The 57,671-nt window shown below is 35.6% G+C and carries 50 protein-coding genes and 1 pseudogene (1 of these 51 running past the window's edge); 32 read left to right on the top strand and 19 right to left on the bottom strand.

The features are described 5' to 3' along the window. The 4 genes from AC3WTA_RS22320 to inhA2 all read left to right on the top strand — a co-directional run. Positions 1-548 carry the 3' portion of an ABC transporter permease subunit gene (locus AC3WTA_RS22320; RefSeq protein ID WP_001074645.1) on the top strand. 388 nt of this gene lie to the left of the window's left edge, so only the last 548 of its 936 coding nucleotides appear in the window; its start codon lies beyond the left edge, outside the window; the stop codon is at positions 546-548. A 14-nt stretch (positions 549-562) separates the two neighbouring features. Next, positions 563-1,489, top strand: coding sequence for a ribose ABC transporter substrate-binding protein RbsB (rbsB, locus tag AC3WTA_RS22315; RefSeq protein WP_000758981.1), 927 nt, complete (start codon positions 563-565; stop codon positions 1,487-1,489). A gap of 34 nt (positions 1,490-1,523) precedes the next feature. Next, a complete protein-coding gene (gene fsa, locus AC3WTA_RS22310; protein ID WP_000667669.1) occupies positions 1,524-2,171 on the top strand; it encodes a fructose-6-phosphate aldolase in 648 nt (215 codons plus the stop codon). A gap of 316 nt (positions 2,172-2,487) precedes the next feature. Further along, positions 2,488-4,887 carry a M6 family metalloprotease immune inhibitor InhA2 gene (gene inhA2, locus AC3WTA_RS22305; protein WP_001252996.1) on the top strand — a complete coding sequence of 800 codons (2,400 nt, stop codon included), beginning with the start codon at positions 2,488-2,490 and terminating at the stop codon, positions 4,885-4,887. Between the two features lie 283 nt (positions 4,888-5,170). Here the strand turns inward: inhA2 and AC3WTA_RS22300 are convergent, their stop codons facing one another. Continuing rightward, complete coding sequence (locus AC3WTA_RS22300; RefSeq protein ID WP_000873252.1) at positions 5,171-6,349, bottom strand: MFS transporter; 1,179 nt, start codon at positions 6,347-6,349, stop codon at positions 5,171-5,173. 226 nt (positions 6,350-6,575) lie between these two features. Between AC3WTA_RS22300 and bdhA the strand changes: the two genes are divergently transcribed. The 6 genes from bdhA to AC3WTA_RS22270 all read left to right on the top strand — a co-directional run bounded on the left by bdhA (position 6,576) and on the right by AC3WTA_RS22270 (position 12,864). Further along, a complete protein-coding gene (gene bdhA / locus AC3WTA_RS22295; RefSeq protein WP_000645835.1) occupies positions 6,576-7,628 on the top strand; it encodes a (R,R)-butanediol dehydrogenase in 1,053 nt (350 codons plus the stop codon). A gap of 118 nt (positions 7,629-7,746) precedes the next feature. Continuing rightward, on the top strand, positions 7,747-8,091 hold the full coding sequence (locus AC3WTA_RS22290) for a potassium channel family protein (RefSeq protein ID WP_000948235.1): 345 nt from the start codon (positions 7,747-7,749) through the stop codon (positions 8,089-8,091). 264 nt (positions 8,092-8,355) lie between these two features. After that, entirely contained in the window at positions 8,356-9,207 is an 852-nt protein-coding gene (gene cerA, locus AC3WTA_RS22285; RefSeq protein ID WP_000731006.1) for a phospholipase CerA, read from the top strand. 72 nt (positions 9,208-9,279) lie between these two features. Next, positions 9,280-10,281, top strand: a complete 1,002-nt coding sequence (gene sph, locus AC3WTA_RS22280; RefSeq protein WP_492333029.1) for a sphingomyelinase C — start codon at positions 9,280-9,282, stop codon at positions 10,279-10,281. A gap of 109 nt (positions 10,282-10,390) precedes the next feature. Beyond that, positions 10,391-11,563 (top strand): amino acid deaminase/aldolase, encoded by a 1,173-nt coding sequence (locus tag AC3WTA_RS22275; RefSeq protein ID WP_000373764.1) that lies wholly within the window; start codon positions 10,391-10,393, stop codon positions 11,561-11,563. Next, positions 11,551-12,864 carry a D-arabinono-1,4-lactone oxidase gene (locus AC3WTA_RS22270; RefSeq protein WP_000948938.1) on the top strand — a complete coding sequence of 438 codons (1,314 nt, stop codon included), beginning with the start codon at positions 11,551-11,553 and terminating at the stop codon, positions 12,862-12,864. Before AC3WTA_RS22275 ends, AC3WTA_RS22270 begins: the two co-directional genes overlap by 13 nt. Positions 12,865-12,871: 7 nt before the next feature. On the opposite strand, the gene AC3WTA_RS22265 is transcribed toward AC3WTA_RS22270, so the two are convergent. After that, positions 12,872-14,023 carry a VanZ family protein gene (locus AC3WTA_RS22265; protein WP_000128049.1) on the bottom strand — a complete coding sequence of 384 codons (1,152 nt, stop codon included), beginning with the start codon at positions 14,021-14,023 and terminating at the stop codon, positions 12,872-12,874. A gap of 172 nt (positions 14,024-14,195) precedes the next feature. Between AC3WTA_RS22265 and AC3WTA_RS22260 the strand changes: the two genes are divergently transcribed. Further along, positions 14,196-14,399 (top strand): hypothetical protein, encoded by a 204-nt coding sequence (locus AC3WTA_RS22260; RefSeq protein WP_001268325.1) that lies wholly within the window; start codon positions 14,196-14,198, stop codon positions 14,397-14,399. Between the two features lie 118 nt (positions 14,400-14,517). Here AC3WTA_RS22260 and AC3WTA_RS22255 read toward each other — a convergent pair whose 3' ends face one another. Next, complete coding sequence (locus AC3WTA_RS22255) at positions 14,518-15,330, bottom strand: undecaprenyl-diphosphate phosphatase (protein WP_000434545.1); 813 nt, start codon at positions 15,328-15,330, stop codon at positions 14,518-14,520. Positions 15,331-15,464: 134 nt separating this feature from the next. Further along, a pseudogene (locus AC3WTA_RS22250) lies at positions 15,465-15,983 on the bottom strand (methyl-accepting chemotaxis protein); the annotation flags it as partial. A gap of 646 nt (positions 15,984-16,629) precedes the next feature. On the opposite strand from AC3WTA_RS22250, the gene AC3WTA_RS22245 reads away from it, so the two are divergent. From AC3WTA_RS22245 to AC3WTA_RS22225, 5 genes are all read left to right on the top strand, one after another. Continuing rightward, a complete protein-coding gene (locus tag AC3WTA_RS22245; RefSeq protein WP_001105794.1) occupies positions 16,630-17,901 on the top strand; it encodes a 3D domain-containing protein in 1,272 nt (423 codons plus the stop codon). Between the two features lie 112 nt (positions 17,902-18,013). Then, a complete protein-coding gene (locus AC3WTA_RS22240) occupies positions 18,014-18,232 on the top strand; it encodes a helix-turn-helix transcriptional regulator (protein ID WP_000154013.1) in 219 nt (72 codons plus the stop codon). Beyond that, positions 18,225-18,698 (top strand): hypothetical protein, encoded by a 474-nt coding sequence (locus AC3WTA_RS22235; protein WP_033657839.1) that lies wholly within the window; start codon positions 18,225-18,227, stop codon positions 18,696-18,698. The genes AC3WTA_RS22240 and AC3WTA_RS22235 overlap by 8 nt, the downstream gene beginning before the upstream one ends. A gap of 116 nt (positions 18,699-18,814) precedes the next feature. Then, complete coding sequence (locus tag AC3WTA_RS22230; RefSeq protein ID WP_001041721.1) at positions 18,815-19,447, top strand: class A sortase; 633 nt, start codon at positions 18,815-18,817, stop codon at positions 19,445-19,447. Between the two features lie 139 nt (positions 19,448-19,586). Continuing rightward, a complete protein-coding gene (locus tag AC3WTA_RS22225) occupies positions 19,587-20,708 on the top strand; it encodes a YHYH domain-containing protein (protein WP_000813418.1) in 1,122 nt (373 codons plus the stop codon). A 30-nt stretch (positions 20,709-20,738) separates the two neighbouring features. Here AC3WTA_RS22225 and AC3WTA_RS22220 read toward each other — a convergent pair whose 3' ends face one another. Next, positions 20,739-22,124, bottom strand: a complete 1,386-nt coding sequence (locus AC3WTA_RS22220) for a peptide MFS transporter (protein ID WP_000446267.1) — start codon at positions 22,122-22,124, stop codon at positions 20,739-20,741. Positions 22,125-22,376: 252 nt separating this feature from the next. Here AC3WTA_RS22220 and brnQ1 point away from each other — a divergent pair, with 252 nt between their 5' ends. Together brnQ1 and AC3WTA_RS22210 are read left to right on the top strand one after the other, a co-directional pair. After that, positions 22,377-23,678 carry a branched-chain amino acid transport system II carrier protein BrnQ1 gene (brnQ1, locus tag AC3WTA_RS22215; RefSeq protein WP_000771654.1) on the top strand — a complete coding sequence of 434 codons (1,302 nt, stop codon included), beginning with the start codon at positions 22,377-22,379 and terminating at the stop codon, positions 23,676-23,678. 133 nt (positions 23,679-23,811) lie between these two features. Beyond that, positions 23,812-25,533 (top strand): DUF2339 domain-containing protein, encoded by a 1,722-nt coding sequence (locus AC3WTA_RS22210; RefSeq protein ID WP_000656722.1) that lies wholly within the window; start codon positions 23,812-23,814, stop codon positions 25,531-25,533. Positions 25,534-25,568: 35 nt separating this feature from the next. Here the strand turns inward: AC3WTA_RS22210 and AC3WTA_RS22205 are convergent, their stop codons facing one another. Further along, positions 25,569-27,116, bottom strand: a complete 1,548-nt coding sequence (locus tag AC3WTA_RS22205) for a DNA-binding protein (RefSeq protein ID WP_000791502.1) — start codon at positions 27,114-27,116, stop codon at positions 25,569-25,571. 170 nt (positions 27,117-27,286) lie between these two features. Next, positions 27,287-28,678, bottom strand: coding sequence for an amino acid permease (locus AC3WTA_RS22200; RefSeq protein ID WP_001164884.1), 1,392 nt, complete (start codon positions 28,676-28,678; stop codon positions 27,287-27,289). 280 nt (positions 28,679-28,958) lie between these two features. Here AC3WTA_RS22200 and AC3WTA_RS22195 point away from each other — a divergent pair, with 280 nt between their 5' ends. The 3 genes from AC3WTA_RS22195 to AC3WTA_RS22185 all read left to right on the top strand — a co-directional run bounded on the left by AC3WTA_RS22195 (position 28,959) and on the right by AC3WTA_RS22185 (position 31,021). Further along, the gene (locus AC3WTA_RS22195) at positions 28,959-30,251 is read left to right on the top strand and encodes an NCS2 family permease (RefSeq protein WP_000487201.1); all 1,293 of its coding nucleotides are present in this window, start codon (positions 28,959-28,961) and stop codon (positions 30,249-30,251) included. A gap of 136 nt (positions 30,252-30,387) precedes the next feature. Beyond that, a complete protein-coding gene (locus tag AC3WTA_RS22190; protein ID WP_000301181.1) occupies positions 30,388-30,588 on the top strand; it encodes a helix-turn-helix transcriptional regulator in 201 nt (66 codons plus the stop codon). A gap of 4 nt (positions 30,589-30,592) precedes the next feature. After that, positions 30,593-31,021, top strand: a complete 429-nt coding sequence (locus AC3WTA_RS22185) for a hypothetical protein (protein WP_002096846.1) — start codon at positions 30,593-30,595, stop codon at positions 31,019-31,021. Positions 31,022-31,060: 39 nt separating this feature from the next. On the opposite strand, the gene AC3WTA_RS22180 is transcribed toward AC3WTA_RS22185, so the two are convergent. From AC3WTA_RS22180 to AC3WTA_RS22145, 8 genes are all read right to left on the bottom strand, one after another. Beyond that, on the bottom strand, positions 31,061-31,498 hold the full coding sequence (locus tag AC3WTA_RS22180; RefSeq protein ID WP_000633770.1) for a GNAT family N-acetyltransferase: 438 nt from the start codon (positions 31,496-31,498) through the stop codon (positions 31,061-31,063). Positions 31,499-31,512: 14 nt separating this feature from the next. After that, positions 31,513-31,770 carry a DUF4022 family protein gene (locus tag AC3WTA_RS22175; protein WP_000926994.1) on the bottom strand — a complete coding sequence of 86 codons (258 nt, stop codon included), beginning with the start codon at positions 31,768-31,770 and terminating at the stop codon, positions 31,513-31,515. 53 nt (positions 31,771-31,823) lie between these two features. Continuing rightward, positions 31,824-33,653: a monovalent cation:proton antiporter family protein gene (locus AC3WTA_RS22170; RefSeq protein WP_000399985.1), complete on the bottom strand. Its 1,830-nt coding sequence runs from the start codon at positions 33,651-33,653 to the stop codon at positions 31,824-31,826. A 282-nt stretch (positions 33,654-33,935) separates the two neighbouring features. Beyond that, positions 33,936-34,247: a cytochrome aa3 quinol oxidase subunit IV gene (gene qoxD / locus AC3WTA_RS22165; RefSeq protein WP_000531382.1), complete on the bottom strand. Its 312-nt coding sequence runs from the start codon at positions 34,245-34,247 to the stop codon at positions 33,936-33,938. Next, positions 34,248-34,850, bottom strand: a complete 603-nt coding sequence (gene qoxC, locus AC3WTA_RS22160; RefSeq protein WP_000729313.1) for a cytochrome aa3 quinol oxidase subunit III — start codon at positions 34,848-34,850, stop codon at positions 34,248-34,250. Between the two features lie 13 nt (positions 34,851-34,863). After that, positions 34,864-36,798: a cytochrome aa3 quinol oxidase subunit I gene (qoxB, locus tag AC3WTA_RS22155; protein WP_000762383.1), complete on the bottom strand. Its 1,935-nt coding sequence runs from the start codon at positions 36,796-36,798 to the stop codon at positions 34,864-34,866. A 33-nt stretch (positions 36,799-36,831) separates the two neighbouring features. Beyond that, entirely contained in the window at positions 36,832-37,707 is an 876-nt protein-coding gene (locus AC3WTA_RS22150) for a cytochrome aa3 quinol oxidase subunit II (RefSeq protein ID WP_001176181.1), read from the bottom strand. A 282-nt stretch (positions 37,708-37,989) separates the two neighbouring features. Then, entirely contained in the window at positions 37,990-39,405 is a 1,416-nt protein-coding gene (locus AC3WTA_RS22145) for an amino acid permease (RefSeq protein WP_001076072.1), read from the bottom strand. Between the two features lie 376 nt (positions 39,406-39,781). Between AC3WTA_RS22145 and AC3WTA_RS22140 the strand changes: the two genes are divergently transcribed. From AC3WTA_RS22140 to AC3WTA_RS22110, 7 genes are all read left to right on the top strand, one after another. Continuing rightward, positions 39,782-40,492: a C39 family peptidase gene (locus AC3WTA_RS22140; RefSeq protein WP_000734466.1), complete on the top strand. Its 711-nt coding sequence runs from the start codon at positions 39,782-39,784 to the stop codon at positions 40,490-40,492. Positions 40,493-40,624: 132 nt separating this feature from the next. Beyond that, positions 40,625-41,800: a M20 family metallopeptidase gene (locus AC3WTA_RS22135; RefSeq protein WP_000382108.1), complete on the top strand. Its 1,176-nt coding sequence runs from the start codon at positions 40,625-40,627 to the stop codon at positions 41,798-41,800. A 1-nt stretch (position 41,801) separates the two neighbouring features. Continuing rightward, positions 41,802-41,999 carry a DUF3311 domain-containing protein gene (locus tag AC3WTA_RS22130; protein WP_000719861.1) on the top strand — a complete coding sequence of 66 codons (198 nt, stop codon included), beginning with the start codon at positions 41,802-41,804 and terminating at the stop codon, positions 41,997-41,999. Continuing rightward, on the top strand, positions 41,996-43,468 hold the full coding sequence (locus AC3WTA_RS22125; RefSeq protein WP_000561012.1) for a sodium:solute symporter family protein: 1,473 nt from the start codon (positions 41,996-41,998) through the stop codon (positions 43,466-43,468). Before AC3WTA_RS22130 ends, AC3WTA_RS22125 begins: the two co-directional genes overlap by 4 nt. Positions 43,469-43,569: 101 nt before the next feature. Continuing rightward, the gene (gene gerLA / locus AC3WTA_RS22120; protein WP_095205680.1) at positions 43,570-45,048 is read left to right on the top strand and encodes a spore germination protein GerLA; all 1,479 of its coding nucleotides are present in this window, start codon (positions 43,570-43,572) and stop codon (positions 45,046-45,048) included. After that, positions 45,049-46,173, top strand: coding sequence for a spore germination protein GerLB (gerLB, locus tag AC3WTA_RS22115; RefSeq protein WP_000802029.1), 1,125 nt, complete (start codon positions 45,049-45,051; stop codon positions 46,171-46,173). Further along, positions 46,157-47,323 (top strand): Ger(x)C family spore germination protein, encoded by a 1,167-nt coding sequence (locus AC3WTA_RS22110; RefSeq protein WP_000681622.1) that lies wholly within the window; start codon positions 46,157-46,159, stop codon positions 47,321-47,323. The genes gerLB and AC3WTA_RS22110 overlap by 17 nt, the downstream gene beginning before the upstream one ends. Before the next feature lie 211 nt (positions 47,324-47,534). Here AC3WTA_RS22110 and AC3WTA_RS22105 read toward each other — a convergent pair whose 3' ends face one another. From AC3WTA_RS22105 to AC3WTA_RS22095, 3 genes are read right to left on the bottom strand one after another with little or no spacing between them, the layout of a single operon-like run. Beyond that, on the bottom strand, positions 47,535-48,935 hold the full coding sequence (locus tag AC3WTA_RS22105) for a nucleoside recognition domain-containing protein (RefSeq protein WP_000443603.1): 1,401 nt from the start codon (positions 48,933-48,935) through the stop codon (positions 47,535-47,537). Continuing rightward, positions 48,913-49,635, bottom strand: coding sequence for a FeoB small GTPase domain-containing protein (locus AC3WTA_RS22100; RefSeq protein WP_000033857.1), 723 nt, complete (start codon positions 49,633-49,635; stop codon positions 48,913-48,915). Before AC3WTA_RS22100 ends, AC3WTA_RS22105 begins: the two co-directional genes overlap by 23 nt. Beyond that, positions 49,632-49,889: a FeoA family protein gene (locus tag AC3WTA_RS22095; protein ID WP_000252989.1), complete on the bottom strand. Its 258-nt coding sequence runs from the start codon at positions 49,887-49,889 to the stop codon at positions 49,632-49,634. Before AC3WTA_RS22095 ends, AC3WTA_RS22100 begins: the two co-directional genes overlap by 4 nt. Positions 49,890-50,398: 509 nt before the next feature. Here AC3WTA_RS22095 and AC3WTA_RS22090 point away from each other — a divergent pair. From AC3WTA_RS22090 to AC3WTA_RS22075, 4 genes are all read left to right on the top strand, one after another. Beyond that, positions 50,399-51,301, top strand: a complete 903-nt coding sequence (locus tag AC3WTA_RS22090; protein ID WP_000245097.1) for a phosphate ABC transporter substrate-binding protein PstS family protein — start codon at positions 50,399-50,401, stop codon at positions 51,299-51,301. Between the two features lie 71 nt (positions 51,302-51,372). Further along, the gene (pstC, locus tag AC3WTA_RS22085) at positions 51,373-52,263 is read left to right on the top strand and encodes a phosphate ABC transporter permease subunit PstC (RefSeq protein WP_000676675.1); all 891 of its coding nucleotides are present in this window, start codon (positions 51,373-51,375) and stop codon (positions 52,261-52,263) included. 2 nt (positions 52,264-52,265) lie between these two features. Continuing rightward, positions 52,266-53,186, top strand: coding sequence for a phosphate ABC transporter permease PstA (gene pstA, locus AC3WTA_RS22080; RefSeq protein WP_000994129.1), 921 nt, complete (start codon positions 52,266-52,268; stop codon positions 53,184-53,186). 135 nt (positions 53,187-53,321) lie between these two features. Further along, positions 53,322-53,846, top strand: a complete 525-nt coding sequence (locus AC3WTA_RS22075) for a P-loop nucleotide/nucleoside kinase family protein (protein WP_000465765.1) — start codon at positions 53,322-53,324, stop codon at positions 53,844-53,846. A 43-nt stretch (positions 53,847-53,889) separates the two neighbouring features. Here the strand turns inward: AC3WTA_RS22075 and AC3WTA_RS22070 are convergent, their stop codons facing one another. Beyond that, positions 53,890-56,934 carry an efflux RND transporter permease subunit gene (locus AC3WTA_RS22070; protein ID WP_070169402.1) on the bottom strand — a complete coding sequence of 1,015 codons (3,045 nt, stop codon included), beginning with the start codon at positions 56,932-56,934 and terminating at the stop codon, positions 53,890-53,892. Positions 56,935-57,671: the final 737 nt, after the last annotated feature.

The following is a 57,671-nucleotide window of genomic DNA, read 5'->3' as shown; positions in this document are numbered from 1 at the left end:
GGTTGACGCTTGTTTATATGGACGGACGTCCGATCACTGGTCTTGGTGATCATTTAATGTTCCAAATGTTTGGCCGCGGTTATTTTCTCGGTATTCCGGTACCAGCTGTTACAATGATGGTCGCTTTCGCAGTACTGTACTTCATTTTGAAGAAAACGACATTTGGTCGCCGTACATTTGCAATTGGTGGAAATGAAGAAGCAGCAGCACTATCAGGTATTAATGTTACGAGAATTAAAGTAATGATTTACGGTCTTTCCGGAATTTTGGCAGCGCTTGCAGGTATTGTCTTAACATCACGACTAGATTCTGCACAGCCAACTGCAGGTACTTCTTACGAATTAGATGCAATTGCAGCAGTTGTATTAGGTGGAACAAGTCTTTCTGGGGGAAGAGGATGGATTGTTGGTACATTCATCGGTGTACTAATTATCGGTGTACTAAATAACGGTTTAAATTTATTAGGTGTATCTTCTTTCTTCCAACAAGTTGTAAAAGGACTTGTAATCTTACTAGCTGTATTAATTGATCGTCGAAAAGAAGCATAATGGAGGGACAGTTCATGAAGAAATGGTTACTTATACTCGTTGCATGTATTATGGTCATTACTGCTGGTTGTTCAATGGAACCACCAGAATGGGCAAAGGATTCTAGCGATAAAGGTCGAAATAAAACTATTAAAGTTGGATTCTCTGTTTCAACTTTAAACAATCCTTTTTTTGTAACTTTGAAAAAGGGTGCAGAAAAGAAAGCGAAAGATAGCGGCATCGAGTTGATTGCTGTTGATGCACAAAATGATGCAGCAAAGCAAACGAACGATGTTGAAGATTTAATTCAAAAAGGTGTCGATGTAGTTGTTATTAATCCGACCGATTCAGATGCTGTTGCTTCAGCAGTAAGTGCGGCAAATGCAGCGAATGTCCCTGTTATTACAGTAGACCGCGTCGCAAATTCAGGTAAAGTTGTTTCTCACATTGCCTCTAATAATATTGAAGGTGGTCAAATGGCTAGTGATTACATTCGTGAATTAGTTGGCGGGGGAGCAAACGTTGCTGAATTAGAAGGAATCCCTGGCTCTTCTGCTGCTCGCGAGCGTGGGAAAGGATTCCATAACGTAGCGGATAAGTCTTTAAAAGTAGTTGCAAAACAAGCGGCTGATTTTGATAGAGCTAAAGGATTATCTGTTATGGAAAACATTTTGCAAGCAAATGGTGATATTAAAGCTGTGTTTGCGCATAACGACGAAATGGCATTAGGGGCACTTGAAGCATTGAAGTCTGCTGGAAAAACGGATGTAGTCGTTGTTGGGTTTGATGCAACAGAAGATGCTGTAAAAGCGGTTAAAGATGGGCGTATGGCTGCAACAGTTGCTCAAAAACCGGAATTAATCGGAGAGAAGGCGATGCAAACAGCAAAAGAGATCACGCAAGGTAAAAAAGTGGACAAATCTATTCCGATTGAATTAGAGCTTATTAAGAAAAATAAATAAATATAAAATGAAAATTAGGAAGGAAGAATAATAAATGAAATTCTTTATTGATACAGCAAACATTAATGAAATTAAAGAGGCAAATGCATTAGGCGTAGTAGCTGGAGTAACGACAAACCCATCACTTGTAGCAAAAGAAGGCGTAGATTTCCACGAGCGTATTCGTGAAATTTGCAGCTTTATAGAAGGACCTGTAAGCGCAGAAGTAATTAGCTTAGAAGCTGATAAAATGATTGAAGAAGGAAAAGAATTAGCGAAAATTGCTCCAAACGTTGTTGTAAAAGTTCCAATGACAACAGAAGGTTTAAAAGCAGTAAAAGCATTCTCTGACTTAGGAATTCGTACAAACGTTACATTAGTATTCTCAGCAGTTCAAGCATTACTTGCAGCTCGTGCTGGTGCAACATACGTTTCACCATTCTTAGGTCGCTTAGACGATATCGGTCATAACGGTATGGACCTAATCCGCCAAATCGCAGAAATCTTTGCAATTCACGGCATTGAAACAGAAATCATTGCAGCATCTGTACGTCACAGTGTTCACGTAACAGAAGCAGCATTAAACGGTTCACATATTGCAACAATCCCAGCAAACGTAATTGCTTCATTAGTGAAACATCCATTAACAGATCAAGGAATTGAGAAATTCTTAGCTGATTGGGAAAAAACACAAGAGAAATAATAGAAAATCGAGAATCCTAGTTTAATTGACTAGGGTTCTTTTTTGTTTGAAAGAATTTTCATGCAATTTTGCATATTGTCTTTTAAATTTGTTATATAAGCTATTTAATATATATCAAATCACTTTTTATTTTTCATATTTCGACATAAAAAGGTAGAGGTTCTGACCAGAAAACTGGAGGGGCATGATTCTATAACAGAAAGCTTAACGTTTATAGAATTATGCCTTTTTATATAGGGAGGGCAGAAAGTAGGGATTTTGATTTAAACGCACTAATTTATCTGAATTTTAAGTTTTATAAAAGGAGAGAAATAGAATGAGAAGAAAAGCGCCATTTAAAGTGTTATCATCTTTAGCAATTGCGGCAATTATCGGATGCACATCTGTAATGAGTACTCCGCTAGCATACGCAGAAACGCCAGCAAAAGAGAAAGACAATGTATCTACAACACCAATTGATTACAATTTAATTCAAGAAGATCGTTTAGCGGAAGCGTTGAAAGAAAGAGGAACAATTAATCCAGCATCTTCTAAAGAAGAGACGAAAAAAGCTGTAGAAAAGTATATTGAAAAGAAACAAGGAGATCAGGCAAATAAAGAAATCCTACCAGCGGATACTGCTAAAGAGGCATCTGATTTTGTGAAAAAAGTAAAAGAGAAAAAAATGGAAGAAAAGGAAAAGGTAAAAAAACCTGAAAAAAACGTTAGTCCTGAGCAAAAACCAGAACCAAATAAAAAACAATTGAATGGACAAGTCCCAACTTCTAAAGCAAAGCAAGCGCCATATAAAGGGTCTGTTCGAACTGATAAAGTATTAGTATTACTCGTTGAATTTAGTGATTATAAACATAATAATATTGATCAAACACCAGGGTATATGTATTCGAATGACTTTAGTAGAGAGCATTATCAAAAAATGTTATTTGGTAATGAACCGTACACGTTATTTGATGGTTCGAAAGTAAAAACGTTTAAACAATATTATGAAGAGCAGTCTGGTGGAAGTTATACGACAGATGGATATGTAACGGAATGGCTAACTGTTCCAGGAAAAGCGTCTGACTACGGTGCTGATGGTAGTAGTGGTCACGATAATAAAGGACCAAAAGGCGCACGTGATTTAGTGAAAGAAGCTTTACATGCAGCCGCTGAGAAAGGGTTAGATTTATCTCAATTTGATCAATTCGATAGATATGATACAAATGGTGATGGAAATCAAAATGAACCTGATGGTGTAATTGATCATTTAATGGTAATCCATGCTGGCGTTGGTCAAGAAGCTGGTGGCGGTAAATTAGGTGATGATGCAATTTGGTCACATCGTTCAAAATTAGCAATAGATCCAGTAGCGGTTGAAGGTACAAAATCAAAGGTAGATTACTTTGGTGGAAAAGTAGCGGCGCATGATTATACAATTGAACCAGAAGATGGAGCAGTAGGTGTATTTGCGCATGAATTTGGACATGATCTTGGCTTACCAGATGAATATGACACGAAATATACTGGAACTGGTTCACCTGTCGAAGCGTGGTCATTAATGAGTGGAGGTAGTTGGACAGGGAAAATTGCAGGAACAGAGCCAACTAGTTTCTCACCACAAAATAAAGACTTCTTACAAAAGAATATGGGCGGCAACTGGGCAAAAATTTTAGAAGTAGATTACGATAAAATTAAGCGTGGAGTAGGAATTCCTACATATATCGATCAAAGTGTTACGAAATCCAATCGTCCAGGCGTTGTACGTGTTAACTTACCGGGTAAGAGTGTTGAAACGATTAAACCGGAGTTTGGAAAGCATGCATATTATAGTACAAGAGGAGATGATATGCATACAACACTAGAGACACCATTCTTTGATTTAACAAAAGGAACAAATGCAAAATTCGATTATAAAGCAAATTATGAGTTAGAAGCAGAGTGCGATTTTGTCGAAGTGCATGCAGTAACAGAAGATGGAACGAAAACGTTAATTGATAGACTTGGAGAAAAAGTAGTCCAAGAAGATAAAGATACAACAGATGGAAAATGGATGGATAAATCATATGATTTAAGTCAATTTAAAGGGGAAAAAGTGAAACTGCAATTCGATTATATTACAGATCCGGCTGTAACATATAAAGGTTTCGCGATGGATAATGTAAATGTAACTGTTGATGGACAAGTTGTATTTTCTGATGATACAGAAGGACAGGCTAAAATGAATTTAAATGGTTTTGTTGTTTCTGATGGGACAGAAAAGAAAGCTCATTATTACTACTTAGAGTGGAGAAACTATGCGGGATCAGATAATGGATTAAAAGCAGGAAAAGGTCCAGTGTATAATACAGGTCTTGTCGTTTGGTATGCAGATGATAGCTTCAAAGATAACTGGGTTGGGGTGCATCCAGGTGAAGGATTCCTTGGCGTTGTGGATTCGCATCCAGAGGCATTTGTTGGGAATTTAAACGGAAGACCAACTTACGGTAATACAGGTATGCAAATTGCAGATGCTGCATTTTCATTTGATCAAACACCAGCATGGAGTGCAAATTCATTAACACGTGGACAGTTTAACTATTCTGGATTACAAGGTGTTACAACATTTGATGATTCAAAAGTATATAGTAACAAACAAATTGCAGATGCAGGAAGAAAAGTTCCAAACCTTGGACTTAAATTCCAAGTTGTTGGACAGGCAGAGGATAAATCGGCAGGCGCTGTTTGGATTAAACGTTAATAACATAAAAGCACATTCTTCATATGAAGAGTGTGCTTTTCAATTTGTACAGTAAGTTATTATTTTAGCTTATGTAATACAAGGGTCTGTTCATATGTAGTGTATCAAATTATGTGGGGAAAGGAAATATTTCCGAGGAAATTGTCGAAGTATCGTTGGTATTTATACACTTTTTTTGTAAAAGAAGAAATGTAGTGTTGCCTTTACAGTTTAACTTATTTACATTGTTACTTGGCTATACACAAAAGTAATATATACGGCAATAAAAGAGACAATGATGGAATTAACCCATCATTGTCTTTTTTACTTTGCTGTTTGCTTTACTTTTTATTTTGCTTCTTACATAAATCATTCCAGCGAATGTTAATAAGAATGCAGTTCCGATAACGAAGCTGACGCTAGGGGATGCCCCGATTGCACCAACTATAAAGGATCCAGAAACAACTCCTAATGAGAAGAAAGCATAAAACAATCCGAATGCTTTTCCGCGCTTATCATCTGTCGTATTTTCAACAAGTAATGCATTTATCGATGGGAAAAGGATAGCGAATCCAATGCCATAAATCATCATAACGATAAAGAGCATACCTTTTGTTGCGAATAATCCAAGTAAAGATAACGCGAATGCCATTACTGCAATCCCAATTAGCATGAGTTTTGAACGATTAAATCGATCGTAAATACGGTTTGTTGGTAGCAAGAAGAAGAGGATAGCGGTAATTCCGAATACACTTAACATCATGCCTGTTGTAGATGCTTTAAGCGCTAATGCCTCAACTTTCACTGGTAGCATATAAGTGACAATTCCTTGTGAGAACATTAGTGTGAAAGCACCAATATATGCTTGCAATAACGGTTCTGATTTCAATAGTTCAATCATATCTTCTTTGTTCATCATTTGTGTTCTTGAGGTATCTTTTCTTGATACGTTATTTGGTAAGAAGAATAGAGATACGATTGTACCAAGGACCATTAAAATAGAAATGGTGATGAACACCCACTCTATACCAGCAGTTGCTTTCATAATTCCACTGAAAGCCGGTCCTACAATTGCCGCTGTTCCAACAGCAGCACCAGATAGAGCCATTGCCTTACCTTGTCTTGCTGAATTTGTTTGTTTTGATAAAAACGTAAAAGCAGCAGGAATTAAAAATCCGTCACTAAAGCCGTGCATAAAGCGCACAACTAATAGTTGTTCACCACTTTGAACAACGGTGTATAACAAGACTATGAAACTCGTAAGTCCCATGCTTATATAAAGTATTTTTTTTGCACCAAATTTATCGACAGCAGCGCCAGCAATAATATTACCGATCATATTAGCGAATGAGTACATACCGACAACTAGCCCAATAATAAGAGGAGATCCTCCAAGACTTTGAGCGAACGTACTCATAATAGGTAATTGTGAAAATGTATCTAGAAACGCTACGATAACAATAAAGTAAATAAAATATTTCAAGCGATATTCACCTCTCCTCTGCTATTATGGCATAATGCTAATTTCAACCGCAATGAAATTAGCATTAACAGATGTGGAAAAAAGTCCAAAGTGACAAAATATTGAACGTTATTTGTTAAAATTTAGTGGAAATGAGATTGTTTTTTTGAAATATATGGATAGAAGTATTATAATAGATTGGTAAACTTCACCAGGTTAAGTATATACGTAGAGAGGGATGTATAAAATGAAAGCATTACTTTGGCATAATCAACGCGATGTACGAGTAGAAGAAGTACCAGAACCAACTGTAAGACCAGGAGCAGTTAAGATTAAAGTGAAATGGTGTGGTATCTGCGGAACAGACTTGCATGAATATTTAGCAGGACCTATTTTTATTCCAACAGAAGAGCACCCATTAACACACGTAAAAGCACCGGTTATTTTAGGTCATGAGTTTAGTGGTGAGGTAGTTGAAATCGGTGAAGGCGTTACTTCTCATAAAGTGGGAGATCGCGTCGTTGTAGAACCAATTTATTCTTGTGGTAAATGTGAAGCTTGTAAACATGGACATTACAATGTTTGTGAACAACTTGTTTTCCACGGTCTTGGCGGAGAAGGCGGCGGTTTCTCTGAATATACAGTAGTACCAGAAGATATGGTCCACCATATTCCTGATGAAATGACGTATGAACAAGGTGCACTTGTAGAACCAGCGGCGGTAGCAGTTCATGCAGTACGTCAAAGTAAATTAAAAGAAGGGGAAGCTGTAGCAGTATTTGGTTGTGGTCCAATTGGACTTCTTGTCATTCAAGCAGCTAAAGCAGCAGGAGCAACTCCTGTTATTGCAGTAGAACTTTCTAAAGAACGTCAAGAGTTAGCAAAATTAGCAGGTGCGGATTATGTATTAAATCCAGCTACTCAAGATGTACTAGCAGAAATTCGTAACTTAACAAGTGGTTTAGGTGTAAATGTGAGCTTTGAAGTAACAGGTGTCGAAGTAGTACTTCGTCAAGCGATTGAAAGTACAAGTTTTGAAGGACAAACTGTAATTGTTAGTGTGTGGGAAAAAGATGCGACAATTACGCCAAACAACCTTGTACTAAAAGAAAAAGAAGTTATCGGTATTCTTGGATACCGTCATATCTTCCCAGCTGTTATTAAATTAATTAGCTCTGGCCAAATTCAAGCAGAGAAATTAATTACGAAAAAAATCACAGTAGATCAAGTTGTTGAAGAAGGATTTGAAGCACTTGTAAAAGATAAAACACAAGTGAAAATTCTTGTTTCACCTAAATAATAGAGAATAGTAAAAAGTAGCCCTTTTCTAGAAATAGAAGAGGGCTACTTTTTTTCTATACAGAAAGGTGATAGACTTTCCTTTAACTACAGGTATTTTGTTTGGAAGGGGTAGTCTAATGCTTTCATTTATGTTGACATTGAAACGGATGCTAAAAGCTTGTTTACGAGCGTGGAAAGATAAAGAATTTCAAGTATTATTCGTATTAACATTTTTAACATTAACATCTGGTACAATTTTTTATAGTACAGTTGAAGGATTACGTCCTCTTGACGCTTTATATTTTAGTGTGGTCACGTTGACGACTGTCGGTGATGGGGATTTTAGTCCGCAAACTGATTTCGGAAAGATATTTACAATCTTATACATATTTATTGGGATTGGATTAGTGTTTGGATTTATTCATAAGTTGGCAGTTAATGTACAACTGCCAAGTATATTATCGAATAGAAAAAAAGAGTAAAGCATGTGGATGCTTTACTCTTTTTTTACATTAGTTTAGACAATCATTTGCAGTAGATTAACAATACTTTATTACAATATAAGTGCATTCATTCATTATATTCACTATGTATAAAGTTATAATGATATGAACATTTGCATATTTTAATTTATTGATAGAAATTTCATGAAAGGTGGGATATTCTAGTCATAGGTTAACCGGACGATATCATAGGATCCTAATAAAAAGTTTACAATAATTCAATTATAAAATGGAGGATTTCAGATGAAAAAGAAAGTACTTGCTTTAGCAGCAGCTATTACATTAGTAGCGCCGTTACAAAGTGTTGCATTTGCTCATGAAAACGATGGAGGAAGTAAAATAAAAATAGTTCATCGCTGGTCTGCTGAAGATAAACATAAAGAAGGCGTAAACTCTCATTTATGGATTGTAAACCGTGCCATTGATATTATGTCTCGCAATACAACACTTGTAAAACAAGATCGAGTTGCACAATTAAATGAATGGCGTACGGAATTAGAAAATGGTATTTATGCTGCTGACTATGAAAATCCTTATTATGATAATAGCACATTTGCTTCACATTTCTATGATCCAGACAATGGAAAAACATATATTCCATTTGCAAAGCAGGCAAAAGAAACTGGCGCTAAATATTTTAAATTAGCTGGTGAATCATATAAAAATAAAGATATGAAACAAGCATTCTTTTATTTAGGATTATCTCTTCATTATTTAGGAGATGTAAACCAACCGATGCATGCGGCAAACTTTACAAATCTTTCGTACCCACAAGGATTCCATTCTAAATATGAAAACTTTGTAGATACGATAAAAGATAATTATAAAGTAACGGATGGAAATGGATATTGGAACTGGAAAGGTACAAATCCAGAAGATTGGATTCACGGAGCGGCAGTAGCAGCGAAACAAGATTACGCTGGCATTGTAAATGATAATACGAAAGATTGGTTCGTAAAAGCAGCTGTATCACAAGAATATGCAGATAAATGGCGCGCTGAAGTTACACCAATGACAGGTAAGCGATTAATGGATGCACAACGTGTTACTGCCGGATACATTCAGCTTTGGTTTGATACGTACGGAGATCGTTAATTATTAAAAAAAGGTCAAATCTCACAATAGAGTATTTGGCCTTTTTATAACTAATACATGGAGGTATGAAGCGTGAAAGGAAAACTGCTAAAAGGTGTACTTAGCTTTGGGATTGGTTTAGGAGTTTTATACGTAGGATCTTCAGCTCAAGCAGAAACATCTACAAATCAAAATAATACTTTGAAAGTGATGACGCATAACGTGTATATGCTATCAACAAATTTATATCCGAACTGGGGACAAAGTGATCGTGCTGATTTAATTGGGGCGGCAGATTATATAAAGAATCAAGACGTTGTTATATTAAATGAAGTGTTTGATAATAGCGCATCAGATCGTTTGTTAGGGAATTTGAAGAAAGAATATCCAAATCAAACAGCGGTATTAGGTCGTAGTAACGGAAATGAATGGGATAAAACGTTAGGTAGCTATTCATCTTCAACTCCTGAAGATGGGGGCGTTGCAATCGTGAGTAAATGGCCGGTCGTTGAAAAGATTCAATATGTATTTGCAAAAGGATGCGGGCCAGATAATTTATCGAATAAAGGATTTGTATACACGAAAATTAAGAAAAATGATCGTTTCGTTCATGTAATTGGGACGCATTTGCAGGCTGAAGATAGTATGTGCGGAAAAACTTCACCTGCATCTGTACGTACAAACCAGCTAAAAGAAATTCAAGATTTTATAAAAAATAAGAATATACCAAATGACGAGTACGTCCTATTTGGTGGCGATATGAACGTGAATAAAATAAATGCAGAGAACAATAGTGACTCAGAGTACGCATCTATGTTTAAAACATTGCACGCTTCTATTCCATCTTATACAGGACATACAGCAACTTGGGATGCGACGACAAACAGTATTGCGAAATACAATTATCCAGATGCATCTGCTGAACATTTAGATTATATTATTGCAAGTAAAGATCATGCGAATCCATCATTTATAGAGAATAAAGTATTACAACCGAAATCTCCAAAGTGGTCTGTTACATCATGGCTCAAAAAATATACGTATGATGATTATTCTGATCATTATCCAATAGAGGCAACTATTTCTATGAAATAGTCCTAAAAAAGTTTCTTCTTAAATAGGAAGAAACTTTTTTATTTTGTAGAGGAAATTTAAACTTTCTTTCCAATATGTATAAGACATATAGAGAAGAGGAGAGAAAAATGTGGATCGAGGAATTTTTAAAGAGGTTCCATTACCGTGTGCATTTTTGGATGAAGTGGCTTTAGATAGAAATATTCAATCGATTATAGAATTAAGTGGGAATAAGAAGATTCGTATAGCGAGTAAATCGTTACGTTCTGTTCCAGTTATGCAAAAGATTTTAGCTACAAATGATCGATTTCAAGGTATTATGTGTTTTTCACCTAGAGAGGCTTTGTTTTTAATTGAACAAGGATTCAATGATTTATTGCTCGGATATCCTGCTTATGATAAAAGGGCTTTACATGAAATAAGTTTGCTAACAAAGCAAGGCCTCATTATAACTTGTATGGTGGATTGTGAAGACCATATTGTTTATCTAGAAAAAATTGCTGAGGAGTCTAAAGGGTGTTTTCGTGTTTGTTTGGATATTGATATGAGTAGTCGTTTTTTTCAATTTCATTTTGGGGTAAACAGATCACCGGTAAAAGATGTGCAAGGTGCTTTGAAAATAGTAAAAAGGGTGAAAGAATCATCATTTTTAATACTAGATGGTGTAATGGGATATGAAGCTCAAATTGCTGGGGTAGGAGATCACATACCGAATCAAAGAGTGAAAAGTAAAGTGATTTCGTATTTAAAGAAGAAGTCAGTGTTAGAAGTTAAAGAAAGAAGAGGACATATCGTAAAAGAAATACAAAACCTAGGTATTGAACTAAGGTTTGTAAATGGGGGAGGCACAGGAAGTATAAAAACAACTGAGCAAGATAATTCAGTTTCAGAGATTACAATAGGTTCTGCTTTTTACGCTCCGAAACTGTTTGATTATTATAAAGAGGTCAAATTTCATCCAGCTGTCGGATTTGCCTTACCAGTTGTGCGGAAATCAGCCCCGTTTATTTACACTTGTCTAGGCGGTGGATATATTGCCTCAGGCGCAATTGGGAAAGATAAAGAACCTGAGGTTTGGAGGCCAAATGGTGCAAAATTGTTAGCTTTAGAAGGTGCTGGCGAGGTACAAACACCGATTTTTTATAACGGCGAGGAACAAGTAGAGATAGGAGATTCTATCTTGTTTCGCCATAGTAAAGCTGGAGAATTAAGTGAGCGGTTTCCTTTTTTATATCGTGTGAAAGAAGGAGAGATTGTTGGGGAGTATTCAACATATCGGGGGGATGGTCAATGCTTTCTATAAAGGGGCAAAAATGGAGAAATTGGACAGGGAATGTAGAAGGAACGCCGCATTATACGATGTATCCAGAAAGTATACAAGATGTAGTAGAAGTTGTAGGGCTTGCGCGAAAAAAGGAGAAGAAAATTCGTGTTGTCGGTTCAGGGCACTCGTTTACACCTCTTGTGCAAACGGAAGAAATTTTAGTTTCTTTAGATGAATTGAAGGGCATTGTGAATATTGATGCGGAGAAGATGACCGTTGAAGTATGGGCAGGAACAAAGCTATATGACCTAGGAAAGTTACTTGAAGAAAAAGGTTATGCACAAGAAAATTTAGGGGATATTGATTCGCAATCTATTGCAGGAGCGATTAGTACGGGAACTCATGGGACGGGTGTTACCTTTGGGAGTTTATCAACACAAGTTATAGAGATTACCGCAGTTTTATCTACAGGTGAGAGTATAGTTTGTTCGGAAACTGTGAATGTGGAATATTGGAGAGCCTTTCAGTTGTCGCTTGGGATGCTAGGTATCATTGTAAAAATAAAATTGAAAGTTATCAGGGCGTATTCACTTGTGTATGAAAGTGAAAAACAGTCACTATCTACTGTAATGAACAAATTAGAAGAATATAAGAAGAATCGCCATTTTGAGTTTTTTGTTTTTCCTTATTCAGATGAAGTACAAGTGAAATTTACAAACGAAACAACGGGTAAAAAAAGTGATTTGAAATGGCATAAACTAAAGGTAGAGTTGCTTGAAAATAAGATGTTTTCTTTGTTATCTAAAGGATGTAAATGGTTTCCTTCTATAAGTAAAGGAGTAAGTCGATTATCGGCTAAAGCTGTACCGAATACAAAAATAATCGGCCCGAGTTATGAAGTGTTTGCTACATCGCGTGCGGTTCCATTTTATGAAATGGAGTATAGCGTTCCTTCAAAGTATATGCGGACCGTTGTAGAAGAAATTTCAAGCCTTATTGAAAAGAAAAAGTATAAAGTGCACTTCCCAATTGAATGCCGTTATGTGAAAAGGGATGACATATGGCTCAGTCCAGCGTATGGAAGAGATTCAGCGTATATAGCTGTTCATATGTATAAAGGTATGAAGTATGCTGCTTATTTTGGTGAGGTGGAGAAAATTTTTCTAAAGTATGAGGGACGCCCGCATTGGGGAAAAATGCATACGTTAACGTACGAAAAATTACAAAATATATATCCAGAATTGCATTCGTTTCTAAAGGTGAGGAAGTTATTAGATGAAGCAGAAATGTTTTCAAACCCTTACACAGAAAAATTATTTACGATTATGAAAAAAAGCTGACAAAGTATTACTTGTCAGCTTTTTTTAGTATGATTGCATTTCTTGTTTGACTAATTCGCTCGTAAAATAGTAACTTATCACGACTAAATACATGTAATAAAACATGAATAATAAATAGACCGTTAATTACGAGTTGGAATAATAATATAACTACTAATACTAAAGGCTCTTTAAGATTTAAGATAGAGCTACTAGAAAGAATATAATTGATTCCACCTAAAACGAAATAGAATATACCGTAACGGATGAATAGTTCCTTCAACGTAATACGATCTGATTTCCCTTTCACGTAAATACGAAGCAATGCTTTACCAATTGTCTTTCCATTCGTAAAGTATGGAATGATAATAAAGTAAATAAAGATCGAACACGTTATGAAAATGAGTTCGTATATGTTCGTGTAAGATTGAATATTAGAAACAAAGAAGGAATTTCCTTTGTTTTTAATGACAGGTACAACGATAGATAAGAAAATCCAATCAATTTGCATCGCGATAAAACGACGAACGAATCCGACTGGTTTTGTTTCCAAATCAATATGACTATCTAATTCGTTTGCTTTCGGAAGGAAGTACGTAAATATTGGTGCAATGATAAAGCCAATTACGCCGCCTAATGTATTTAAAAACAGATCGTCTATATCAAATAAGCGGTAGGCACAATTATATATACCGTATAGTCCAGTCACTTGTGTTAGCTCGAAAAAGAGTGAAAGACAAAAAGAAATACAAATTGTTTGTAAGAAACTACGTCGGAAATAATAACGTAAGTAAATACCAAATGGAACGGTTAATAGAACGTTAAATGCTACTTGTAAAAACGCAGATTCTTTTAATAGGTAGAAATAAGTAGCTGGTTTCGTTAAAATTGCCGAGGTATGATTACTAATTTCTTGTATGAAATAAAATGGTGATAGTTGCATATGTTGCGTATTAGCCGGTTGTAGGCTACAAGTATCATATGTTTGTGGTAACGGCAAAATCACAAGAAAATAGGCATTTAATAAGTAAAGTAATAATGAGTATAAAATAAATGAACGCCATTTATTTAAATAACCATACTTTCGGTAGTTAAATATTAAAAAAGGTATTAAGAGAAACATTGCTAAAATAGGAAATAAAATAAATGCTGTTTTTACTGGAAATAAATATGCAGTCAAAATGAAGCTCCTTTCATTGAAAATTCGTTTATCATTATAACGTTAAAAGAGCCTAAAAACAAAATTAAAATATTTCGAAATAGAAAAAATTTCAAATTTAAACGGGATTAAGTTACACTAAATTTAATATAAGGATATTGTGATTATTATAAGTTGAGAGAGGGTACAAGATATGCGATATGAGCTTTTTTCTGTAAGTGGGGATCATATTAGAACTTTTGAAAGTGCATGGCGTTTTCAGGAGGGAGAACAGATTTTTGTTCATGATGATCAAACAAAACGAAATTTTATTATTATCCGCCTAACGCATGATGTATTTCAACAAAATAAACATGTTATTCGTTTGTATTGTCAAGAAAAGAAAGTATACGCATAAAAGGGGGCCCCTCTTACTGTACAGAAAGGTAAGAGGGGTTTTATCATTATAAAGATATAAAAAAGCGAGTCATCCTAGTTTAATAGAATGACTCGTTTTTCGATTTGTAAGTTGAACTTTATAAGAAAATAAGAGTAAGTACACCTACGATAATGCAATAGAAAGAGAAATATTTTAAATTTCCTTTTGCCATAATGTTCATAAACCATTTTAAAGAAATATACGTCATGATAAATGTTGCGATAAATGCAACGACATATGGTACGAATAATGTGTCTAGATTTGGATCTTTTGCAATGTCTGTAATACTTAGTAATAAACCACCTAAGCTAACAGGGATATATAGTAAGAATGAGAAACGAAGAGCTGTTTCTTGCTTCATACCAAGTAACATCGCTGCTACGATTGTTGCACCTGATCGGCTTATTCCAGGAATTAGTGCGCAAGCTTGTGCTAATCCGACGATGATTGCATCTTTCATAGAAAGGTCGCCATCATTTTTACGCCCACGCAAGTTTCTAATAATCCAAAGGCCGACAGCAGTAATAAGGAGGGAAATCCCAACCATCTGCACACCTTTTAAGTACTGATCGATGTAATCTTTAAATAAAACACCAATAACACCTGCTGGAATGGTCGCAATAACAAGATAAATAATAAAGAAGAAATCTGATTTTGCGTCTTCTGCTCTTGTGAATATATAAGATAGACCATTCTTCGTTAGACGAATTAAATCATTTCTATAAATAAGTAATACAGCTAATAATGAAGCTGAATTAACAAGTAGTTCGAAGCTAAACCCTTCTATTTTTAGTCCTAGCAAATGCTGTGCTAAAACGAGGTGACCGCTTGAAGAAATCGGAATTGGTTCTGTTAGTCCTTGGAACAGACCAAGAATTAAATATTTTAAAATGTAATGAAATTGTTCCATAAAAACCTCCTTGTTTATTAGTCGAAAGAAACAACTTGTTCATTATAACAAAGATACGGATGAATATTGAGAAGAAATAAATATTCGAAATATAATAAAAACCCCTTATAGCGCGCTATAAGGGGTTTTTATTATTAATGAGAAGCCGTTGTTTCTTGAAGACCTTTAGTCAATTGAACATCGACTTTTTCGGCATCATGAATGTGGTTCATAATAGTAGTATTTAATTTTTGGAACATTTGTTGTGTATTAGCGAATTCTCGTAATATATCATCATTACAAGATTTTTGGTTTTCGATAGCTTTAATAACATTTGTAGCACCATTTTGTAACGTTTGAATCATAATTAAAATATTTTCAATTCTAGCGTTTGTATCGGCACTCATTTCTACACCTTCATCGACTAAATGTAAATTATCTTTTGTGTTATCGTATGCTTTTTCAATTTCTTCTTGAATTTTTTTCGTTAAGTTGCCGATGTTTTTTGTACTTTCCGCTGTACTTTCCGCTAGCTTTCTTACTTCATTAGCAACGACAGCGAATCCTTTACCGTGCTCTCCAGCGCGCGCAGCTTCAATACTCGCATTTAAAGCAAGTAAATTCGTTTGTGCTGCAATGTTTTGAATGACTTCTACAATTTGCTCGATTTCTTTTGAACGTTCACTTAAATGATTCATACTGTTAGACGTACGCTGAGATTGTTCACCTAATTTGTTAATTACAATAAGTAAACGGTGAACAGATTCTTTTCCTTCATTAGAACAGTCAATAATTTCTTCAATAGATTGAATTAAGCTTTGTTCTTTTTGTAACATTTCGTTATTCAATTCATTGGAATGTGTAGTACGCGTTGAAACATTTTCGAAACATGAGTTTAATTGTTGAACTAAATTTTGAAGTGTATGGTGTTGATTATTTACAAGTTGATGCTCTTGAACGACGTTTTGCACACGGTCGTGAATAGAAGAAATGATCACTTGTTTTTCAGTATCTTTTTGTTTTAATTCTGCTTCTAGTTCTTGTATACGATTTTCTAATTGATCAATTTTATGTAGAAGTGATTTTTTTTGAGTAAACATATATTTATTTCAACCGCCTTTAGAAGTTATATTTTCTCTATATTTGGATTTTAGCATCTTTTATAATTTTTAAATATAGGAATTGTTAAATATTTAAGAATCTATTACATTTTATGCATAATTCCCTTTTTTTCGTCATGAAAAATAAACTGTATTTAATGGTATTGTAAACAAACTGTAAAATAAATCATGTATAACTGTATAAGAAGGGAGTCGGATTATGAACTATTTTAAGCGAATCAGTAGTCTAGTATTAGCAGGAATTATCGGTCTTTCTAGTACAGTCGCTGTAAAAGCAGAGTCAAACGACGAGAAACTTAACAACATGCAACAGCAATTGCAGCAAAACGATGCAGATATGCAAAAGAAAGAGCAAGAGAAGCAAGCTGTTAGTAAAGAAATTAAAGGTATCGAAAACGAACTACATAATTTAAATAATACAATTGCAAAAAATAAAGAGGATCAAGCTGCTATTCAACGTAAAATTGATGAAACACATAAGCAGATTGAGCAAAAAAAGAATGAAATTGTCGTTTTAGAGGATAAAGTCCTTGCTCGTAAGGATATTATGAGAAAACGTATGGTTTCTGTTCAAAACAGTTCAAATACAAGTTTAGTAGTGGAAGTTGTAGTAGAGTCAAAAAACTTTGCAGATTTCTTACAACGTATGAACGCAGTTTCTACTATTTTAGAAGCTGATAAAGAAATTTTACGTCTACAAGAACAAGATCTTCGTCAAATTGAAGAGGATAAGAAAACAATTGATGAAAAAGAAGCATCTTTAGTAGTAGACAAACAAAAATTAGCAAAAGCACAAGCTGAGTTGCAGGATAACTTGAAAAAGCGTCAAGATAACTTACAAACAGTTCAAGCTAAATATAATCAGGTTGCAAGCCAACTTAATTTAGCAGCAGAAGAAAAAGCTAAAATTGAGTCAAATATGAAGGCAGTACAAGAAACAATTGCTCGTGAGCAAGAAGCAGCAAGAATTGCAGCAGAAGAGCGTGCAAAAGCAGAGGCAGCTGCAAAAGCTGAGCAAGAAGCTTTAGCTAAGGCACAGGCAGATGTTGCTGAAAAACAAAAGCAAAAGCAAGAGCAAGAGCAAGCTAGTAAGCCAGCTCAAACTAAAAATAATAATTCAAGTGTAGAACCTGCACAACCATCTAAACCAGCTGCTGGTGGAAGAGAAATCTATGTACATGCAACAGCTTATACAGCAGATCCAGGTGAAAATGGCTATGCACCAGGTCAACAAGTATATTCTGCATGGGGAGGCTATAACCTAACTGCAAACCCAGGAATGAAATTAATTGCAGTGGACCCATCTGTTATCCCATTAGGTTCTCGCGTATATGTTGAAGGATACGGAGAAGCAATTGCAGCAGATACTGGTGGCGCGATTAAAGGTCACAAAATTGATGTTTTAATGCCAGATAAAGCTTCATCTAGTAAATGGGGCAGAAAAAATGTTAAGCTTACAATTTTAAATTAACATGTAATCCAACTTTACAATATGTAAAGTTGGATTTTTTTGTAATTATAATGTTAAGTTGAGTTTACATTTTGTTAAGGATAGCATACAATGACGGTGAGAGGTGGTAAATTTGACCATTTTAAATAGAGTGAAGGAATTAAGAGCTCGGTTTAATTTTTCGCAAAGTGTATTAGCAGAAAAGGTTGGAGTGACAAGACAAACAATCGCGGCAATTGAAAAAGGGGATTATGTCCCTTCACTGTTATTAGCACTTACGATTTGCGATGTATTTCAGTTAAAGATGGAAGATGTGTTTGTTTTAAATAAGGAGGGGGAGAATGATGAATAAAATTGCTGTTTCTTATATTGTAAATGTGCTGAGATTTGTGATTGCTTGTTGGGCATTTATTGAACTCTATTATGCTTGGATAGAGCTGGCAAATATTATTGAAACTGAGAAATTGCCATTTGAAGTAACAATCAATATGATACCATTAGGAATGTTAACAATTGTAGCTATTATAACGACGATTTTTTATAAAGTTCAAAAGAAGAAACATAAAGCACTTTCTTATTGGATGTACCCGTTATTATTTCCACAGACAGATGAGCGGGAAAAAGAAATCACGCAAAAGGCGTGCCGAACAACATTTATTTCATTCTGGTACGGAGTAGTTATTGCTATTGGATTTTTAACACTTTCTCCTGTAGCTAATTTATATATTCCTGGATATCCGTTATATATTTTATTTTTCATGCTTTTTGTTCAAATGACAGTCTTTTACGTATCATTATACAGAAATAAATTAGTCTAAAAAGAAACCTTCTTGCATTAGCAAGAAGGTTTCTTTTTAGCTTACACTTGTACATATAGCAATATTATCTTATCATTTTATATAGAGTAAGATTTTGTAAGGGAAAGGAATTGTATATGAATAAGCAAAGAATTTATAGTATAGTAGCAATCCTTCTATTTGTTGTAGGTGGTGTGTTAATCGGAAAGCCATTTTACGATGGATATCAGGCTGAAAAGAAACAGACTGAAAATGTGCAGGCTGTTCAAAAGATGGATTATGAAAAACATGAGACGGAATTTGTAGATGCTTCGAAAATTAATCAGCCAGACTTAGCAGAAGTAGCGAATGCATCATTAGATAAGAAACAAGTAATTGGTCGTATTTCGATCCCGAGTGTTTCATTAGAACTTCCTGTTTTAAAATCTTCTACTGAGAAAAACCTATTATCAGGTGCAGCAACAGTAAAAGAAAATCAAGTAATGGGAAAAGGGAACTATGCATTAGCAGGACATAATATGTCTAAAAAAGGTGTTTTATTTAGTGATATAGCTTCTTTGAAAAAAGGCGATAAAATTTATTTGTATGATAATGAAAACGAATATGAGTATGCGGTTACTGGTGTATCTGAAGTAACTCCTGATAAGTGGGAAGTTGTAGAGGATCATGGGAAAGATGAGATAACGCTTATTACATGTGTATCTGTGAAAGATAATTCTAAGCGTTACGTTGTTGCTGGTGATTTAGTAGGAACGAAGGCGAAGAAGTAAAAAAGAAGGTCAACTCTTTAAAGAGTTGACCTTCTTTTTTACTAATGTTGAGAAATAATAGAATATTTTAGTTGGTATTTAAGTATTTTTCTATTTATGTATAATAAAGTTAGAATTCAAGATTTTGGGAGGAACAAGAGTGAAACAACAGGTGAAGAAACTTCTTTTAACAACAAGTGTAGCGTTATTGGTAGCTCCAATTTCAGCCTATGCGCATCCAGGGCGTACAGATGCTAATGGGGGACATACGTGTCGTACAAATTGTGAAAAATGGGGATTACAGTACGGGGAATATCATTATCACAATAAGCCAGCTTCTAGTAGTGGTGCAACGAGTTCAGCTCCTAGCCCAAATAATAATGGTGCTGTAGAAGCTGAAAGACAAGTAGAAGCGCAGCGCAATACTGAAGCTGAAAAACAACGTGCCGCAGAGGCGCAGCGTAAAGCTGAAGAAGAGAGACAACGTGTAGCGGAGGAACAAAGAAAAGCAGAGGAAGAGAGACAACGTGTAGCTGAAGAACAAAGAAAAGCAGAAGAGGCACGTAAGCGAGAGGAAGCACAGCGTCAAGCTGATATGGAAAAAGGGCAGCTTGAGGGACAAAAAAGTGGAGAGACTGATTTTAAAGCAGGGAAAAATGATGCGGAATCACATTTAGCTGGAAAATCAGATACATATAAAGAAGCATTCAAAACTGCATATGCTGCATCTTGGTCTTTAGAAGAACAGAAGAAAACGTATTTTGAAAAAGGAAAAGAGCAAGGTTTAGCACAAGAGACGATGGAAGATAGTCAAATTGCTCCGGAGTTTAAGCCGAACTTTGCAGAAGGTTTCCAAGTAGGGAATAAAGAAAGAACAGAAAAAATTGAAAAAGAGCAAGCTGAACTAGGGGAAAAGGCAGGTAAGGAACTAGCTGGAAAGAAACCTGGAAATAGAGAGAAAGATGTGTATGTGAAGGCGTATGAAACAGCTTATGAAAAGGGCTATAAGTCTACAAAAAAAGCAGTAGAAAAGGCTGGCTATAAGTATGCATTTGAAAACTATGATTTGAAAATTCCTGCTAAGTATGAAAAAAATGAATCGTTAAAGAAATGGTTTATTGAAGGATTTAAATCAAATAAAAAAGCAGCAGAAATTAGAGAAGAAGGCTATAAAAAAGGAGACAGTTGGCTTGCATTCTTCTATAAGAATTTTGTGCCAAGTGAATATAAAGAACATAAAGAGCTGTACGAACAAGCGATAGAAAAAGGTAAGAATGCATAAAAAAAGATGAGGGGAATCCCTCATCTTTTTTTATTCCATCCATTTCACTAATCTCTTAGAAATTAATAATAAAACAAAACCTAACACAATTGCTGCAGCTCCGATTACTGTAAATACTTCAGCATACCCAAGTGAAGTTGTGAAGCTTGCTAGTTGTCCACCTAAAATGTTGGCGATTCCTGAGCTTGCTAACCATACTCCCATTAATAAAGAAGCAAGTTTTACTGGGGCAAGTGCACTAACCATTGATAGTCCAACAGGTGATAAGAATAGCTCACCTAACGTATGGAAAAGATACGTAAAGACGATAAATAGTAAGTTTGCTTTTTCTGTAATGTTATGTTCATCACTACCTGTTTTTAATGTAGCGATAACGAGAATGATATAACCGATACCAAGCAAGATCATACCAAGTCCCATTTTTGTTGGGATTTTTAAATCCCCGCGCTTGCGAGTTGCAAGTTTTGCCCATAATGCTGAAATGACTGGAGCAAGTAAAATAATAAATAATGGATTGACCGATTGGAACCAAGATGTTGGAACTTCCCATCCGAAAACAGAGCGGTCTACAAATTTGTTTGTATATAATGTTAACGAACTACCAGCTTGTTCAAAGCCAGCCCAGAAAAAGACAACAAAGCATGTTAAAATGACGATAACTGCGGTACGTTGTTTTTCTTTTTTTGTTAAAGGTGTATCTCCAACTGTTGGTTGTCCATCAGCTGTTTGCAAATCGCGAGTTGGTTTTTTACCGATATCACCAAGGTAGCGATTTGATAATGTTGTAAATAAAATTTGTCCAATAATCATTCCGATTGAAGCTGCTAAGAAACCGTAACGGAATCCATAATGTACAACGCCATCAATTGTTGTTTTGAATAAATTTTCTGATAAAAATCCACAAACGAGTGGAGCTAAAAATGATCCGACGTTAATACCCATATAGAAAATGGTAAATGCACTATCACGTTTTGGATCATTCTCTTCGTATAATTCTCCCACAAGTGTAGAGATATTCGGTTTAAAGAATCCATTACCGATAATAATAAGCGCTAATCCGAGGTATAGGCCTAATTGGTTTTGCAAGGCAAATAGTGTAAGGTTACCGAGTGCCATTGTTATACCACCAATTGTGATGGCTTTTCGTCTACCTAGAAAACGGTCTGTTAAGTATCCACCAATCAATGGTGTGAAATAACAAGCTCCAGTATAAAATCCGTAAATAGAGAGTGCCCATGCGGGACTAAACCCAAGACCACCGCTTACTAAAGCTGTCGTTAAATATAATGTTAATAATCCTCGTAATCCATAGTAACTAAATCTTTCCCACATTTCTGTAAAGAAGAGTAAGTATAAACCTGGAGGATGTTTCTTTTTTCTTTGTTGTTCTCTTTCTAGTTGTATCGTTGATTCCATGTTATTTTCCTCCTGACACAAACAAAAACAAAGTTAATAATTTTGTACATTTAATATTTTACCTTATTAACTATTATAAGTCAATAAAGGTTGATTTTTCAGAAGAAATTGGAAAAGAGGGATAGCTATAGAATGGGTGTTTCTTTTATGTTAGACTATGGACTATGTTTTCTTTGTTAGGAAGCGGATTATTGCACTTTTTTATATGTGAAATTGATTTCATAAAAGATGAAATTAAAGAAGGAGAAACAAATGAAATTGTTACAGAAAAAAGAAATTTTACTGATTAGCCTTATGTTATTCTCGATGTTCTTTGGAGCGGGGAATCTTATATTCCCACCTTTCCTTGGGTATGAAGCAGGAGAACATGTGTGGATTTCATTAATAGGATTTATTATATCAGCAACAGGTCTTCCTATATTGGGTGTTATCGCTATTGCGAAAGCGGGAAGCTTTCAAACGTTAGCGGGTAGGGTTCATTCTTCATTCGCCATTATTTTCCCATGTATCGTGTATTTATTTATTGGACCAGGTCTTGGTATACCACGTGCAGGAAGTTTAGCTTTTGAAATGGGACCAGGTCAGTTCTTCACAGAATCGGGAAGTGTAGTTTTATTATGTTACACGGTTATTTTCTTTAGCATTGTGTACTGGTTAAGTTTATCACCGTCTAAATTAATGGGGTTGTTCGGAAAAGTTTTAACACCGTTATTATTAGGTATGATTGCCCTTATTTTTATAAAGAGTATGTTTACATCAGTTGGCAGTGTGAAAGAGGCTGCTGGAAACTATGGACAAGCTCCTATGTTCCAAGGCTTTTTAGAGGGATATTTAACGATGGATGCGCTAGCCGCTTTAATTTTTGGGATTGTTATTGCAAATGCTCTTCGTGCAAAAGGTGTTGAAGATGATAAAGGTTTAGCGAAATATATGAGTATTGCTGGAATTGGTGCAGGACTATTATTATCTATTATTTATGTCATACTTGGATATGTTGGTTCAATTAGCGGTTCGTTAGGTACATTTGATAATGGGGCGAACGTGTTAGCGCAAGTTATGACTACATTATTTGGACAAGGCGGAGTCGTTTTATTAGGTCTTATTTTTACGATCGCGTGTTTATGTGTGTCAATCGGACTTGTTACGTCTTGTAGTCAATTTTTCGCAAGTGCATTTCCGAAAGTAGCGTATAAAGTTTGGGCATTTATATTAAGTTTTGTTAGTATGATTTTAGCTAATTTAGGATTAACACAAATTTTAAAAGTATCAGTACCGATTCTTGGGTTTATTTATCCAGTTGCATTAACGCTTATTATTCTAGGGTTATTCCATAAATATATTGGAAAGTATGCATACGTATATGCAGTAACTGTTGGGATTGTAGCGGTATTTAGTGCAATCGATATTTTCAATAAAAATGTAATGATGAATCAGTGGACATCAATATTGAAATACATTCCGTTTTATACAGAAGGTGTTGGATGGATTGTTCCAGCTATTATAGGTGTTTGTATTGGCGTTATAGTTAGTATTGTTCTAAATAAGAATAAATGAGTAAAAAGGTGTTTTCCTATTTCGGAAGACACCTTTTTTTTTGGAAAAATAGTATTGAAAATGAATAGACTAAGAGTATGATAAAGGTAATTGGTAATATATAGGTTTTGAATAGATGATGAGGGGGGAGCGTATGAAGGAGGATTTAAATAAGAAAATAGAAGCGCTAGAAACGGCAATTGAAACGATTCAAGAAGCGCTTTTTGAATTGAAAGCAAAACAAAGAGAAATAGAAGTAGAAAATGCTCAGCAACATGTTAGTAAAGAAAAGAAAGAATATATTGAAACGGTAATGGAGGAAAAGCAAAAAGAAGAAGTAGTTACAATAAAGGAGCCCGTGCAAGAACGTGAGGTAAAACAAGTAGATATATCTGCATTTAAACCAGAACCATTTAATATTATTAAGTTTTGCCAAACTTGGTTACCACGCATATTTGTTGGCATTATGTTACTTGGAGTAATCTGGTTATTTAAAGCAGGGGTAGATGCTGGATTATTAACACCTGCAATACGAATTGTGTTTGGTATTGTCCTATCAATCGGTTTTTATTATATAGGTGATATTCAAATTAAACGAGAGCGGCAAGCGTTGGGTTTAGTATTAGCAGGAGGAAGTATTACGGGTATAGTTTTAACGACATTTGCGGCGCATTATTTATATGGATTTATTCCAGCAAGTGTTGCGTTTGTATGTAATATTGCATGGGTCATTTTAGGTATTTATGTAGCGAAGAGGTATCAATCGGAATATCTTACTATATTCGTAGCCGTAGGAGCGTTCTTCGTGCCATTCTTATTAAATAGTACGACTCCTAATCCTTATATTTTCTTTGGATATGAGACGATACTAACACTTAGCTTATTATGGTATGCGTTGAAAAATCGTTATCAGTATTTATATATGATTTCTTATGCTGTTGCTGCTATTGTCCTTTTTGTTTTCTTTGCTATTATGTCAATGTTAGTAGAGGATTTGCAAATACAGTTAACGGTTGTTTATGGTTTGATTCACTTACTATTATTTTGGCATATGTTTACGGAGAGAAGTTTTATATTAGAGCCACGTTTGGCGATATTTAGTGCGAATGCAGTTTTCTTTATATTAGCCATTTCAAAAATACCTGAATTTACAACATGGGGATTAATGATTAGTGCACTCGTGCACGCTATTATGTTCGTGTTTGAATATAGGAAGAATCGACATTCTACATTTACAAATCTTTTATTTGGTTTCGCAATGGGTGCATTTAGTTTAGCGATTTTATATGAGTATAGTTTAGTGAATGCAGCGATTGTATTATTATTACAAGGTTTCCTCGGTATGGTGACTGCTATTAAAGTAAAACAACAGATGAAATTGTATGTTAGTGCGACGATTTACGCGATTGGAATGATACAGACTATTTTTAGTCCGTTTGATCATTTCATTTCAGCTGGGTTTGTTGCCCATATTATTTTAATAGGTACATTTTATTACTGCATGAAACAAGCGAAAGATGTGTTAAGGAGCTTTGGAAAATATGTTTATTCTATAACGCTCTATTGGTTTATGGTTATCGTATTTATTGCAATTACTAGAGTCGGTGAAGTGCTGTCTACAGATGGAAGTATAATAAGCGTATCTGTATCGTTATTATGGATGGTATATGCATTATTTGCCGTTTGGCTTGGACGGAATAAAAATATGAATGAAATATTGTATGCCGGCTTAGTCGTGTTAGTCGTAACGATAGGGAAGCTATTCCTTCTGGACTTACCAGAAGTATCGATGATGATCAGGGCTGTGTTATTCTTAATTGTAGGAAGTATAGGTATCGTTATTTCAAGAATGTTTTTCTCGAAAGAAGAGAAGTGAGAAGAAGGCAATCCGCATGCGGATTGCCTTTTTCATTATTTCTTATCAATTATTACAGCTTCATTGTATTTCGCTGTCGTATTTTGGCGTAGACGAAGAGTTGCTTGTCCAGCAGTATTTGGATTGATTTGTACATTTACAATCTTCTCAGCAGAACCTAAGCTGTTTGTTGTGAAAGAGAATGCACTACTATATCCAAAAGCAGATGGCCAAGAACCATTTGTATTTTGAACTTTTGCTACTTGTGTACCGCCAGTAGTGAATATACCTAAAGAGTAATTAGTGTATGTTGTGTTTGGTAATAAGTTATTTACTTGGATTTTTATTTGGAACACTTCATTGTTTGGTAGAGTGCTAGGGTGTGTAACTACGTAGTCGTTTGCTGTTACAGCACCGTTATAACCGTATGAACCTGGTTTAAAAGTATTTGTATTAAACCATTGATAACCTGCATTTGGCGCACTCCAAGGTTCAGGTTGTGGCTCAGTTGATAAGCTTGGTTGTTCAAATGTTTGTAAAGTGGTAGGTAAATCAAGTTGTAAACCATTTACTTGATCTAAACTTGTAAATGTTTCTTTATTCGATAGCCAATTTACGATGTTTTCTAGTAAGATAGCATCGTTTTCTTCTTTATATCCATCGTAAGTTTTCTTTGTTTGGCCAGAATCTTCACGAACATATTTTGGCGATGCATCTTCAACGGGAGAAGAGTCACCGATAAAGGCAGCTTTTCCAAGTCCTACTTTAGCGATAGCGGCATAAGGACCCTCTGCAACACCACCGCCGTTATAAACACCGCTATCAACAGCGTTATTCCATTTTGATGGGTTTTCTGGAAGATAAACAAGTCCCTTTGCTAGTTTTGGATTTGTAATAGCTAGAGTAGAACCAGCATGCATTGCTACAGATGAAACACCTTTTGTAATTCCGAATGATTGTTCAGGTGACACAATATTTTTAGCGGAAACATCACCAATTGCATTGTAACGGAAGCGAATACCGAAGTTGTCAGATAGCCAATCAGAGCTTTCTACTCCTTGCATAGCTTGTGAATTTATTTCTTCGCTAGACATTCCTTTTGCAGGATTATCCCATGCACCGCGTCTATATCCATTAAATACTTCAGAAGAGTCCCAGCGATTTTTATTACGATCTGCATTATAATGGTCAGCGATAAAGAAAATACTTCCGCCATTTTTCACATATTGTAACATTGCATCTTGTTCAGATTTCTTGTAAGGAATATTAGCTTCTGGAACGATAAATACATTGTAGTCTTTTAAATCTTCGTACGTAAACGGTGTTGATTTACGAAGTTCTTTTACATGATATCCGTTTTGGGCAATACCGTTTCCAAAATCAGAAAAGCCACCATCAATAACCCAGTCAGCGGTCCCGGCCGTTTGACCGTGTGTATTATCGAATAATACTTTCTTCCCGCTATTTTGATTTACAACTTTTGCAGCAATTTCAGGAGCTGGGTCTACTGAGCTTTCGGCATAAGTAGACGGAAGGACTGAAGCTCCTATACTTAGTGTAATTGCTGTTGCTAAAGAAAATGTAATCCATTTTTTATTCTTCATAGAAGAATCCCCCTAATAAAAATATTTGCTTTAATAATGTAATCTATTTTTTTCAGGAAAGAAAGATAGAAAATATTAAATAGTGTAAAGATAACGTTAATTTAATTGAGAAATATTTGTGTGAATAATGAAAAAATCTCTTCCTAATGAATTAGGAAGAGATTTTGGGTTTAACTAATTTTTGAATTAGGTGTTTCATCAATTTTATGGAACCCTTTCATGTAATACACGATAGCTAAACCAATAAGCCAAATAGGACCAACAATCAATGCAATTCTTGTATCTTCTGAATACGCCATTATACCTAATACTAGTGCAAGGAAAGCGAGTGAGAAATATGAACTTAATGGATGTAAAGGCATTTTATATGTTAGCTTGTCCTTTTTATCAGTTTGCAAACCTTTACGGAATTTAATTTGAGCGATTAAAATGATGCCCCAAGTCCAAATTGCCCCGAAAGTTGAAATACTAGTCAGCCATGTAAACACTTTTGCGGGCACAAGATAGTTTAATATAACACCAACGAGTAAAACGATAGCTGTTGCTATAATTCCTTGACTCGGAATACCGTTTTTATTTAAACGACCAAATCTTTCAGGTGCTTTCTTTTGCTGAGCTAATGTAAATAGCATACGGCCTGTACTAAATAAACCACCATTACAAGAAGAAAGAGCTGCTGTTAATACGACAAAGTTAATAATCCCTGCTGCTTTTGCGATACCGATTTGCTGGAATGTTAATACGAATGGACTTCCTTTTTCACCAAGTTCATTCCATGGATAAATTGCCATCATAACGAATAGAGCCCCAACGTAGAACAGTAATATTCTCCAAAATACGTTATCGATTGCTTTTGCGAGTGTTTTTTTCGGATTTTGAGCTTCACCCGCTGTAACACCGATTAATTCAACGCCTAAATAAGCGAATAACACCATTTGTAAAGAGAGTAGTAACCCAGAAAAACCATTTGGGAACCAGCCACCATGTGACCAAAGGTTTGAAATACCAGTAGCGATACCACCGTTTCCGAATCCGAATAAAATAATACCAGCTCCAATAATTATCATACAGATAATTGTGACAATTTTGATGAGAGCAAACCAAAATTCAAGTTCTCCAAATACTTTTACGGATAAGAAGTTGAAAGCACTCATTAATAATAGAGCGAGTAAAGCCCAAGTCCAGCGCGGGATATCTGGGAACCAGTATTGCATGTAAATGCCAGCCGCTGTAATTTCAGCCATACAAGTAACAACCCATAAGAACCAGTAGTTCCAACCAGTAATGTAGCCAGCTAGTGGTCCAAGGTAATCATAAGCATATTTACTAAAAGAACCGGCAACAGGTTGTTCAATTGCCATTTCTCCGAGTGCTCGCATAATGAAAAAAATAACGAGTCCGGCGATCATATAACCTAGTAGAATAGAAGGGCCAGCTAGCTTAATAGCAGAAGCGGATCCTAAAAATAGTCCAACGCCAATAGCGGAGCCGAGCGACATTAAAGTAATATGTCGTTCTTTTAAACCACGGTTTAAAGTTTCAGATTTGTTTGTGTGCTGCATAAGAAGAATCCCCCTTGTAGAGTGAACGATATTTGAATGCGTTTACTAAACATTTAACTATTTCAAATTATAAAACATTTCTATCTGTTATGCTACAAAAATAAACATGATTAACTGTACTACATCTGTACTTGTCAGACTTAAACTTAAAATTCGAACTATTAGTGAATATATTGACTCTTCTTTTTATTGATTGTTAAGATTAAGTATTATATTTTCTCACATACTAGTAAGAAAAGAATATGTGATAATAATTCAGATGTAGGAAGGGTACATAACCATGTTTCAATTACAAAAATATAACACTTCTGTGAAGCAAGAGCTTTTAGCTGGCATCACAACTTTTTTTACATTTGCGTATATTCTTGTCATCAATCCGAAAATATTATCTGATGCAGGTGTACCATTTGATCAAGCTTTTACAGCAACTATTATTGCGACTGTTATAGGGACGCTATGTATGGCGTTTTTAGCTAACTATCCAATTGTTATTGCTCCAGCTATGGGAATGAATGCGTATTTTGCTTATTCTGTTGTTCAACAGGCAGAGGGGATTACATATGTCATTGCGTTTTCAGCAGTATTTGTAACAGGTATCATTTTTCTTTTATTATCTTTCACTTCATTTAGGCAAAAGCTAATTGTCGCAATTCCTGATAGTTTAAAACATGCAATTGCAGGTGGAATTGGACTATTTATTGCTTTTATTGGATTACGCCTTTCTGGAATTATCGTTGATCATCCATCTAATTTAGTTACGATTGGTGATTTTCATTCTCCAGCCGTTATTTTAACTTTAATTGGTTTAATATTAGCGGCGGTATTAATGGCATTACGTGTGAGTGGTGCATTATTTATTAGTATGATTGTGACAGGAGTTATCGCCTTCTTTACAGGGCAACTGAAGTTTACGGATAAAATTGTTGCGATGCCTCATTTACCAGAGGGAATTATCGTTTCAAACCCAATCAACGCCTTTTCAGATGTAATTGAATACGGATTATATGGTGTTGTATTTTCATTTTTACTTGTACTGTTATTTGATACAACAGGTGCACTACTCGGTTTAATTAAACAAGCAGGCTTAATTACAGATAATACAGAGAAACGTTTTGGTAAAGCGTTTATTGCAGATGCAATTGGCGGGACTACAGGCTCTATATTTGGAACAAGCCCAACAGCAGCGACGATTGAATCATCAGCTGGTATTGCTGCAGGTGGTAAAACAGGATTAACAGGTATTGTAGTTGTCGGTCTAACGATTATAACGGCATTCTTCAGCCCTGTGATTGCTTCTTTATCAAGTGTAGCCGCTATTACAGCTCCTTCATTAATTATTGTAGGTAGTTTAATGGCGCAAAGTCTTCGTGATATTAATTGGAATGAATTTGAAGATGCATTACCAGCATTTTTAATTTTCGTTGGTATTCCGTTAACGTCTAGCATTGCGAATGGAATTGCAATTGGATTTTTAGTGTATCCAGTCTTAAAAATTGTGAAAGGGAAAGCGATGGAAGTACATCCGTTACTATACTTATTTACAATTTTATTTGGATGTCATTTATTCTTATAATATAGATATAGGAAAGGGGCTTCTTATGAGAGGCTCCTTTTTTGTGTATAATAAGGTGAAAATCAAATTAATGGAGTAAAATATAAATTACTTAATGGAATATATATGTTACAATATAGGTGAAGGAGGAACATGAATGGCTGTAAGTAAAATAAAAGTCGCGCGTGTTCAGTTAGATTTAACGCAGCAACAATTAGCAGAAAAAGTAGGCGTTACAAGGCAAACGATTAGTTTAATTGAGAAGGGGAAATACAACCCGTCTTTAGATTTATGTTTGAAAATTTGTTATGCGGTAGACAAAACATTGAATGATTTATTTTGGGAGGAAGAGGAGTGAGGGGATGAGAATGGTGAAAGATGAACGTTTAATGATTGAGGGGCTAAAACATATTAGACTCGTTTTCATCTTACAAAATATCGTCATACTAGGTATTGTTTTTTATCGCTACGTTTTGCAAGATGCAGGATATGAAAGTGTTTCGGATTTATTAATGGTATTTATGTGCGGGATCGTAGTCAGTAACTTCTTAAATTTAAAACATTCTGTAGAGGCATATGAGCATACAGGTGGAGTATCACGGAGCTATTTTATGAAATTATTATTTATTCCAGTAGGTATTGTTATTGGAATTGTAGCTATTTGTATCATTGTAACACCAGATATTTCTATAAAGGAAATTAGTATGACAGGACTTATTATGTTTGCTTGTTTTTTAGTTCCTAGTTTGTTTATATACATATATATGAGAAAAATAAAAAGTGAAGATTGAAATATAAGAAAAGCTTTCCCATATTGCGGAAAGCTTTTCTTATATTCTTTTATACAGTACTTTATGAAGGCCAATCGGTTCAATTTCAAAGATTTCACCATGTTCCTGGAAGCCTAAGCGCTTGTAATATTCAGCTACAGTAATTCGGCCATTACACCATAATATATTTGCTTGGCGTTCTTGCAAGACTTGCTCCGCTTTCTGAATTAAGGAGCTTCCAGCACGTTTGTTTCGAAATTCAGGTAATGTGGCCATTCCTCGTAGACGATAATGAATACCTGCTAGTAAGTCAGGGTATATCTCTTTTGAGAAGGAAGCGATACTAATTAGTTCATCGTTTATAAATGCGCCTAAGTGAAAGGTGTCCGTTTCATAGTCGGAAGAGTATTTACAATCTGCTAATGTTTGATTCGGGCGTAAAATTTTTTGACGTAATACGTAAGTTTCAGATCCCTCAATATTTTTCACGGTAATCATATTAACATCCTTTCTTATAAGGCGTTTTCTGTTAGTTGTATAAAGAAATAGGCAGGTGCGGCGAAAAGTCCGAGTATGCTAGCAGTTCCGAGAAGGAGTGAAAGTAAGAGGCAAGAGTATTTTATTCCATTCGATTTTTTCCATCCGTAGCTACAAATTTCAATGCTAACACCGATTAGAATAATGGCAACGAGTATTTCTGCTAATAATAAAAGAGCTAAAGTTACAATAGACATAATGTGATCCATCCTCATAATATGTGATAGTAACATTTTACCATATAAAATGGAAAAAAATGCCCCTCAATTATGTGAGGGGCATTTTTCTATTCTAATATGCTTTTTAGTGTATCGATATGTTCTTTTGAGCCAGTTACAAGTAATGTATCGCCGTGTTGTAGGCTTGTATCACCATGTGGGATTAATGCTTTATTTCCACGATAAATTTGAATGACGAGTACATCGCCTAAAAATGGAAGGCGACGAAGTGCAACGCCGTTATATTTATTACTCCGTAGTTCCACTTCACGGACTGTTTCGTTTGCTGTTGTAATTAAGCGAACGAGACTCGGTTTATCAATTAGTGCACGTAATAGAATACGTGTAGAGTTAATTGTTGAGAATACGGCGATATGTTCTTGCGTTGCTTTTTCTTGTAGAAGTGGATCTTCTACACTTGCAATAACATGTTCAACCCCTAGCTCTTTTGCATGTTCTGCTAATAATAAGTTTTGTTCATCATCGCTTGTTGCAACAACAACGCGGTCTGCATGAAATGCTGTTTGTTCAGTTAATGAAGCGATTGTGATGTCATCTAATTTTACGATAGGGAAGTCATGTGATTTCGCTTCCTCATCATTTATTTTATTTTGACGCATCATATATAGTGTTACGTCATAATCTTCTCGTTTTAAATCAAGTGATAACGGAAGGGTAATTCTGCTTGCGCCAATAATAGAAACTTTTGGTTTTGGTGTTTCTACTTTTGGGAACATTTTTTTAAATAATATAGGTGCAAAAATACAAGTAATAACTGCGCTTAAAATAAGGGAAGCAGATAAACTTGGACTGATGATTCCTAGTTTTTCACCAATTTGTGCAGCTGCAATAACTAAAGAAAGTGTCGATGTTAATAAGATGGCACTTCCTAGTACGATATTACGTGGATACCATTTTCGTAAGACGAGTGATGGTAACAGTTTTGAAATAAAGAGTCCTACAATTAAAATTGGGATCATTAGCATGCTAGAAGGTTCTTTAAAAATAGACCAAACTTCTAGATTCACACCAACCATTACGAAGAAAATAGGGATGAAGAAACCGTAGCCGATGGAATCCAGTTTTTCAACCATATCTTCATTTGGTGATAATAACGATACGAGTACCCCTGCTAAGAAGGCACCTAAAATATTTTCAGCTCCAACAGATTCAGATAACCCAACTAATATTAAGATGAGTGCAAAAACAGCTCGTGTATCAATTTGTACACTACCAGCTTTTAAGCTATCTAAGTATGGAATGTTTTTAAAGCGTTTTGCAACGAAGTAAATAACAATACCAGCGCCGAATAGAAGAAGAAGGAGCCACATGCTTTGGCCGCTTTCGGAATTTAATCCGACGAATACAGCGAGTAAAATCATTGTAACTAAATCTGCAATAACAGCGACTAATAAAATGATTTGTCCGATTGCCGTTTTTCCTAAGTTATTCTCTTTTAATGTTGGTACAACAACACCTAAAGAAATAGTTGAAATAATTAAAGTCATAAACATTGCATTATCCACGAATCCTAGCCATACGAACAGTAATGATAGGGCATAAGATAAGATGAAAATAAATAAGAAGATAATGCTTGCTGCTTGGAATGTGTTTGGTTCGTTTGTCGTATTCTTTTTCCCTTTTTGTTTAAAGATAGAAAAATCAATTTCTAAACCGCTTAAGAACATTAAGAAGATAAATCCTAGTGTCGATAAGACTTGAAGCCACATATCTGGCTCAATAATATTAAACCCACTTTTACCTACAAAGATTCCTGCAATGATTTCTGCAACAACGACAGGAAGTGCTTTTAATTTAAAGCGTTGTAACAAAAGGGGAACGAAAAACGCGATTGCAACGACAACCATAAGTGATAGAACAGAAGTATGATGTTCCATTGCGTTCTCTCCCTTCAAATAAATATAGTACTTATTTAGCCATATAATAGGTAGAAAAGCAACGCATATGGATTCGATTTCATAAAGAAAGAGTTTTCTTAAGATTTGTCATAATAAGTATATTTTTCATGATTCTGTTGTTAATTCCGTAATGTGGATGTAATAGGAGAGGGGATAAAGTGAAGGCTTTTACGGGCAGTTGATCCCCCTGGGGTCTTACTGCTCGTTAATGAGGGATAAAAAAAGACTGCTGAGGAATCTCAGCAGTCTTTTTCATGTACATTACATTGAGAAGAAGATCCATACAGTTAAACCAACTGTTGCAGTTGCAACGAAGAAACTGTATATCATAGTAAGAATTTGAACTCTTCCTTCTCCTTCTTTTAAATGCATGAACATAATTAATTGTAACAACGCTTGCGCAACAGCCATTACGATAATAGTTGTTAAGATTGTTGAAAGTGGCAAGTTTGTATAAAGTGCCACGTATAACGCTAGAAACGTTAGTGCAAGCGATAAAATAAATCCGAAAACGTGTGACCAAGGGAATCCGCTATGCGCATGCCCGTTTGCCTGGTTGTTATTTTGACCCATTTACGCCACCATCCCGTTCAAGTAAACTAGTGTGTAAATAAAGACCCAAACAAGATCAAGGAAATGCCAGTATAAGCTGATAATAAATACTTTACGAGCTGTAACTGGTGTTAAACCTCGTTTTAAAATTTGGATAATAACACAAATTGCCCAAATGATACCGCCTGTTACGTGGGCTCCGTGCGTTCCAAGAAGAACGAAGAATGCAGATAGGAAAGCACTTGTTTGAATTGTTGCGCCTTCACCGATGTACATAATGAACTCTTCGATTTCAAAGAATAGGAAACCTGCACCTAAAAGTAATGTAAGGATGAACCATCCAAGCATTGCTTTTTGGTTGTGCTTACGCATTTCGTGAATTACGATACCACATGTGAAACTACTTGTTAAAAGTAGTAATGTTTGAATTAAAAGCGTTTTAAGTTCAAACAGTTGCGCTGGGGTTGGGCCATCTGCCGTACGACCAGCAAGTACTAGATAAGAGGCGAAAAGTGTTGCGAACAGCATAATTTCAGCCCCAAGAAAAATCCAGAATCCTAGGATATTCAATCTGCTTTGCTCGGATTGATATTCCAAAGGTAAGCTTTTATCTAAAGCCGCCATATCATTTCACCTCTCATGCTATATGTTCTGTTTCTTTAATTTCATCAACACTTACGTAGTAGCCATCATCATAATCGAATGAACGATAGATTAAGCAAGCTAAAATACCAACGCCGCCGATTGCTGCAAGCCAGAACCAGCTAAATACTAATGCGAAACCTGCAAGACCGAAGAATAAAGACGCAATAATAGGCACACCAGAGTTACTTGGCATGTGAATTGGTTTGATATCTTCTGCTGCTGGTGTAACTGTTTCTCCGCGTTTTTTCATGTACCAGAAAGCATCAGCTTCTTTGATTTCAGGAAGTTTCGCGAAGTTGTAATGTTGTACAGGAGATTGAGTTGCCCATTCAAGTGTACGGCCATCCCATGGATCTCCAGTTGTGTCACGTTCACCGTGACGAGCACTCCAAATTACGTTGTAACAAAGAATTAGGAAACCAATACCCATCATTACCGCACCAACAGATGCGATTTGGTTTAGCCATCCCCATCCAAGACTTTCAGAGTAAGTGTACATACGACGAGTCATACCGTCTAAACCTAAGAAGTACATTGGGAAGAAACAGATATTGAATCCGCTCATAAAGATCCAGAATGTCCATTTACCTAGGCGTTCGTTTAACATATGACCAGTCATTTTTGGATACCAGAATGTGAATCCAGCAAGCATAGCGAATACTGTACCTGCGATTAATACGTAGTGGAAGTGAGCAATTAGGAAGTAGCTGTTATGGTACTGATAATCAGCTGCTGCCATACCAAGCATAACCCCTGTAACCCCACCGACTACGAAGTTTGGAATAAATGCCAATGACCAAAGCATTGGAACTGTAAAACGAATACGTCCTTTATACAGTGTAAACAACCAGTTAAAGATCTTAACCCCGGTTGGAATCGAAATCGCCATTGTCGAAATCGAGAAGAATGAGTTAACCGCTGGACCTGCACCCATCGTGAAGAAGTGATGAAGCCATACGACGAAACTTAGTAAAGAAATTGCAACCATTGAGTATACCATCGCACTGTAACCGAATAGACGTTTACGTGAGAATGTACTAATGATTTCAGAGAAAATACCGAATGCCGGTAAAATAACGATATATACTTCAGGGTGACCCCATACCCAGAATAGGTTGGCCCATAACATTGGCATACCGCCGCTCGCCATCGTAAAGAAGTGAGCATCGAATAGACGGTCAAATGTCATTAATGCAAGAGCAACTGTTAATACTGGGAAAGCGAAAATAATGATAACTGTTGTAATTAAGATTGACCAAGTAAACATTGGCATTCTCATTAAAGTCATACCAGGTGTACGCATTTTTAAGATAGTAACAAGGAAGTTAATACCGGTCATTAGCGTACCGAGACCTGAAATCTGTAATGCAATTGCGTAGTAGTTATTTCCTACACCAGAAGTAAACTCTGTACCTGCCATTGGGAAGTAAGAAGTCCACCCAGCGTCTGGAGAACCACCGATTACGAAAGCGATGTTGAATAACATTGCTCCGACAAAGAATAACCAGAAACTTAAAGCATTTAAGAACGGATATGCAACGTCACGAGCACCAATTTGTAATGGTACTACAAGGTTCATTAATCCCATAACGAATGGCATCGCCATGAAAAGAATCATAACTGTACCGTGTGTTGTGAAGATTCCGTTATAGTGTTCAGCATTTAAATAAGTTGTTTCTGGGAATGTTAACTGTGCACGGATCATTAAACCGTCCATACCACCACGGAATAACATGATAACCGCAGAAATAATATACATGGCCCCAATCTTTTTATGGTCAACAGTTGTTAACCATTCGTCCCAAAGCCATTTCCATTTTTTATACTTTGTTAGTACGAAAATGATTGCTAATGTCACAAGAACGATAGAAGCGTCTGCACCGTAAATAATCGGGTCACCTGTGACAAAGAATTCATCAAGCTTCACTGTGTTCACTCCAATCTGTTGGAATAATAGCTATTATTTTTTGTTTTTGTAGTAGTTGTAATCACAATATTCAAGTGATTTTGGATCTACATAACTTAAGTGGTGACTAGAGAATGTCATACGACCAACTACACCAGGTTTAACAATTTCGTTGTACTTATCTTCTGTTAGTTTAGGAGCAGTTTGTTGTACTTCTTTAACCCACTTGTCATATTTCTCTTTAGTTTTTGCTTCAACTTCGAACTCCATATGTGTGAATCCTTCACCAGAGAAGTTCGCACTACGGCCTAGGTAAGAACCCGGCTTATCAGCTTGTAAATAAAGATCCATAATCATGCCATCCATAGTGTACTTCATACCACCAAGTTCTGGTACCCAGAAAGCATTCATTGGACCGACAGAAGTCAGTTTGAATTGAATTGGTACACCAGCTGGGATGTTTAAATAGTTAACGGTTTCAATTTTTTCCTCTGGGTAACTGAATAACCATTTCCAGTTTGCAGATGTAACATAAATCTCAACTGGTTTAATATGTTTGGACTCTTCCGGAACCTCTTCCGAAGCATACGTTGCTTTTACTGTTGGAATCGATAATGCGATAACGATAATAACAGGAACAAGCGTCCAAATAATTTCTAATAATGTGTTACCGTGTTGTTCAGGTGGCTCGTAGTCCATATTCTCTGGTTTTTCACGATAACGAATCAAGATGACTGTAAACAAGATGAATACAATTGCGATAATTAATGACATAAGCAAGAATGACCAAACAATTAAATCATACTGTGCTTTTGCAACAGGTCCTTGCGGATTTAATACTGCGAGTTTCTTATCACAGCCGCCGAGGAACAGAAGTAATGATAACGGAAGAAGCGAAGCCAGCTTCCAAAACGTTTTCTTTAGTTGCACGATTGAAAATCTCCTTTCTCCTTGGATTGAAACTATGCCAATAAAACAATATAAACCTATTAATTTATAGATGGCAATAGTTTTTGTGATATTGTTAAAAAATAGACACAAATGCACACTTTTTAAGGTGAATATCATTTGTAACTTGATAACATTGTAAACCATTTTCCAGTGAAAAACGTGATTGTGGAAATTTTAAGATAAATAAAGTTATACCAAGATATCCAAGAAATAGAAAAAAGCTATCTTATGATAAGAAAGATAGCTGAATATTTTGTATATTTAGTTTACTTCTTTTTTTAGATTTATTTGTTGTTCAAATGTGACAACTTTTTTATATTTTAATTGGTATAAAATGTAACAAAAAATCATAAATGGAATACCACAATAAAGAGCAATTCTCTGATCTGGAATGAAAGCTAAACTAACAAATGTAATGAAATTGAGTGAGAATGCTACGATTGGAACGATTGGATAAAGTGGTGTGCGATATTTTAAATCATTAATGTCCCCGCCGTTTTTTAAGAAATTTCTACGGAAGAAAAACTGTGAAGCTGCGATTGACATCCAAACTACGACAGCGGCCATAGCTGCAATAGATGTTAAAACTAAAAAGACAGTATCTGCCGCAAATATACTTGTTAATAGAGACAAACTTGCAAAAATTAGACTGAAAATTAATGCGTTTAGTGGCACTCCTTTTTTAGTTAACTTCGTAAAAGCTGGACTTGCCATTCCTTGTTTTGCCATCGCCCAAAGCATACGAGAATTTGCGTATAGACCAGAGTTGGCTACGGATAATACTGCTGTAATAATAACAAAGTTCATAATGTCAGCTGCATATGGAACACCAGCCACATCAAATACAAGTACAAATGGACTTTCGACTAGATTAGCCTCTTGCCATGGGAGTAAACCTACAACAACTGATATTGCTAGGACGAAGAAGAAGAGAGTTCGCCAAATGGTATTTTTAATCGCTTTTGGAATTGTTTTCTCAGGGTTTTCACTTTCTCCTGAAGCAATTCCGATTAATTCTGTTCCTTGGAAGGAGTAATTTACTGTAATCATCGTAAGAAGAACAGCTAATGCACCGTTTGGAAATAACCCGCCATTTTCAGTGAAATTGTGAAGCATTGGTGCTGGTTTTCCATTAAAGTCTAGTAGACCGAACATAACTGCACCACCGAGTACGATGAAAATAACAATGGTTGCGACTTTTACACTTGCGAACCAAAATTCTGCTTCTGCATATGCCTTTGCTGATAATGCGTTTACAAGAAAGAGTGCTGCTGCAAATGTAACACACCAAATCCACGAAGAAACGTCTGGAAACCAACGTTTCATTAAAATACTTACAGTTGTTAACTCTACCCCAACTGTAACAGCCCAATTTAACCAATACATCCAACCGACAACAAATCCAAAACCAGGTGAAATAAATTTGCTTGCATAGCTTTGGAATGAACCTGCTTCTGGCATAGCAACTGATAATTCACCAAGACATAACATCGTTAAATACATAACAAATCCACCGACTAAAAATGCAAGAATAGCACCACCAGGACCGGCGTTATGGACGATTTGACCAGATCCCATAAATAGGCCAGTTCCGATAACCCCACCAAGTGCAATCATAAATAGGTGTCTACTTTTCATTGTTCGTTTTAAATCTGTTTGTTCTACTTGTTGATTCATATGCCCCTCACCCCGTTATTTTCTTGTATGAATTGATTTTCATTCCGAGTTTTTAATCATTAGTGGGGGATGTGACACATACTCGGCTTATTTATTATGAAATGAATGGAGTATGTAAAAATGCGAACTATGACTAAATACTCTAAGAATGTTTTTATTAACAAGGTGATATCTTCACTATGTTAATTATTTTGATTTTAGCAAAAATATTCAGAAAAGTATATTGTTTTTTCTTTTTATTAAAAATAATTAGAATTTTATAACGATGGAAGTGTGAACAATAATTCATAGAATCTTTCTAGCAAACTAGTAAGAAGAAAGGTACAATGATAAGAGGTATGTCTGTAAAATAATAATTAATGGAGTTTTGTTTAAAATGAAAAAGTTAAAATATCTTTTTGTTTTTGGAATTATATTTGCTGCCGCGTTTTTTATAGGGAAAGATAAAATTATACAAAAGGCGCAAGTGTTCCGTTTAGAGTTTTTATCTGAAATGAAAGAAGCAACTATGATTGAAAATGTTCCGTTTATAAAGCAGTTACCAGAATTACCTCGTGGATGTGAAGTTACAAGTTTGGCTATGTTGCTAAAATACAAAGGTATACAAGTAGATAAGATGCAACTTGCTAGCGAAATTCATCGTGTTCCATTTGAACAAAATGGTTTACGTGGAAATCCTTATGAGGGGTTTGTTGGAAATATTTATACGAAGGCAGAGCCAGGATATGGTGTATATAATCAACCCATTTTTAATTTAGCAGAAAAATATGCTCCTGAAAAAGTAGTTAATTTAACAGGTAGAGACGTGCAAGATATGTATAAAGTAGTTAGTTCCGGTTCGCCAGTATGGGTCATTATTAATACAACGTTTAAGCCACTAGCCGAGAGTAGTTTTGAAACATGGAATACAAGCTCTGGCGAAGTGAAAATTACATATTATGAACATAGTGTAGTAATAGTTGGGTATGATCAAAACTTTGTATATGTAAATGATCCGCTTAAAAATAATCCGCGTTTTGCTGTTCCGCGAGCAGAGTTTGAGAAAGCTTGGGAGCAAATGGGGAAACAAGCGATTACTATTCTATAATACTGAAAAAGTCATCTTTTTGATGGCTTTTTATTTTTAAGTTATTATAATGGAAAATTCAGAATATTCTTTTAAAAGTTAACAATTCACGTTATAATAACATTTAACTTGGTGAAGAAGGGGCGAAGAGAAATGGATGTTGCAAAGGAACTGGTTTTATCGAAAAATCAATTGATTGAGTGGAGAAGGCATTTTCATAAGTATCCAGAGTTATCTTTTCAAGAAGAAAAAACATCGCAATTTGTATTCGATATACTTCGAAAAATCCCATGTTTAGAAGTGTCAAGACCTACTAAATATAGTGTAATGGCAAGGTTGATTGGTAAGCAACCTGGTAAAACCATCGCGGTTCGTGCTGACATGGACGCTCTTCCTATTCATGAAGAAAATGAGTTTGATTTTATTTCTACATATCCAGGTGTTATGCATGCATGTGGCCATGATGGACATATAGCGATATTACTTGGGGTCGTACATAAGTTAGTAGAAAAAAGAGAGAAGATTAAAGGAGAGATTCGTTTTCTCTTCCAACATGCAGAAGAAAACTTTCCTGGCGGTGCAGAGGAAATGGTTGCAGCGGGCGTAATGGAAGGTGTGGATTATATTATTGGTGCTCACCTTTGGGCATCGTTAGAGGTTGGTAAAATAGGTGTAATTTATGGTCCTGCAATGGCTGCCCCAGATGTTTTTAAAATTACGATAGAAGGAAAAGGTGGACATGCTGGAATCCCTCATGAAACGGTTGATAGTATTGCAATCGGTACACAAGTCGTTTCGCAACTTCAGCACATTGTATCTCGCCTCACGAATCCGTTAGATTCTCTTGTAGTATCTGTTACGCAATTTCATGCTGGGACAACCCATAATGTGATTCCAGAACAAGCGGAGATTGAAGGGACAGTGCGGAGTTTAAGACATGAGTTGCGAGAAGAAACAGAGAAAAGGATTGAACGGATTGTGAAGCATGTGACGGAATCTTACGGAGCGAAATATACATTTTCTTATGAATATGGATATCGACCAGTAGTAAATGATTATGAAGTTACAGAGATTATTGAGCAAACTGCATTACAGCTTTATGGAAGGGAACGAGTTACTCGTTTACAACCGACGATGGCTGGGGAAGATTTTTCAGCGTTTTTACAAAAGGCGCCAGGGACATTCTTTTTTATCGGAGCGGGAAATAAAGAGAAGGGAATTATATATCCGCACCATCATCCTCGTTTTACGATTGATGAAGATGCATTACCGATTGGAGTGGAAGTTTTTGTATCATCTATTATGAATTTTATAAGTAAAGGAGAATGAGATGAAGAAAATACACGTATTAGCGCTTATTCCAGTTTTTTGTTTAGTTGTTGGACCTGTATTTGCTAATTCAGTTACTCCTTACGTATTAGGGATGCCATTTTTATTATTTTGGGTATTATTATCGGTGCTCATTACGTCTCTTTGTATGGGGCTTGTGTACGTATTTGATCCTGCTAATAAGGGGGATGTAAAATGATCGCCTTACTTATCATTATTTTATTTTTGTTTCTCGCACTATTTTTAGGAATTCGGGCACAACATGGAAAAGATATGAATTTAGAGCAATGGTCAGTTGGAGGAAGAGGCTTTGGCACTATTTTTGTTTTTCTTCTTATGGCAGGTGAAATTTATACGACGTTCACATTTTTAGGCGGAAGTGGATGGGCGTATAGTAAAGGAGCACCTACTTTCTATATTTTAGGTTATGGTGCACTAGCTTATATTTTATCTTACTTTTTATTGCCGCCAGTTTGGAAGTATGCGAAAGAGCATAATCTTGTTTCACAGCCAGATTTTTTTGTGAAGAAATATAAGAGTCAGACGCTTGGCATTATCGTTTCTGTCATTGGGGTTATTTCAATTATCCCATACCTTGTTTTACAGTTAAAAGGATTAGGTATTATCGTTTCGGAAGCATCTTACGGCAGGGTATCACCAGTTATTGCAGTGTGGATTGGTGCGATTGTTATAACGATATATGTAATGGTTTCAGGCATATACGGCTCTGCTTGGACAGCCGCTTTGAAGGATATTATGATCCTGTTTATCGTTATGTTTTTAGGTATATATTTACCATATCATTATTACGGAGGTTTTCAGCCGATGTTTGAAGCTGTAGAAGCAGCAAAACCAGGATTTCTATCTTTACCTGATGAAGGAATGAGCATTTCTTGGTTTGTTTCTACTATTGTATTAACAGCTCTCGGTTTCTATATGTGGCCCCATACATTCGCTTCTGCTTTCTCTGCAAAAAATGAAAAAGTATTTCGTAAAAATGCGGCAATTATGCCATTGTATTCTTTAGTTTTACTTTTCGTGTTCTTTGCAGGGTTTGCAGCTATACTGCAAGTTCCAGGGTTAAAGGGAGGGGATGTAGACCTTTCGTTATTCCGTCTCGCTCTTCAAACATTTGATCCATGGTTTATTGGTATTATTGGTAGTGCAGGAGTATTAACAGCATTAGTTCCGGGTTCCATGCTTGTTATGGCGGCATCTACTTTATTAGCAAAAAATATTTACCGAACAATGGTCCCATCTGCTTCAGATAGACAAGTTGCTAAAGCGGCAAAATTATTTGTTCCTGTAGTAACGCTTGTAGCTGTTTTGTTCACTTTTAAAGGTGGAGAAACAATAGGAGCACTTCTTTTAATGGGATACAGTATAGTGACACAACTTTTCCCTGCGCTTGTATGTAGTTTGTTTCCACGTCAAGTTATTACGAAGCAAGGGGCAATTGCAGGAATGGGGATTGGATTGTTAGTGGTCGCATATATTACTTTATCTGGTTCAACTATAGCTACAATGTTTCCAGGTTTCCCTCAATATATAAAAGATTTAAATGTAGGTATAGTCGCATTGTTAATGAATATGATTGTGATGTTTATCGTTAGCGGGTTCACGAGAAATGTGTCTATAAAGACAGACAGTATAATAGTAGAAAAGTAATCCGTGTGCTAGAGCTATCTTTGAAAAGAGATAGCTCTTTTTTGTATATATTTTCTTCTATTAGCGGAATCTAACTAAAAACTTGTTGAAAAGGAAGTTAGGTGGGGGAATTGTTAGAGTTAAAAGGTAACTTATTTGAAGTTATGAAAGAAATTAGGGATGAATTAGGTTCGCCTAATGATTTAACAATTAGGGAAGTTGCCCTTGCGGGTAGTTTTACACGCTGTGCGGTTATTTTTTTATGTGGGTTAACAGATAAGGATAATGTTTATAAATATGTAGTTCGTACACTTCAATATGAAGAAGTACAAAAAGAAGAAGCTGTTGTTCAAACATTATTGGATCGTTTTATTTCTATTGCAGAAGTCGGTATGAAGACAACGTTTCCAGACATTATAAATGCGATTTTAGCAGGAGACACAGTTATATTAATTGATAATATTCAAACCGCTATTGTCATTAATAGCCGAGCATGGGAAAAAAGAAGTCTAGAATCTCCAGTAACAGAAGATTTAATACGTGGACCAAGAATTGGATTGAATGAAGATATTAACGTAAATAAGATGTTAATTCGCCGCAGCTTACGTGATCCGAAGTTACGGTTTCGATCCTATATTATGGGGAAGCGATCGCAAAAAGAAGTAACTTTAGTCTATATAGAGGATATTATTAACCCTTATATTGTAGACGAATTAGATCGACGGCTTCAATCAATAGTGGCAGACGTTATTCTTGAGACAGGAACGATTGAGCAATTAATTCAAGACAATAATTTATCACCATTCCCGCAATTTTTGAATACAGAAAGACCTGATAATATAGTGGCTGCGCTAGCGAAAGGAAAAGCGGCCATTTTAGTGGACGGATCACCATTTGCTCTTATCGCTCCACTAGTGTTTGTTGATATTTTTCAATCTGTAGAAGATCATTATGAGCGCTGGGTAATTGGTACGTTATTAAGAATTTTACGTATGGGATCAGGTATTGCTGCTGTTTTACTACCTGCCACGTACGTAGCGCTTGTTTCGTATCATCAAGGGCTTATTCCCTCTAAATTAGCTTATTCTATTGCGGGAGCGAGAGAAGGGGTACCATTTCCGGCATATATAGAAACGTTAATGATGGCATTAACGATGGAGTTAATACGAGAAGCGGGAATTAGGTTGCCAAAACCGATGGGGCAAACAATTGGGATTGTAGGTGGTCTTGTAATTGGAGAAGCTGCGGTGAACGCAGGGATTGTAAATCCGTTTTTAGTAATTATTATTGCAGTTACTGCAATTGCTACATTTTCACTGCCTGTATATAGCATTACGATTACGTTTCGGATTTTACTTTTTGTCTTTGTTTTAGCGGCGACTGCTTTTGGACTATATGGAATTATTTTAGCTCTTATTGCACTTGCGATTCATATTACGAATTTAAAGAGTGTTGGGGTGCCATATACAACGCCTATTGCTCCTGCATTTTATAAAGATTGGGAAGAAGAAATGATTCGCTTGCCAAAATCAATGTTGAAAGAAAGACCAGAGTACTTACAAACGAAAGATTCTACAATACGTCCAAAGGAGCGAGAGTAATTGAAGCCATTTGAATATGGGGATGAAGAGATTGGATCTCGTGAAATTGGTTTTGCGGTATCGTCAACAATTATCGGTATAGGTGCATTATCTATGCCGCGAGATATTGCTACGCAAACCTTATTTTCGGACGGTTGGATTATTTTGCTTTTGGGTGGATTAGTCTGTGCGGTTTTAGGGTGGTTTGTAACGAGGGTAGCTATTTTATTCCCAAAACAAAACTTTGTTCAATATACGAGTGCACATTTGACGAAGCCTGTTGCATACACAATTAGTAGCATTTTAGTATTAACGTTTGCTGCTTTGACAGCATATGAATCGCGAATGATTGCAATTATTTCACAAACGTATTTATTTAGTGATACACCAGTGCAACTATTGTCTTTCTTTTTCCTATTAGTTGTTATTTATGGAATAGCAGGATCGAGAGCGGCTTTATTAAGGCTAAACGTTTTGTTTTTACCTATAGTTTTAATTGCGATAGTGCTGCTTTCTTTATTGAATATAAATTTAATGGAAATAAATAATTTACTACCAGCTTTTCAAACGGACGTCAGTCAATATGCTGTAGGAGTTAAAAACTCTATTTTCACATTTATCGGATTTGAGGTAGCTCTGTTTTATGCTGTGATGTTGAACGATAAGTCAGTGAAAAAGGCACCGATGGCAGTTGCAAAAGCGGTGATGGTAAACGTGTTGTCATACATTTTAATTTATGTAACTTGTATTAGTGTTTTTACATATATGACAACACGTGGATTGACATATCCAACAATTGAACTAGGGAAAGAAATTGAAATTGGTGGGGGGTTTTTAGAAAGGTTTGATGCGATTTTTTTTACTACTTGGATTATTACTATTTATAACACTACAGCAATGTATTATGACGTCGCATCTTTATTGTTTTGTGCTATGTTTCCGAAAGTGAAGAAACATATTTTTATTTTCGTAAGTGCCCCGATTATTTTTATGCTGAATATGATACCTAGTAGTTTGAATGACTTGTCAAATTACGGAACTTATTTAGCTTGGATAGATATGGGCTTTGTCGTGTTAGCACCTTTGTTAGTTTTTATTGTATATAAAATAAAAAGAAGGAATGGTAGAAATGAAACACCTTCTTAAAATTATAATGCTTCTAGTGTTAGCGGGATCGATAGGTGGATGCTCTGAGTTAGAAGAAATAGAAGAAAGAGGATTTGTAGTAGGTGCAGCCTATGATATTGTGAAAAAAAAGAAAGCGAATCCAATTATGAAAGGGACGTATCAGATGGTACTCCCCAGTAAATTGTCGCAACAAGGTGGACAAGGTGGTGGAGATAGCGAAAATTATATTAATGTGAGTGCGAAGGCAGATAGTGTCTTTGAGCAAATACGAATTATTGCCAAAAAAATTAGTCGCTCACTATTCTTTCCGCACATACAAGTGATAATTTTTTCTAAAGATTTATTATCGAATCCATATGTTTTACAAAATACGTTAGATGTATATATTCGTGATCATGAGATGAGAAGAAATATACGTTTGTTCGTTTCTAAGAAAAATGCAGAAGCTATTTTGAAGCAGAGCGCTAAGCCTGAAAATTTACCGGCGCAGTATATTGATATGTTAGCTGAACATCCTCCGAAAAATGCTCAAATGATTGAGGCTGCAAGAATTGGTGAAGTTCAGGAAAAGATGATTTCCAACCGAAGCTTCGTATTACCTATTCTTGAATTAACAAGGCAAGGGGTACAAATGAACGGGGCAGCGTTGTTTCGCGGGAAGGATAATAAGTGTGTAGGTAGTTTGAATGGAGAAGAAACATTTGGAATAAATTATATAATAGGTAAGAAAATTGGAGGATTCTTTACCATTCGTAAAAAAGACCAGCTTATTACATATGAAATTCATAAAATGCGTCGAAAGATTAAAGTATCTACAGAAAATGCTACAAAACCGAAGTTCGATATTCACTTGTTTTTGGAAGGAACATTGGCTGAGTTGCATTTTAGTGATCATAAACAAATTATGAACGAAAAGCGATTAAAGAAAAACATCACGGAGGAAATGGAGAAGCGCATTCAAAAATCGATTAAGCTTGTTCAAAAAAAATATAAGGTAGATGTATTAGAGTTAGGGGACGTATATAAGCGGCATAATTATAAAGAATGGAAGAAGATAGATAAGAATTGGGATCAAGGTGAAAATTACTTTAGTAATGCTGAGATTACTGTTCATGTTCATCCGACAATTGAGCATTCAGGTTCAGCTTTACCAAAAAGAGTAAAGTAAGGTGATGGAAGGTGTTTACTGGATTAGGAATTAGTTGCACAATATTAATGGCGATTCTTCCGGGGGCCATATACTTTATTCATAAGAAACTCACAATGTATGGAGCACAGCCTTGGAATACTGATGCACAAAAAAAGAAACCTGAATGATTTCAGGTTTCTTTCGCACAAAGCATATGTGAAGGGGGATACCTTCTATGTATGCTTTGCTTTTATACAAGCCCTAACCAATGTACCAACTGTGTAGAGAGGAATGTCACAACAATGGCGATAACGGTAGGGATTGCAAACGATAAGAATGTCCATTTTGCACTTTTTGTTTCTTTATATATGTTAACCAGTGTTGTTCCACATGGGAAGTGAAGAAGTGAGAACAACATTGTGTTTAACGCTGTTAACCAAGTCCAACCATTTTCTAAGAATAGATTTTTAATTTGATTAAAATCGTCTATTTCAGTTAAAGCTCCAGTTGATAAATAAGACATTAATAAAATAGGGATAACAATTTCATTCGCTGGTAGTCCAAGAATGAATGCAGCTAAAATAAATCCATCAAGTCCTAACATTTTAGCGAACGGATCTAGGAAGTTTACAAAATACATAAGTAAGCTTGTGTCACCGATGAAAATATTAGCTAGTAACCAAGTTAATGCAGCAGCAGGGGCAGCTACAACAACAGCTCGTTTTAAAACATAAATTGATTTATCGAGTGTTGCACGTACAATTGTATTCCAAACTTTTGGTTTACGGTACGGTGGTAACTCAAGAGTGTAGTGAGTTGGCACACCTTTTAAAGCTGTTTTTGATAGTACCCAAGAAACAGTTAATGTCATAATAACACCAATTACAACCATTCCAACTACAACGCCAGCAGTAACTAATGTTTGCATACTACCTGTATAACCAGCGGCCATAAATAATGAAGCCATTAAAATTAACATAGGCCAGCGACCGTTACAAGGAACGAAGTTGTTTGTTAAGATTGCAAGCATACGTTCACGTGGTGATTCAATAATACGCGTTGACATAATAGCGGCTGCATTACAACCAAATCCCATTGCCATTGTTAAAGATTGTTTGCCATGTGCACCGGAGCGTTTGAATAAGCGATCCATATTAAAAGCGACACGTGGTAAGTATCCGTAGTTTTCTAATAGTGCGAACATAGGGAAAAAGATTGCCATAGGTGGTAACATAACGCTAATAACAGCACCGATACCACGGAATAAACCAAGTATTAAAATGCCATGTAGCCATTCGGGTGCATGTGCTGCCTGGAACCAAGATGTTAAATATCCTTCGGCCCATCCGAAAAACTCAGCAATCATATCAGATGGTACGTTAGCACCTGCAATTGTAAGATAAAAAATAATAGATAAAATACCGAGCATAATTGGAAATCCCCAGATTGGAGATGTGAAAATTTTATCTAGTTTTTCAGAACGATACAATTTATCAGTATTTGTATATTGAACAGACTCTTTACATATGCTTGCAGATGTTCGATAAATATCTCCGACAATATCATCTCGTATATCTTCTTTTGAGAGTGTTTGTGCATGTTGAATAATATAGTCTAATGGAAGAGCTTTACTGGCTGAGTGAGATTCCATTCATTACGACCTCCCTTACAAGCGGTTCATTATGGTGTTTTTGAAGTGTAGTTAAGAAATTTTTATCTCCATCTAATATACGTAACGCAATCCAACGTGCTGGATACATATCACCGAACACTTTATAAATTTGTGGTTCTAATTCCTGAATCATATTTTCGATTTTTTCACTGTAAGAAATTTTAATTGGTGTTGGAATTAATTTTTTATTTGCTACTTTAGCGATAACGCTTAGCAAATGCCCAATACCTACTCGGTTACGAGCAGAAATCTTAACTACAGGTACACCGAGCGATTTTGCTAATTTCTTTTCATCAATAACGATGCCTTTTTTCTCCGCTTCATCAATTAAATTAATACAAATGACTACATTGCTTGTCATTTCCATCACTTGGAGAGCTAAATTTAAATTTCTTTCCATTGCAGTTGCATCTATAACAACTACAGTTACTTCTGGTTTTTCAAATATAATATAATCTCTTGCTACTTCTTCATCCGCAGAATTTGAATATAGTGAGTAAGTTCCGGGTAAATCTATTAATGTATATTTACTTCCGTTATGTTCATATTCCCCTTCAGCTTTTAAAACAGTTTTTCCCGTCCAGTTTCCAGTGTGTTGTTTTAAGCCTGTTAAAGTATTAAATAATGTACTTTTCCCGGTGTTCGGGTTGCCAGCTAAAGCAATACGATGTTTGCTCATCTGAAATCATCTCCTATTAATACCCCGAAAATAAGGGAACTTTCTTCCTTACGTAGTGCGATAGTTGTATTGCTTACTTGATAAGCGACCGGATCTCCAAGCGGACTGCGCTGTAATACTTTAATTGTTGCCCCAGGGATAAATCCTAAGTCTAATAAACGTCGTTTCATAGTTCCTTCTAATTGTATCTTCTCAATTTGTACAAACTCTCCTGTCTTAAACTCGGAAAGTGGTTTTGTATTAGCCGATACCATAAAAGTTACCTCATCTCTATATTGTTTGTTTAAGTTTAAAAAGTTTCCTTAGGTAAACTTTTTGTTAATAATATAGTAGACTACATTGGATGATGCTGTCAATTGGTACTTTAAAAATATTCATTTATTTTTAGAATTGTTCCAATTTATTTAGTTGTACTAAAAAATATTACTGAAATTCTGTTGAATGTAAATAAAGTAAGAGTGTAAAAGTTAAAAGATACAATGTATTTGTAAATGTATTTTTAATTAAAAAGGGAAAAGAGCGAAAAACATTTACATTGAATTTACATTGTTAAGAATAAATTTACATTACAGCTTAATTCGTGTGGATTTTGTTGGGTTCTTTAACTATAAATGTTGGGATTCCTAGCTTTTAAGGGTTATTATCGTCATTTACTTAAAATTAAAAATTGCTTAACACTCACATAATATTGTTGTCCTACAATGAATTTGTGTTCGAAAGAAAATGAATTCGAAAAGTGATAATCCAAATGGGGGTACAAGACATGGTTATGAAAAAAGGTATTAAATTTTCTTTAGCAGCTTTAGTGGTAGCAGGGGCGTTAGTTGGATGTGGGAAAGCAGATGATACAGCTAGTAAAGAAACTGCTAAAGGAAGCGATAATACAAAACAAGAATTATCAGGTACGATTGCAGCAGCTGGTTCTACAGCTCTTCTACCTCTTGCGGAGGAAGCTGGAAAGAAATTCATGGAGAAAAATTCAAAAGTTTCTATTCAAGTGCAAGGCGGCGGTAGTGGAACTGGGATTAACCAAGTAGCATCGGGTGCAGTACAAATTGGTAATTCAGATGTTCCATCAGGGGATAAAATAAAAGATGCTGAAAAAGCGAAAGAATTAGTAGATAACAAGGTTGCGGGTATTGCATTCGCGCTTGTCGTAAATAAAGATGTAAAAGTTGATAACTTAACAGTGCAACAAGTACAAGATATCTTCACTGGGAAAGTAACAAACTGGAAAGAGGTAGGCGGGAAAGATGAAAAAATCAACGTAATTAACCGTCCAGCTTCATCTGGTACACGTGCTACATTTGAAAAGACAGTTATGAAAGAAGCGAAAATTAATGATGGAACTGGTACAACACAAGATTCTAACGGTGCAGTAGAGCAAGCGATCAATTCTACTCCAGGTTCAGTAAGTTATTTAGCAATGTCTTACATGGTTGGCGATAAAAAAGGTGCGCTACAAACAGTGAAAATTGATGGTTCTGAACCAAAAGTTGAAAACATTTCGTCTGGTAAATATCCATTCTGGTCTTACGAGTACATGGTAACAAAAGGTGAAGCGAAAGAAGCAACGAAAGCTTACATTGATTATGTAAAAGGAAAAGACTTTGAAAAGCAAGTAGAAGATATGGGTTACATCCCAATGTCTAAATTAAATAAGTAATAAATTTTTATGGGGCTGGCTGCAAGGCCAGTCCTGTTCATTTCAATCTATGAAGTGGGGTCTGACCTGTGATGAAGGGGAAAAAACAAATTAATTACGTAAAAAGTGAATATATAGGAAGATCGCTTGTTACGTTTTGTGGTATTTTTATTGTTTTAATTACATTAGCTATTATTGCGTTTATTTGCGGTAAAGGTATTCAATCTTTTACACAAAGTGGTATCTCATTTACTGAGATGTTAACATCGACAAAATGGAATCCAAATGCTGACGAAGGAACCTTCGGGGCTTTGATTTTTATTGTAGGTTCAACGGTGGTTTCGTTAGGTGCGGTTATTATTAGTGCACCAATTGCTATAGCTCTTGCTATATTCATGAATTTAATTTCGCCAAAGTTTGGAAATAAAGTATTGAAGCCCGTTTTAGAATTATTAGTTGGTATTCCTTCGGTTGTATACGGATTATTAGGGGTTACGATTTTAGTGCCACTATTACGTGATTCGTTCGGGGGAGTGGGATTTAGTCTAATTGCGGGTATTGTTGTATTAAGTATTATGATTTTACCTACTATTGCTAGTATCGCTTCTGATGCAATACGCTCTGTTCCATTTGATTATTTAGAAGCTTCTTATGGTCTAGGATCAACGAAATGGCAAGCGGTTAGCCGAGTGATTGTTCCTGCTGCGAAAAAAGGGATTTTAACAGGTGTTGTTTTAGGTTTAGCGCGTGCTTTTGGTGAAGCATTAGCGGTTCAAATGGTAATCGGGAACACAATTAAATTACCAGAAGGAATATATAGCCCGACAGCGACGTTAACTGGTATTTTGACAATGGACATGACAAATACATTAAACGGAACTGCTTGGAATAATGCGCTATGGACTTTAGCGATGATTTTACTTGTTATTTCATTCCTGTTTATTTTAGTAATTCGAGCGATTGGGCAAAGAGGTGAGCGATAATAATGAATGCAAGAACGGTAAATAAAATTTGGACAGGTATCTTTTATGCGGTTGCGGCTTTAGTTGTAGCTCTGCTAGTATTCTTAGTGTTTGAAATTCTGCAAAAGGGATGGGGATTTTGGGATCCTGATTTTTTGTTTGGAGAACCAAGTAATACAAGAGCTGGTGGTGGGATTGGTCCACAGTTATTCAATTCTTTCTACATGCTTGTTATAACGCTTGTTATATCTATTCCTCTTGGGTTAGGGGCTGGAATATATTTAGCAGAGTACGCAAAACAAGGGCGCTTTTTAAATTTTGTTCGCTTATGTATTGAGACAATGGCGTCGTTACCTTCGATTGTTGTTGGTTTATTCGGTTTGTTAGTGTTCGTTACCATGACGGGTTGGGGATACACAGTAATGGGCGGTGCTCTTGCTTTAACTATTTTAAACTTACCAGGTTTAACACGTGTTTGTGAAAATGCGATTTCAGAAGTGCCTCATAATGTAAAAGAGGCAAGTCTTGGATTAGGTGCAACGAAATGGCAAACAATTGCTCGTATCATTATTCCGTCGTCATTACCGCAAATTATTACAGGTATTATTTTAGCGGCAGGTCGTATATTTGGTGAAGCGGCAGCGTTAATTTACACAGCGGGTTTAACATCCCCGATTTTAAATTCAGCAGCGGACTTCTCAAGTCCTGCGCATCCTTTAAATCCATTTAGACCAGCTGAAACGTTAGCGGTTCACATTTGGAAGTTAAATTCTGAAGGAGTTATTCCGGATGCAAAGTTGATTGCGACAAAATCTGCAGCTGTATTAATTATTATGGTATTACTATTCAACGTTATTTCACGCTTGGTAGCATCTATATTGCACAAGCGTTTTACAGGAACGAAAAGAAAAAGTAAAACGACGAAGAAAGCAAAAGTGGCATAAATTATAAAGAGGAACTCTCTACTTATAAGTAGAGAGTTCTTTTTGTATTTTAATATAGAAGGAATGGATGTAATGATTGTTGAATTTGTAATTGATTATATAGATGAATAGGTACAGGTGAGAGGAGAAGTTAATTTGTTTTTTCTGCAAATGTCAGGTTTTCCTGGATCGGGAAAATCGACAGTTTCTAAGTATATAGCGAAGTTAACGGGTGCTGTAATTGTAAATCATGACGTTTTGAAATCGGCATTGTTACAATCATTAGAAATGAAAGGGGTTGAATCGACAATTGTTGGAGGAGTATCATACGATGTTGAATGGGCATTGATTGATTCTTATTTAGAACAAGGGCATAGTGTTATATTAGATAGTCCATGTTTATATGAAGGGATGGTTGAAAAAGGAATGAAACTGTCTAATAAACATGGTGTGAAATATAAATATATTGAATGCTATCTTAATGATATGGAGGAGATTAATAATAGGTTACAAACACGTAAACGTATGGTCAGTCAGATTGGAAAAGTCGATTCGGAAGTAGCTTTTAAAAAGTGGTTAGATGGTAGTAAAAGACCTTTAAATAGTGAATGTCTTATTGTAGATTCTGGTAAACCTCTAGAGCGATATGCTCAAAAAATGATGGATTATATCAGTAAGTAGAGAAAAGGCGTTATCTTCGTTCTTGAAGATAACGCCTTTTTCTTTAAATATCAGGTGTTTCTGTAGAAGTGCTTATTTTTCTACGAGAGCGTCTTTTTCTCCCGATTTTATCTAATAGTTCATACATAACTGGAACGACTACTAATGTAAGAACGGTTGAGACTGCTAAACCACCGATGACAACGACGGCAAGACTTTTTGATACCATGCTTCCTGCTTGCGATTGACCAAATAGGAGAGGAAGCATAGCGACGATTGTCGTTATAGCTGTCATAATAATTGGACGTAATCTAGTAGAACCCGCTTCTAGTAAGGCTTCTCTTGTTTCCATGCCGTGTTCCCGATTTTGTTGCACTCTTTCTATTAATACAATAGCGTTTGTAACGACAATCCCGATTAACATTAATGCGCCGATTAAGGAATTTACATCAACAGGTGTTCCTGAAATGATTAACCCTAAAATACCGCCAACAGCAGCTAATGGCAAGGAGAACAAAATTGCAAAAGGAGCGCGCGCCTGTCCGAAGGTGATAACCATAATTAAATATACAATCCCGATTGCAATCCCCATAATTTTGAATAAATCTGTGAAGTTCTCTTGCATAGATTCAGTTGCACCTGCAATAGTTACTTTTGCGCCGCTAGGTAAGTCTAAGTTAGCTATCGTTTCGTTTACTTCTGCGCTTACTTTACTTAAATCTTCATTTGAGGCCTCGGCAGTAATTTGAATCGTTTCTTTTCCGTCTTTATGGAAGACTTCTGTTTGAAGTTGCTTTTCTGAAATAGTTGCAATGTCTTTTAAAGGAATTGGTCCATTAATAGGTGATAGTATGTTTGTGTTTAAAATGTCTTCTTGTTTAGTAATGTTTTCTTTTTTGTGTTCTATTATAATAGTTGTTTTTTCATTATTAATTGAAACTTCACCAATAGGTGATTTCTTCATAAGGAATGCTACTTGTTGAGCTGCTAATTCTGGTGTTAAGCCTAGTTGTTCGGCCTTTGTTTGATCAACATGGATTTGCCATTCTTTCTTAGAGTCTTCTAAATTTGTTTTTACTTTAGAGAGAGCAGTCATATTTTTTAGTTTTGTTTCGACGATAGTAGCAGCCTCTTTTAAATTCGTTTCGTTAGTAGCTGTTACGTTGAATTGCAAATTGTTGCCACCACCAGAGCTTGAATAACTCGTTTTTATATAATCTAGTTCAGCAGGCTCAAAAGCTTTATGTTCTTTCTTTAACTCTTTAATATATTGATCAATATCAGAGCCTTTCTTGAAGACTACAAATATACTGGCAAGATTATTTTTTGTCGTTTGCCCCCATTGTGCATCTTCTGCGCTAGATCCCATTCGTAAAATAACATCCGTTACATCCGAATTAGAAAGTAATTTCTTTTCGAAATCGAAGGCTTTTTGTTTTTGCGTTTCAGGAGCGTAATCAGTTGGGAAAGTCATATTAATAGATAACATTGTGTCGTCTTCAGATTTTATGTTCGCTTTCGGTAGTAATACATAGGCTGCAATTGATCCTACGAATAATAATAAAGCAGTAAGTAGAATAATGAATTTATGCGAAAGAGCCCACTTTAATGTAGCGACATATCGTGGTGAAGAACTTGGCTTTTTGTGCTTTGTTTTTTTGAGTAGTAAAAAAGCCATAAGTGGAACAACTGTTAGTGCAACGATTAAGGATGATAGTATAGAATATACAACTGCTAATACCATAGGTAACATTAATTTTCCGATTACTCCTGATACGAGGCCGATAGGTAAGAAAACAGCGACCGTTGTTAAAGTAGAAGAAGTAATTGCGACGGCGACCTCTTTCGTTGCATCGAGAATAATATCTTTAGAGAAAGATTCTTTTTGTAAACGGCGGAAAATGTTCTCGATGACAACGATACTATCATCAACGAGACGTCCAACTGCAACTGCTAAACCACCAAGCGTTAAGGTGTTAAGTGTGATGTTAGATTGGTGTAGTAAAAAGAGTGTTAATAAAATAGATAATGGAATACTGACAACGGCGATGAGTGTCGTTCGGAAGTTACGCAAAAAGATTAAGATAATTAGAGTTGCAGCAATTGCTCCAAGAATTACTTCTTTGCCCATACTAGTAACAGCATTTTCAACTTGCTCATGAGTTGAGGCTAAAAGTTTAATAGAAAACTGATCTTTATATTGTTTACTTATATCTTTGATTTTCTTATCGATTTCCTTTCCGATTGCAACTGCATTTTTGCTTGGCTCTTTCATGATGATTAATCCGGTTCCTTCTTCTCCGTTTATATGTGAGATTGTATCGTAGTGTTGTTTAAGTTCAATTTGAGCAACATCTTGCAATTTTACTTGAGGTGCAACAGTTATGTTTTTAATATCATCTACATTTTTTATATCCCCAATGACACGAAGATTATATTCTTCTTTATTAACGGTAATTGCTCCAGCTGGAGTGGAAGTTTCTTTTCCTTGTAAAACTTTTAATATTTGTTCTGTTGCTACGTTTTTATCTTTTAATTGGTTTGGGTCTAGTGTGATAGATAATTCAGAGGTTGATTTTCCGAAAAACATAACGTTGGCAACACCATCAATGCTTTCGAGTTGTGGTACGATTTCTTTTTCGATTTGCTTTTCATCTGCTTTTGAAAAACCGTTTTGCTTCTGGATAGCAATTTGAGCGAGTGGGATCATAGAAGTATTTAATTGGCTAACTATTGGTTTCGTTGCATCTTTAGGTAATTTAATTGTGTTAATGGCCTTTTCAACCTCGCGTGCTGCGTCTTTCATATTTGCTTTGGATGTATACGCGATATCGATACGTGATAATCCCTCGTGCGTAGAAGAGGTGATGCTGTCGATGTGTTCTAAATTGCGAAATTGTTTTTCGAGGGGATCAGTTACTTCTTTCGTCATCGCTTCAGCGTCGAGTCCTTGAGATAAGGTTGTGACAGTGACTGCTGGATTATCGATGCTTGGTAAAAATTCCATAGGTAGTTTAGATCCGGAATAAACGCCAAGTACGGAAATGAGAAAAACCATGATGATAACAGCAGCGCGGTTTTTTAATGAAAACTTTGTTAACCTATCCATAAAGTAATTCCTCCATTGGTTTATTTATAGTTGAGTACGTCCTTTCTTACTATATAACAAAAAATGGATATTTTTCATTAATTAAATGTAAAAAAATTCTAACAATAATCTTAAGTTAATGTTTTTGTTGGAATTTCGTTATTTATGCCGCTATTCGCCGAGCGATAAGACTATTACCTAATCGAGCTGTCTGTAAACAACCGATTCGTTCAATTAATAGTTTGTGTGGAGGAACAAAACTAAAAATCGGCATGTTTGCTTTATGTAGGAAGTGGTGAATCTATTTTTTAGTTTGGATTAATTTGTTTTTTATATTGTTAGTCTATAGAGAAGCGAATGATCAGGCGTTAATATAGAAGAGAATGAAAATCTAGGAAGGGGTTATGAAATACAGTTTGGTTAACTAGAGTGTATTGGTATACAATTTAAATAGCTGTTTTCCGTAGATGGGATGAGGCGTCTCTATATAGAAGAAAGTAGGATGGATATTTTTTTGTGTTTTTTTAAAAAAACACTTGTTATTTAAAAATCATGATGGTATATTAATAAACGTCGCTGATGCGGAAACGCAGAAAACGACAAAAAAGAAATTTTAAAACTTAGTTGACATCAAAAAACGAAGATGTTAATATGGTGAAGTCGCTTCTGGAGCGGCAAACAAGTTCTTTGAAAACTGAACGAAACAAACAACGTGAAACGTCAATTTTTATTTTTAGATGCTAGACAAACTAACTTTA

The sequence above is a fragment of the Bacillus sp. EB106-07-01-XG149 genome, assembly GCF_058791555.1.
Note: the sequence above shows the minus strand (reverse complement) of the source record. Positions and strands in the feature narration are given on the sequence as shown.

Bases quoted from the DNA above. Each gene is read 5' to 3' on its own strand.
- rbsB (WP_000758981.1), top strand. From the start codon at position 563: ATGAAGAAATGGTTACTTATACTCGTTGCATGTATTATGGTCATTACT.
- fsa (WP_000667669.1), top strand. From the start codon at position 1,524: ATGAAATTCTTTATTGATACAGCAAACATTAATGAAATTAAAGAGGCA.
- inhA2 (WP_001252996.1), top strand. From the start codon at position 2,488: ATGAGAAGAAAAGCGCCATTTAAAGTGTTATCATCTTTAGCAATTGCG.
- bdhA (WP_000645835.1), top strand. From the start codon at position 6,576: ATGAAAGCATTACTTTGGCATAATCAACGCGATGTACGAGTAGAAGAA.
- AC3WTA_RS22290 (WP_000948235.1), top strand. From the start codon at position 7,747: ATGCTTTCATTTATGTTGACATTGAAACGGATGCTAAAAGCTTGTTTA.
- cerA (WP_000731006.1), top strand. From the start codon at position 8,356: ATGAAAAAGAAAGTACTTGCTTTAGCAGCAGCTATTACATTAGTAGCG.
- AC3WTA_RS22270 (WP_000948938.1), top strand. From the start codon at position 11,551: ATGCTTTCTATAAAGGGGCAAAAATGGAGAAATTGGACAGGGAATGTA.
- AC3WTA_RS22260 (WP_001268325.1), top strand. From the start codon at position 14,196: ATGCGATATGAGCTTTTTTCTGTAAGTGGGGATCATATTAGAACTTTT.
- AC3WTA_RS22255 (WP_000434545.1), bottom strand. From the start codon at position 15,330: ATGGAACAATTTCATTACATTTTAAAATATTTAATTCTTGGTCTGTTC.
- AC3WTA_RS22245 (WP_001105794.1), top strand. From the start codon at position 16,630: ATGAACTATTTTAAGCGAATCAGTAGTCTAGTATTAGCAGGAATTATC.
- AC3WTA_RS22235 (WP_033657839.1), top strand. From the start codon at position 18,225: ATGAATAAAATTGCTGTTTCTTATATTGTAAATGTGCTGAGATTTGTG.
- AC3WTA_RS22230 (WP_001041721.1), top strand. From the start codon at position 18,815: ATGAATAAGCAAAGAATTTATAGTATAGTAGCAATCCTTCTATTTGTT.
- AC3WTA_RS22220 (WP_000446267.1), bottom strand. From the start codon at position 22,124: ATGGAATCAACGATACAACTAGAAAGAGAACAACAAAGAAAAAAGAAA.
- brnQ1 (WP_000771654.1), top strand. From the start codon at position 22,377: ATGAAATTGTTACAGAAAAAAGAAATTTTACTGATTAGCCTTATGTTA.
- AC3WTA_RS22210 (WP_000656722.1), top strand. From the start codon at position 23,812: ATGAAGGAGGATTTAAATAAGAAAATAGAAGCGCTAGAAACGGCAATT.
- AC3WTA_RS22205 (WP_000791502.1), bottom strand. From the start codon at position 27,116: ATGAAGAATAAAAAATGGATTACATTTTCTTTAGCAACAGCAATTACA.
- AC3WTA_RS22200 (WP_001164884.1), bottom strand. From the start codon at position 28,678: ATGCAGCACACAAACAAATCTGAAACTTTAAACCGTGGTTTAAAAGAA.
- AC3WTA_RS22195 (WP_000487201.1), top strand. From the start codon at position 28,959: ATGTTTCAATTACAAAAATATAACACTTCTGTGAAGCAAGAGCTTTTA.
- AC3WTA_RS22190 (WP_000301181.1), top strand. From the start codon at position 30,388: ATGGCTGTAAGTAAAATAAAAGTCGCGCGTGTTCAGTTAGATTTAACG.
- AC3WTA_RS22185 (WP_002096846.1), top strand. From the start codon at position 30,593: ATGAGAATGGTGAAAGATGAACGTTTAATGATTGAGGGGCTAAAACAT.
- AC3WTA_RS22180 (WP_000633770.1), bottom strand. From the start codon at position 31,498: ATGATTACCGTGAAAAATATTGAGGGATCTGAAACTTACGTATTACGT.
- AC3WTA_RS22175 (WP_000926994.1), bottom strand. From the start codon at position 31,770: ATGTTACTATCACATATTATGAGGATGGATCACATTATGTCTATTGTA.
- AC3WTA_RS22170 (WP_000399985.1), bottom strand. From the start codon at position 33,653: ATGGAACATCATACTTCTGTTCTATCACTTATGGTTGTCGTTGCAATC.
- qoxD (WP_000531382.1), bottom strand. From the start codon at position 34,247: ATGGGTCAAAATAACAACCAGGCAAACGGGCATGCGCATAGCGGATTC.
- qoxC (WP_000729313.1), bottom strand. From the start codon at position 34,850: ATGGCGGCTTTAGATAAAAGCTTACCTTTGGAATATCAATCCGAGCAA.
- AC3WTA_RS22145 (WP_001076072.1), bottom strand. From the start codon at position 39,405: ATGAATCAACAAGTAGAACAAACAGATTTAAAACGAACAATGAAAAGT.
- AC3WTA_RS22140 (WP_000734466.1), top strand. From the start codon at position 39,782: ATGAAAAAGTTAAAATATCTTTTTGTTTTTGGAATTATATTTGCTGCC.
- AC3WTA_RS22135 (WP_000382108.1), top strand. From the start codon at position 40,625: ATGGATGTTGCAAAGGAACTGGTTTTATCGAAAAATCAATTGATTGAG.
- AC3WTA_RS22130 (WP_000719861.1), top strand. From the start codon at position 41,802: ATGAAGAAAATACACGTATTAGCGCTTATTCCAGTTTTTTGTTTAGTT.
- AC3WTA_RS22125 (WP_000561012.1), top strand. From the start codon at position 41,996: ATGATCGCCTTACTTATCATTATTTTATTTTTGTTTCTCGCACTATTT.
- AC3WTA_RS22110 (WP_000681622.1), top strand. From the start codon at position 46,157: ATGAAACACCTTCTTAAAATTATAATGCTTCTAGTGTTAGCGGGATCG.
- AC3WTA_RS22105 (WP_000443603.1), bottom strand. From the start codon at position 48,935: ATGGAATCTCACTCAGCCAGTAAAGCTCTTCCATTAGACTATATTATT.
- AC3WTA_RS22100 (WP_000033857.1), bottom strand. From the start codon at position 49,635: ATGAGCAAACATCGTATTGCTTTAGCTGGCAACCCGAACACCGGGAAA.
- AC3WTA_RS22095 (WP_000252989.1), bottom strand. From the start codon at position 49,889: ATGGTATCGGCTAATACAAAACCACTTTCCGAGTTTAAGACAGGAGAG.
- AC3WTA_RS22090 (WP_000245097.1), top strand. From the start codon at position 50,399: ATGGTTATGAAAAAAGGTATTAAATTTTCTTTAGCAGCTTTAGTGGTA.
- pstC (WP_000676675.1), top strand. From the start codon at position 51,373: ATGAAGGGGAAAAAACAAATTAATTACGTAAAAAGTGAATATATAGGA.
- pstA (WP_000994129.1), top strand. From the start codon at position 52,266: ATGAATGCAAGAACGGTAAATAAAATTTGGACAGGTATCTTTTATGCG.
- AC3WTA_RS22070 (WP_070169402.1), bottom strand. From the start codon at position 56,934: ATGGATAGGTTAACAAAGTTTTCATTAAAAAACCGCGCTGCTGTTATC.